This window comes from Mesorhizobium prunaredense (assembly GCF_900156895.1).
GTDB classification, from domain to species: Bacteria; Pseudomonadota; Alphaproteobacteria; order Rhizobiales; family Rhizobiaceae; genus Mesorhizobium; species Mesorhizobium prunaredense.
The window spans coordinates 21,977-79,647 of sequence record NZ_FTPD01000005.1 but is presented as its reverse complement, the minus strand read 5'-3'; the positions used below and the strand labels follow the sequence as shown (position 1 = coordinate 79,647).

At 60.7% G+C, this 57,671-nt stretch carries 45 protein-coding genes and 4 pseudogenes (1 of these 49 cut by a window edge); 17 read left to right on the top strand and 32 right to left on the bottom strand.

The genetic code is table 11. The features are described from left to right. Positions 1–370, top strand: the end of a protein-coding gene (locus tag BQ8794_RS04450; protein WP_077373664.1) for a helix-turn-helix transcriptional regulator. It extends 506 nt beyond the left edge of the window; only the last 370 of its 876 coding nucleotides appear in the window; its start codon lies beyond the left edge, outside the window; the stop codon is at positions 368–370. A 42-nt stretch (positions 371–412) separates the two neighbouring features. Here the strand turns inward: BQ8794_RS04450 and BQ8794_RS04445 are convergent, their stop codons facing one another. Next, positions 413–619, bottom strand: a complete 207-nt coding sequence (locus BQ8794_RS04445) for a DUF6494 family protein (protein ID WP_077373661.1) — start codon at positions 617–619, stop codon at positions 413–415. Between the two features lie 109 nt (positions 620–728). Between BQ8794_RS04445 and BQ8794_RS36235 the strand changes: the two genes are divergently transcribed. Next, complete coding sequence (locus BQ8794_RS36235) at positions 729–905, top strand: WD40 repeat domain-containing protein (RefSeq protein ID WP_244554855.1); 177 nt, start codon at positions 729–731, stop codon at positions 903–905. A gap of 19 nt (positions 906–924) precedes the next feature. After that, a complete protein-coding gene (locus tag BQ8794_RS36230; protein WP_244554854.1) occupies positions 925–1,245 on the top strand; it encodes a WD40 repeat domain-containing protein in 321 nt (106 codons plus the stop codon). 199 nt (positions 1,246–1,444) lie between these two features. Here the strand turns inward: BQ8794_RS36230 and BQ8794_RS04435 are convergent, their stop codons facing one another. After that, complete coding sequence (locus tag BQ8794_RS04435; protein WP_077373659.1) at positions 1,445–3,706, bottom strand: 2OG-Fe(II) oxygenase; 2,262 nt, start codon at positions 3,704–3,706, stop codon at positions 1,445–1,447. A 516-nt stretch (positions 3,707–4,222) separates the two neighbouring features. On the opposite strand from BQ8794_RS04435, the gene BQ8794_RS04430 reads away from it, so the two are divergent. Together BQ8794_RS04430 and BQ8794_RS04425 are read left to right on the top strand one after the other, a co-directional pair. After that, positions 4,223–5,332 (top strand): efflux RND transporter periplasmic adaptor subunit, encoded by a 1,110-nt coding sequence (locus BQ8794_RS04430; RefSeq protein ID WP_244554853.1) that lies wholly within the window; start codon positions 4,223–4,225, stop codon positions 5,330–5,332. Continuing rightward, a complete protein-coding gene (locus BQ8794_RS04425; protein WP_077373656.1) occupies positions 5,329–8,511 on the top strand; it encodes an efflux RND transporter permease subunit in 3,183 nt (1,060 codons plus the stop codon). The genes BQ8794_RS04430 and BQ8794_RS04425 overlap by 4 nt, the downstream gene beginning before the upstream one ends. A gap of 653 nt (positions 8,512–9,164) precedes the next feature. Here BQ8794_RS04425 and BQ8794_RS04420 read toward each other — a convergent pair. Further along, complete coding sequence (locus BQ8794_RS04420; RefSeq protein ID WP_077373653.1) at positions 9,165–10,739, bottom strand: caspase family protein; 1,575 nt, start codon at positions 10,737–10,739, stop codon at positions 9,165–9,167. Positions 10,740–11,001: 262 nt separating this feature from the next. Between BQ8794_RS04420 and BQ8794_RS04415 the strand changes: the two genes are divergently transcribed. Further along, positions 11,002–11,274, top strand: coding sequence for a hypothetical protein (locus BQ8794_RS04415; protein WP_077373650.1), 273 nt, complete (start codon positions 11,002–11,004; stop codon positions 11,272–11,274). A gap of 351 nt (positions 11,275–11,625) precedes the next feature. On the opposite strand, the gene BQ8794_RS35485 is transcribed toward BQ8794_RS04415, so the two are convergent. After that, the gene (locus BQ8794_RS35485; RefSeq protein ID WP_167378629.1) at positions 11,626–11,778 is read right to left on the bottom strand and encodes a hypothetical protein; all 153 of its coding nucleotides are present in this window, start codon (positions 11,776–11,778) and stop codon (positions 11,626–11,628) included. 382 nt (positions 11,779–12,160) lie between these two features. Between BQ8794_RS35485 and BQ8794_RS04405 the strand changes: the two genes are divergently transcribed. Both BQ8794_RS04405 and BQ8794_RS04400 read left to right on the top strand, forming a co-directional pair. Next, positions 12,161–13,996 carry a patatin-like phospholipase family protein gene (locus tag BQ8794_RS04405; RefSeq protein WP_167378628.1) on the top strand — a complete coding sequence of 612 codons (1,836 nt, stop codon included), beginning with the start codon at positions 12,161–12,163 and terminating at the stop codon, positions 13,994–13,996. Between the two features lie 207 nt (positions 13,997–14,203). After that, a complete protein-coding gene (locus BQ8794_RS04400) occupies positions 14,204–14,359 on the top strand; it encodes an SDR family NAD(P)-dependent oxidoreductase (RefSeq protein WP_210189812.1) in 156 nt (51 codons plus the stop codon). 103 nt (positions 14,360–14,462) lie between these two features. Here the strand turns inward: BQ8794_RS04400 and BQ8794_RS04395 are convergent, their stop codons facing one another. Further along, the gene (locus BQ8794_RS04395; protein ID WP_077374250.1) at positions 14,463–16,532 is read right to left on the bottom strand and encodes an oxidoreductase; all 2,070 of its coding nucleotides are present in this window, start codon (positions 16,530–16,532) and stop codon (positions 14,463–14,465) included. Positions 16,533–16,811: 279 nt separating this feature from the next. Between BQ8794_RS04395 and argE the strand changes: the two genes are divergently transcribed. Then, positions 16,812–17,978, top strand: coding sequence for an acetylornithine deacetylase (argE, locus tag BQ8794_RS04390; RefSeq protein WP_077373642.1), 1,167 nt, complete (start codon positions 16,812–16,814; stop codon positions 17,976–17,978). A gap of 75 nt (positions 17,979–18,053) precedes the next feature. Here argE and BQ8794_RS04385 read toward each other — a convergent pair whose 3' ends face one another. From BQ8794_RS04385 to BQ8794_RS04345, 9 genes and pseudogenes are all read right to left on the bottom strand, one after another. Next, on the bottom strand, positions 18,054–18,989 hold the full coding sequence (locus tag BQ8794_RS04385; protein ID WP_077373639.1) for a LysR family transcriptional regulator: 936 nt from the start codon (positions 18,987–18,989) through the stop codon (positions 18,054–18,056). Positions 18,990–19,039: 50 nt separating this feature from the next. Beyond that, positions 19,040–20,529, bottom strand: a pseudogene (locus tag BQ8794_RS04380) (aldehyde dehydrogenase). Positions 20,530–20,553: 24 nt separating this feature from the next. Then, a complete protein-coding gene (locus BQ8794_RS04375) occupies positions 20,554–21,228 on the bottom strand; it encodes a DUF1028 domain-containing protein (protein WP_077373636.1) in 675 nt (224 codons plus the stop codon). A 5-nt stretch (positions 21,229–21,233) separates the two neighbouring features. Beyond that, positions 21,234–21,650 (bottom strand): RidA family protein, encoded by a 417-nt coding sequence (locus BQ8794_RS04370; RefSeq protein WP_077374247.1) that lies wholly within the window; start codon positions 21,648–21,650, stop codon positions 21,234–21,236. Between the two features lie 72 nt (positions 21,651–21,722). Next, on the bottom strand, positions 21,723–22,997 hold the full coding sequence (locus BQ8794_RS04365; RefSeq protein ID WP_077373633.1) for a flavin-containing monooxygenase: 1,275 nt from the start codon (positions 22,995–22,997) through the stop codon (positions 21,723–21,725). A gap of 263 nt (positions 22,998–23,260) precedes the next feature. Continuing rightward, a complete protein-coding gene (locus BQ8794_RS04360) occupies positions 23,261–24,865 on the bottom strand; it encodes a GMC family oxidoreductase (protein WP_077373630.1) in 1,605 nt (534 codons plus the stop codon). Positions 24,866–24,909: 44 nt separating this feature from the next. Then, positions 24,910–25,713 carry an ABC transporter ATP-binding protein gene (locus tag BQ8794_RS04355; RefSeq protein ID WP_077373627.1) on the bottom strand — a complete coding sequence of 268 codons (804 nt, stop codon included), beginning with the start codon at positions 25,711–25,713 and terminating at the stop codon, positions 24,910–24,912. A gap of 13 nt (positions 25,714–25,726) precedes the next feature. Beyond that, on the bottom strand, positions 25,727–26,539 hold the full coding sequence (locus BQ8794_RS04350; protein ID WP_244554852.1) for an ABC transporter permease: 813 nt from the start codon (positions 26,537–26,539) through the stop codon (positions 25,727–25,729). Positions 26,540–26,672: 133 nt separating this feature from the next. After that, positions 26,673–27,662, bottom strand: coding sequence for an ABC transporter substrate-binding protein (locus tag BQ8794_RS04345; RefSeq protein ID WP_077374244.1), 990 nt, complete (start codon positions 27,660–27,662; stop codon positions 26,673–26,675). 1,661 nt (positions 27,663–29,323) lie between these two features. Here BQ8794_RS04345 and BQ8794_RS04340 point away from each other — a divergent pair. From BQ8794_RS04340 to BQ8794_RS04325, 3 genes and pseudogenes are all read left to right on the top strand, one after another. Then, positions 29,324–30,091 carry a hypothetical protein gene (locus tag BQ8794_RS04340; protein WP_077373621.1) on the top strand — a complete coding sequence of 256 codons (768 nt, stop codon included), beginning with the start codon at positions 29,324–29,326 and terminating at the stop codon, positions 30,089–30,091. A gap of 46 nt (positions 30,092–30,137) precedes the next feature. After that, positions 30,138–30,573, top strand: a pseudogene (locus BQ8794_RS04335) (IS5/IS1182 family transposase); the annotation flags it as partial. 903 nt (positions 30,574–31,476) lie between these two features. Continuing rightward, positions 31,477–32,340, top strand: a complete 864-nt coding sequence (locus tag BQ8794_RS04325; RefSeq protein WP_077373615.1) for a response regulator transcription factor — start codon at positions 31,477–31,479, stop codon at positions 32,338–32,340. Positions 32,341–32,499: 159 nt separating this feature from the next. On the opposite strand, the pseudogene BQ8794_RS36225 reads toward BQ8794_RS04325, so the two are convergent. The 3 genes and pseudogenes from BQ8794_RS36225 to BQ8794_RS35475 all read right to left on the bottom strand — a co-directional run. Further along, positions 32,500–32,888 (bottom strand): annotated as a pseudogene (locus tag BQ8794_RS36225) (transposase); the annotation flags it as partial. Positions 32,889–32,912: 24 nt separating this feature from the next. After that, on the bottom strand, positions 32,913–33,152 hold the full coding sequence (locus BQ8794_RS04315; RefSeq protein ID WP_425293520.1) for a hypothetical protein: 240 nt from the start codon (positions 33,150–33,152) through the stop codon (positions 32,913–32,915). 295 nt (positions 33,153–33,447) lie between these two features. After that, positions 33,448–33,843 carry a hypothetical protein gene (locus BQ8794_RS35475; RefSeq protein ID WP_167378626.1) on the bottom strand — a complete coding sequence of 132 codons (396 nt, stop codon included), beginning with the start codon at positions 33,841–33,843 and terminating at the stop codon, positions 33,448–33,450. On the opposite strand from BQ8794_RS35475, the gene BQ8794_RS04310 reads away from it, so the two are divergent. The 3 genes from BQ8794_RS04310 (at position 33,824) to BQ8794_RS04300 (ending at position 38,224) form a co-directional block, all read left to right on the top strand. Then, positions 33,824–34,699, top strand: a complete 876-nt coding sequence (locus BQ8794_RS04310) for a right-handed parallel beta-helix repeat-containing protein (protein ID WP_167378625.1) — start codon at positions 33,824–33,826, stop codon at positions 34,697–34,699. The two genes, BQ8794_RS35475 and BQ8794_RS04310, sit on opposite strands and share 20 nt — an antisense overlap. Before the next feature lie 218 nt (positions 34,700–34,917). Next, complete coding sequence (locus BQ8794_RS04305) at positions 34,918–36,705, top strand: type I secretion system permease/ATPase (RefSeq protein ID WP_077373609.1); 1,788 nt, start codon at positions 34,918–34,920, stop codon at positions 36,703–36,705. 265 nt (positions 36,706–36,970) lie between these two features. Further along, a complete protein-coding gene (locus BQ8794_RS04300; RefSeq protein ID WP_077373606.1) occupies positions 36,971–38,224 on the top strand; it encodes an HlyD family type I secretion periplasmic adaptor subunit in 1,254 nt (417 codons plus the stop codon). Between the two features lie 215 nt (positions 38,225–38,439). On the opposite strand, the gene BQ8794_RS04295 is transcribed toward BQ8794_RS04300, so the two are convergent. The 6 genes from BQ8794_RS04295 to BQ8794_RS04270 all read right to left on the bottom strand — a co-directional run bounded on the left by BQ8794_RS04295 (position 38,440) and on the right by BQ8794_RS04270 (position 46,039). Further along, positions 38,440–38,676 carry a hypothetical protein gene (locus tag BQ8794_RS04295; protein ID WP_143744463.1) on the bottom strand — a complete coding sequence of 79 codons (237 nt, stop codon included), beginning with the start codon at positions 38,674–38,676 and terminating at the stop codon, positions 38,440–38,442. Positions 38,677–38,782: 106 nt separating this feature from the next. Beyond that, positions 38,783–39,784 carry a nucleotidyltransferase family protein gene (locus tag BQ8794_RS04290; protein ID WP_077373600.1) on the bottom strand — a complete coding sequence of 334 codons (1,002 nt, stop codon included), beginning with the start codon at positions 39,782–39,784 and terminating at the stop codon, positions 38,783–38,785. After that, the gene (locus tag BQ8794_RS04285; RefSeq protein WP_077373597.1) at positions 39,781–40,953 is read right to left on the bottom strand and encodes a PqqD family peptide modification chaperone; all 1,173 of its coding nucleotides are present in this window, start codon (positions 40,951–40,953) and stop codon (positions 39,781–39,783) included. The genes BQ8794_RS04290 and BQ8794_RS04285 overlap by 4 nt, the downstream gene beginning before the upstream one ends. Positions 40,954–41,281: 328 nt before the next feature. Beyond that, a complete protein-coding gene (locus BQ8794_RS04280; RefSeq protein WP_077373594.1) occupies positions 41,282–42,721 on the bottom strand; it encodes an exopolysaccharide biosynthesis polyprenyl glycosylphosphotransferase in 1,440 nt (479 codons plus the stop codon). 463 nt (positions 42,722–43,184) lie between these two features. Continuing rightward, on the bottom strand, positions 43,185–44,345 hold the full coding sequence (locus BQ8794_RS04275; protein ID WP_143744462.1) for a glycosyltransferase: 1,161 nt from the start codon (positions 44,343–44,345) through the stop codon (positions 43,185–43,187). Beyond that, the gene (locus BQ8794_RS04270) at positions 44,342–46,039 is read right to left on the bottom strand and encodes a GMC family oxidoreductase (RefSeq protein WP_077373588.1); all 1,698 of its coding nucleotides are present in this window, start codon (positions 46,037–46,039) and stop codon (positions 44,342–44,344) included. Before BQ8794_RS04270 ends, BQ8794_RS04275 begins: the two co-directional genes overlap by 4 nt. A 305-nt stretch (positions 46,040–46,344) precedes the next feature. On the opposite strand from BQ8794_RS04270, the gene BQ8794_RS04265 reads away from it, so the two are divergent. After that, positions 46,345–47,406: a right-handed parallel beta-helix repeat-containing protein gene (locus BQ8794_RS04265; RefSeq protein WP_078060878.1), complete on the top strand. Its 1,062-nt coding sequence runs from the start codon at positions 46,345–46,347 to the stop codon at positions 47,404–47,406. 40 nt (positions 47,407–47,446) lie between these two features. Here BQ8794_RS04265 and BQ8794_RS04260 read toward each other — a convergent pair whose 3' ends face one another. From BQ8794_RS04260 to BQ8794_RS04225, 9 genes are all read right to left on the bottom strand, one after another. Continuing rightward, positions 47,447–47,851 (bottom strand): recombinase family protein, encoded by a 405-nt coding sequence (locus BQ8794_RS04260; protein ID WP_167378624.1) that lies wholly within the window; start codon positions 47,849–47,851, stop codon positions 47,447–47,449. A 4-nt stretch (positions 47,852–47,855) separates the two neighbouring features. Then, positions 47,856–48,890, bottom strand: coding sequence for a glycosyltransferase family 4 protein (locus BQ8794_RS04255; protein WP_167378623.1), 1,035 nt, complete (start codon positions 48,888–48,890; stop codon positions 47,856–47,858). A 428-nt stretch (positions 48,891–49,318) separates the two neighbouring features. After that, the gene (locus tag BQ8794_RS04250) at positions 49,319–50,215 is read right to left on the bottom strand and encodes a glycosyltransferase family 2 protein (RefSeq protein ID WP_077373577.1); all 897 of its coding nucleotides are present in this window, start codon (positions 50,213–50,215) and stop codon (positions 49,319–49,321) included. Further along, positions 50,215–50,349, bottom strand: coding sequence for a hypothetical protein (locus tag BQ8794_RS36950; RefSeq protein WP_280174555.1), 135 nt, complete (start codon positions 50,347–50,349; stop codon positions 50,215–50,217). The genes BQ8794_RS04250 and BQ8794_RS36950 overlap by 1 nt, the downstream gene beginning before the upstream one ends. Before the next feature lie 21 nt (positions 50,350–50,370). Further along, positions 50,371–51,669: a polysaccharide biosynthesis/export family protein gene (locus BQ8794_RS04245; RefSeq protein WP_167378622.1), complete on the bottom strand. Its 1,299-nt coding sequence runs from the start codon at positions 51,667–51,669 to the stop codon at positions 50,371–50,373. Between the two features lie 310 nt (positions 51,670–51,979). Next, positions 51,980–53,287, bottom strand: a complete 1,308-nt coding sequence (locus tag BQ8794_RS04240; protein WP_077373570.1) for an O-antigen ligase family protein — start codon at positions 53,285–53,287, stop codon at positions 51,980–51,982. Further along, positions 53,284–55,038 (bottom strand): GNVR domain-containing protein, encoded by a 1,755-nt coding sequence (locus BQ8794_RS04235; RefSeq protein WP_210189811.1) that lies wholly within the window; start codon positions 55,036–55,038, stop codon positions 53,284–53,286. The genes BQ8794_RS04240 and BQ8794_RS04235 overlap by 4 nt, the downstream gene beginning before the upstream one ends. 19 nt (positions 55,039–55,057) lie before the next feature. Further along, complete coding sequence (locus tag BQ8794_RS04230) at positions 55,058–56,377, bottom strand: oligosaccharide flippase family protein (protein WP_077373564.1); 1,320 nt, start codon at positions 56,375–56,377, stop codon at positions 55,058–55,060. Between the two features lie 160 nt (positions 56,378–56,537). Further along, complete coding sequence (locus tag BQ8794_RS04225; RefSeq protein ID WP_425293519.1) at positions 56,538–57,374, bottom strand: WecB/TagA/CpsF family glycosyltransferase; 837 nt, start codon at positions 57,372–57,374, stop codon at positions 56,538–56,540. An 89-nt stretch (positions 57,375–57,463) separates the two neighbouring features. On the opposite strand from BQ8794_RS04225, the pseudogene BQ8794_RS37265 reads away from it, so the two are divergent. After that, a pseudogene (locus tag BQ8794_RS37265) lies at positions 57,464–57,578 on the top strand (bifunctional Delta(1)-pyrroline-2-carboxylate/Delta(1)-piperideine-2-carboxylate reductase); the annotation flags it as partial. Positions 57,579–57,671 lie beyond the last annotated feature (93 nt).

The following is a 57,671-nucleotide window of genomic DNA, read 5'->3' as shown; positions in this document are numbered from 1 at the left end:
AGCGATGCGCCAGGTTGGGGCCGGAGCCCAAATGTTGCTGGATGTCCTGGTCGCCCGCGCCGGCGCCAACCAGAGGCGGTTGAACCGGCTCGAGCCGCCATGCCTGACAGGGCCGGATCTCGCTGCCGCGATCCGGACCGGCAGGGCCGATTGCGGCATCGCCACACGCGCGGCCGCGCGCGCCGCCGGCCTCGAGTTCGTCTCATTGGCGTGGGAGAATTTCGATCTGCTGATGCGGCAGCGAACCTATTTCCAGCCTTCGATCCAGGCGCTGATCCGCCTCATGGCCCAGGACAGCTTCGCTCAGCGCGCCGCAGAACTCACCGGGTATGACACCGGCCCAGCCGGGCAGGTCCGGTTCTTCCATTGATGTGGGGGGGCGATGGGGCGCCGGGCGCACCGTCGCACCTATTCAGCCAAGGTCGATTTCGCCTTCGACGACGTGGTGCAGACCGGCGCGTTCAGCCGTAATCACGGCTCTCACGGTCAGGGGCCCCTGCCCTTTCAGTCCCGCATCGGCCACGGCCTTTTCGATCGCCTGCTGCGAGGTTACGCCGACCTGCTTCAGGAACTTGCGCATCGACACGTTGAACGGATCGGTTTCCATGTTTTGGGTCATAGGATTGCCTCTAATAGCTGTGACGGTGCGGCTGGGCGGATTGCGATCGCATGCTGCTGTCCGGCGAAGGCGCTGCCCGCCAGCGGAACACGGAACCGTATGATGCGCAATGCATAAGACGCTCGCAATAGCTTTGCTCGCTGCTGTTTTCCTCGCCGGCGCGACGGCACATGGTGTGGAGCTGCGCGGGCATGGCGGTGCAGTGCGGGCGATTTCCGTGGCGCCGGACGGAAAGACGGTGGCAACCGGCAGTTTTGACACCAAGGCAAATTGTCTGGTCGCTTGAGACCGGCGAAGCGCGCGACGTGCTGCTCTTTCATGAAGGTGAGCTAAGTGCCGTCGCCGCACTACCGAACGGGCGCTTTGCCAGCGCCGGTGCGGATGGTCGCATCGCGATCTGGAAAATCGGTCGAGGCGAGCCGGCCCAAATTCTGGAGGGTCACACCGGGCCTGTCGCCGACCTCGAACTGTCGCCCGACGGATCGATGCTGGCTTCGGCGTCCTGGGACACCACCGTCCGGCTCTGGCCGCTTGCCGGTGGGCTAGCGCGCGTCCTGGAAGGCCATCGTGCAAACGTCAATGCGCTCGCCTTCCTGGCCGACGCAACCCTCGTCAGCGCCGGCTAAGATGCGGATGCGGACTGTTGATCCGCGCTCGCCGCCGCGCCTGCAGCAGTTCGGATTGGTTTGAAACCTCCCCCTGAACACTAATCCGGAGCGGCCCTTCACCATTGCGGCTGTCTGATTCGACTTGCAAGTGGAGTCCGTTTCTTCCGACTCATCGCCCTGTGGCCAGGTTTGCTGTTCCCGCAAACCGGGCAAGCCTTCATCCGCCCAGCGCCGATACATGTTCCAGATCCTGCCGGCGCTGTTTGGCGCGTCGCTCGTAACTGGCCTGGTTCTTGGTCGCGATCAACGTGTGCGGGCTGCCGCGCCTTTCGGTGGCGAGGTCAAGATCGCACACGGCGTTTCGGACGCTCTCCTCGACGTGGGTCCGCCGGTTCTGGGCCGCCCTCAGGCGCCATTGCTGTTGATGAGGGTCAATCAGAAATGCGCCGAGTGCGCGACAGTCGTCGCATTTGCATTTGAGCGGATTGGTCCGCGACCAGTCCCGTGGGGCCTCCAGCGGCAGCGCGAGGCGACCGCGCAGATGGTCGAGAGCCGCCTCACGCAGCTGGCCGATGGCCGGCCATGCCCTGCTCTCTGCCCGCCTGGCGAAGGCCAGTGCCGCCGGGACGAGCACCGCGTCCGGGGTGTAGGTCCGGGGCCAGGCCAGCAGGTGCTCGATCGCGCGCGCCGCAAGCCCGGCGTCGATCTTGCTCGTCGCCGTCAGGAGATCGACGACGAAGCCAGGCCGTACGGACGCAGGTCGCGTCCAGGGGTCGAGCTTAGCACGCTTGGCCGGGTCACCCGGCAAGACGTCGATCAAAGCCGCGCCGATCTTCGCGGCGTCGCCAACGGACTCGGTCGGCGCCGCTACACAACGCAGCAGCAAATCGGCGCAGGCGTCGAGATGGGCCGCGGCATTGCGTCTGACGATCTCGACCAGCAAGTCCGTGGCCCGCGGTCGCGGAAGAAGCGCGGCGGCGCGCACGAGGGCGTCGTTATCGGACGCGGCGTAGTGGCCGTTGGCCGACAACTCCGCGACAAATTCGTCTATGCGCGCCGCGTTTCCCAGCCGAACCTGCAGGTCGAGCATCCGACCGGCATCGGTATCGTCCTCCCTGGGCCATGTCTCACGGGACCAGGAGCGCAGCATGTGTCCCGAAAGCTCATCGGCCTCCCCCCACAACTGTCGCTTGGTGGCGGTGTCGCTCGTCTCCCAGCGCTTCGCCAGGTCTTCGAGATACGGCAGCGTCGCCCCGAGGCCGGCCTGATTAAGCACCGCAAGCCGCCGCGCGCGCGGCCACAGCACCAGACCGGCGCGGCGATAGGTACGGTCGAAAGAGGCGCCCTCGTTGCCCGTCGCCTCGTGGAAATGCTGCTCGTCGGGCCTCAGATCTTCGAACGCATCGGGCGGACAGAGCTCCTCCTCATCGAATGGAAAGTCGTGAAACCCGACCTCGCCGCCGTTCGGACGCCGCCACGCTGACAGGGTCAGCGAGCGGTCGAAAACCTCCGCGACTTCGAATTCTTCATCGCCCTCGTCGTCTCGATCCCAGCGCCTGCGGCGATAATTGCCGGTGTGCGCGGCGCTGCCGCTCTCCTCGATCGATACCAGGACAAGATGGAGATCGCACTCCGCCGCCGTTGCCGCCTCGATCAGCACCGACGCCACGCCGGCATCGGCCCCCTTGAGGGCGTCGAACGACAGCTCCGCCGGCGTGTAGGCATGCTCGAGCGGCACGATCAACTTGTCGGGCTCGTCCTCCGCGCCGGCCCACCCGCGCAGCAGGTCCGCGACGCGCGCCTCGACCGCGCGATAGTCAGGCGCCCGCAGCGAGCGTCTCTTGCCGAGGAAGCCCAAATTATAGACGAGGATCAGGCGATGTCCGGTAATGACCGGGCGCACTTCATGCAAGCAGTCTGCATAGAAGGCGGCGAATCCAATTTCCGACGGATCTTCGGGGTGCAGATCGAACATCACCTCTCGACCCAGGTGCCGCACGACCAGCTCGCCGCCACGATGAGCCGAGGGCAGCACGATCACCAGGGTCGCGAACATGCCGGGCGTCTTTTCGGTGTCCCGGTGATTAAGGAAGAAGCTGCCGGCGTCATAAACGAGAAGCTTGTAGAAGTCCGCCTCGACCGGCTCTTCGACGCCAAGGCCGCGGGCCGCGTCGGTTACGAGTTCGGCCAGCGTCGTCCCCCAACGACGCCCGCCGACCTGGATCCTGCGCGGGTCGATCTGCCAGGTTCTGCGCACGTCGCGATCGAGCACCGTATCCTCGCCGCGTCCATGGGGTGCCGCCTCGGCTACGGCGACCAGTCGCTCAGCCTGCGCCGCCTGAAGCGGGAAGGCGATCCTGCCCACCCCCTCCACATCGATTGACGGCGTGAAGATTTCCCGCAGGCCACCGACGCAGAAGTCGCCGGGACGCTCGACCGAGCGCAGGCAATCAGGCAGGGCGGCGGCGATCGACGACATGAGTACTCCCGCAATCTGGAAAATGAACACAATGTATGGAAAACCTTACCTAGACCCGGCGCGTCGGCCTCTCAAGAAATTTTGCACAGCAAGCCACCCGATACTTGTCGTTGCGCTTTATCTGAGAAATGGCCAGCCTTCGCCGGCGACTAGGGCTCGAGCTAAAGCGGATCTGACAAGCCATTGCGCATCCCAACGTGCGGCACATGGCGATGCCTCCGCAGCGGATAAACGCCAGATGTGCGGTCGGGCTCCCCGGTTAGCCGCTTCCTTGGTAAAGGTTGATGATGTTCGATGTTGGTTCTGTAGCAAGCTGTCGGTTGTGGTGGTCGTTTCAAAAAATTGATTTGTGCGGCACACCCGCTGCCTAGATGTTACGGACTTCGCATGAAGGACCGATTACGAGGGGTAACCATGGTTCACACTGCACGCCTCCGCCACGATTCTCTGGCCGCCCCCTCCAGCAGAAACGTCCCTGCAAAATGGCTCGCCGCCGCGGCCTTCGCGGCGATCGGCTTGCTCGCGGCCCCGGCCGCACAGGCGCAGGAAGCGCCTCCCGCGCCCGTCGTCACGGTAGCCAAGCCGCTGGTGCGCGATATCGTCGAGGACGACGAGTTCGTCGGCCGTTTCGAAGCCGTCGACCAGGTTTCGCTGCGCTCCCGCGTCGGCGGCTATCTCGACCAGGTCCATTTCCAGGACGGTACGCTGGTCAGGCAGGGCGACCTCCTGTTCACTATCGACCAGCGGCCGTTCAAGGCGGCGCTGAACCAGGCGCAGGCGCAGGTCGACTCGGCCAAGACCCTGGTCGAATTCAGCAAGATGCAGTTCGAGCGCGCCGAGACCCTGTCGCGCGAAGGCAACATACCGGTTTCGACACTGGACGACCGCCGCCGCGAATATCTCGCCGCCCAAGCGCAACTGGACGGCGCGGAGGCGGCACTTGAAAACGCAAGTCTCGATCTCGAATTCACCGCGATCAAGGCACCGTTTTCCGGCCGGGTCGACCGCCGGCTCATCTCGCCGGGCAATCTGGTGCAGGCCGACCAGACCGTGCTGACCACCATCGTCTCGATCGACCCGATCGACTTCTATTTCGACATCGATGAGCGGTCCTACTTCGCTTATGCGCGCGACGCCCGCGAGCGCGGCGGCGTCATGCAGGAGGGCGCCGGCGGCCTCGATGTTGTCGTCCGTGTCGCCGACCGTGATGAAGCGACGTTCAAGGGCAAGCTCGACTTCGCCGAGAACCGTCTCGACGAAGCTACCGGCACGATGCGGGCCAGGGCGCGCTTCGACAACAAGGACGGCGTGCTGCAGCCGGGCATGTTCGGCCGCATTAACGTGCCCGGCTCGCTGCCGCATCCGGGCGTGCTTCTGCCTGACGAGGCGATCGGCGCCGACCAGAACCGCCGCATCGTCTTCGTTGTCGACGAGGCAGGCCTGATCTCGGCCAAGCCGGTCCGCACCGGCCCGCGCATCGACGGCTATCGCGTTATCCGCCAGGGCCTCACCGGCGAAGAGACCGTGGTAGTCAACGGGCTCGTGCGAGTGCGGCCGGGCGTCACCGTCAAGTCCGAGATGACCACGTTGCCCCCCAAGGTTGAAGCCGAAGGGCAGACGCAATGAACTTCGCCCATTTCTTCGTCAACCGCCCGATCTTCGCGGTGGTGCTGTCGATCGTGCTCGTGCTCGTCGGCGGCATCGCCTATACGCAGCTTCCGGTCGCGCAATATCCCGAAATCGCGCCTCCGACCATCGTGGTGCGCGCCTCCTATCCGGGCGCCGACGCCGAGACGGTCGCCGCGACCGTGGCGACGCCGATCGAACAGGAAATCAACGGCGTCGAGCACATGCTCTACATGTCGTCCTATTCCTCCGGCGAAGGCTCGATGTCGCTCACCATCACCTTCCGCCCCGGCACCGATCTCGACGCGGCGCAGGTGCTGGTCCAGAACCGCGTCTCGATCGCCGAAGCGCGCCTGCCGGAAGAGGTGCGCCGGCTCGGCATCACCACGGCGAAAAGTTCACCCGACCTAATGATGGTCATCCATATGCTGTCGCCCGACGACACCTACGATCAGCTCTACGTCTCGAATTATGCGCGTTCGCGCCTGCGCGACGTCCTGCTGAGACTGGACGGCGTCGGCGACGTGCAGATCTTCGGCGAGCGCGAATATTCGCTGCGCGTCTGGCTCGACCCGGAAAAGCTGTCCGCCTACGGCATGACCGCAGGCGACGTAGTCCAGGCGCTGCGCGACCAGAACGTCCAAGTGTCGGGCGGCTCGATCGGCGCGCCGCCGATTGGCGACGGCTCGGCCTTCCAGTATACGGTCACCACGCAAGGGCGCTTCGAAGACGCGCGCGACTTCCGCTACGTCATAGTCAAGTCGACCGAGGACGGCCGCTTGATCTCCCTGCAGGACGTGGCGCGCATAGAGCTCGGCGCCAGGGACTACGTCACCAATTCCTATCTCAACAACAAGGCGGCGGTGGCGCTCGGCATCTTCCAGCGGCCGGGCACCAATGCCTTGGCCTCGGCGGAAGAAATCCAGGCGACCATCGCGGAGCTTTCGGAGGATTTCCCGGAGGGGCTGGCCTACGAGATCATCTACAATCCGACCGAGTTCATCGCCGAATCTATCAACGAGGTCTATGTCACCATCGCCGAGGCGATCCTGCTGGTGGTGATCGTCATCGTCGTGTTCCTGCAGTCATGGCGCATGGCGATCGTGCCGATCGTGGCGATACCGGTCTCGCTGATCGGCACGCTTGCCGTGCTGCTCGCCTTCGGCTTCTCGCTCAACATGCTCACTCTGTTCGGGCTGGTGCTGGCGGTCGGCATCGTTGTCGACGACGCCATCGTGGTTGTGGAAAATATCGAGCGGAACATCCGGCTGGGGCTCGCTCCGCGCGCCGCTGCGCACAAGACCATGGATGAAGTGGGAAACGCGGTCCTCGCGATCTCGGTGGTGCTGATCTCCGTCTTCGTTCCGGCGGCTTTCATTCCCGGGATTTCCGGCCAGTTCTACCTGCAGTTCGCCATCACCATCGCGGTCTCCACCGCGATCTCCGCATTCAACTCGCTGACGCTTTCGCCGGCTCTCGCTGGCGTGCTTTTCAAGCCGCACATCGAGGAACATTCGAACTTCTTCCTGGCAAGGTTCGGCCGCGCTCTGGCGAACGGGTTCAACAACGGGTTCGACAGGATGGCGGACGGCTATGCGTGGCTGGTGCACAGACTGGTCGGCACGACTCTGGCGCTTGCCGCCATGCTGCTCGTCTTCGCAGGCCTGCTCTACGCGACCTATCACATGCTGCAGACGGTGCCGCGCGGCTTCATCCCGAACATGGACCAGGGTTATGCGATCGTCGTCGTGCAATTGCCGGAGGGCTCTTCGCTCGCCCGAACGGACGCAGTCATCCAGAAGGCGTCGGATATCATCCGCGAGACGCCGGGTGTCGCCAACGCCGTCGCCTTCGCAGGATTCAACGGCGCGACATTCACCAATGCCAGCAATTCCGGCGTGATCTTCGCGCCATTCAAGAGCTTCGAGGAACGGCTCGAGAGCGGCGATACGTCCGACAAGATCATCGGCACGCTGTTTGGCAGCCTGCAAAGCATCCAGGAGGCCTTCATCATCGCGCTGCCGCCGCCGCCAGTGCGGGGCATCGGCAACTCCGGCGGCTTCAAGATGATGCTCCAGGAGCGCAACAGCGCCGACATGCGGCCGATTCTGGCGCTGGCCAACGAAATCGCCGGCAAGGCCAACCAGACGCCCGGGTTGATGGGCGTCTTCACCACCTTCTCGGCCTCCAGCCCGCAATTCTTCCTGGCGATCGACCGCGACAAGGCGCGCATGCTGAACGTGCCGATCCCAAACATCTTCGAGACGCTGTCGATCAATCTAGGCACCGCCTATGTCAACGATTTCAATGCCTTCGGTCGCGTCTACCAGGTGCGCGCGCAAGCCGACCAGGCTTTCCGCATCGATCGCGACGACATATTGAAGCTGAAGGTGCGCTCGGCGGCCGGCGACCTGGTGCCGCTCGGCACACTGGTCGAGATCCGCGACGTCACCGGTCCCTCGCTCGTGCAACGCTACAACATGTATGTCTCCGTGCCGCTTCAGGGCAATGCAGCGCCGGGTGTCGCCACGGGCACGGCGCTCGACCTGATGGAGGGGATCGCAGCCGAATCGCTGCCGCAGGGCACTTCCTTCGAATGGACTGAACTCGCCTTCCAGGAGCGGCAGACCGGCAACACGGCGGTCTTCATCTTCGGCCTATCGGTTCTGTTCGTCTTTCTGGTGCTCGCCGCGCTATACGAAAGCTGGATTACGCCCTTTGCCATCGTGCTAATAGTCCCGCTCAGCGTGCTGGCCGCCCTCTTGGGCGTCGCCTTCCGCGGTCTCGACAACAACATACTCGTGCAGATCGGGCTGATCGTGCTCATCGGCCTGGCGGCGAAGAACGCGATCCTGATCGTCGAGTTCGCGCGCCAAGGTGAGGAGCGCGGCCTTGACGCCGTCGAGGCGGCTGTCGAGGCCTGCCGGCTGCGGCTGCGGCCGATCCTGATGACGGCATTCGCCTTCATCCTGGGCGTGGTGCCGCTAGTGATCGCCAGCGGGCCTGGCGCGGAAATGCGCCAATCGCTCGGCACGGCCGTGTTCTCCGGCATGCTGGGCGTGACGTTGTTCGGCCTCTTCCTGACGCCGGTCTTCTACGTTGCTCTGCGCAGGACATTCCGGCGCAGGCGGCCTGAAGCCGGCCCGACCCTGGCTTCCGAGAGCGGCGCAGCCGAGTAGACGCCGAGCCGATGAGGCGCCGGGTTCAGGCTGAAGCCGGACCGGCGGGTTCCTGGATCTCGCGGAGGGATGGATCGGCGATCCGTCCCTCGAGCGGATCGAGATGTTCCGGCGCGCCGTATCGCTCGCTTCGCATCGTCCACGCCCAAGCCGTCTGGATCGCTCAGAAAAGCGCATCGAGCCGATCGCCGCTGGGGTCGTCGGCCGACCGACGAACAGGAGCAAAATAGAGGATAGAAACAGGCACAAGATCGCTTCTCCTGCCCTTGGATCGTGGTCAGGCGACAACATTCAGTCTGAATACGGCGGATATAGCGGAGCTCAAGTGGCCCACTTTAGATAGACGTCGGCCATAAATTATTGATATTGAGCGACAATGGTGGTGCTGGCAGTCTCCAGCGAACCAGTCTCTGCCCGAAATCCCTGTTAAGGGCCGAAAAACAGCGAATTTCCGGTGATTCTGTGCGCCTGGGTCAATTCTGGTCTGAAATCCTGCGGCAGATTCAATGTTTTAGCGAGAGGTTCCCTACGCGGGCTAACAGGGAATGATCGCGGTCTAACAGGGAACGAAGAACCGGATAGCCGCGGCACTGCCCAAACTCATTCGACTGGAGACAGGTCAGATCATGACCACAGGGGGCACCCAGAGCTAACTACAGTTTTCGCAATTCAACGACTCCCGCGCATTCGCCACCTACGTGATAGAATTTTCCAGACCCTCTTTTGCCGTTTAGCCTTACATACAAGATATTCCTTTCATTTCGACCTTCGTGGACAAATCTAAGTATTATTGTCGAGGCGCCATCGCCCGCGACCTTTCCCTCCCAGGAAGGGGAGAGGATTTGACCTTCTGTAATCAAAATGTTTGATGTGAGCTCACGCCATCCGCACGACGGATTCGTGGCACGTCTCGTCAAAGCCCACATTCCATCGAATCCAGCAACTGCACTCTGGCAACGACCCTCTTGCGCCTCCATTCCGTCAGGACAGGAAAGTGGGCAGACTGTTTCTCGAACTCCCTTTAGCCCTTTGAGAAGATCCGGTGTAGGCTCGGCCGACGCGAGGTTAATCCCTCGGCGTCGCGCAAAATCTTGCAACGCCTTCTTGCTGGCAAGGCCCCACTTTCCATCGATTTGGCCGACAAGGCAGCCGACACGTGACAACTCTCTCTGGGTGGAAAGCGCCAGATGTCCAAAGCCCTCATCGTCACGTCTGGTCATAGCCTTGGCGTCATCTGACGACCTTGCTGCTGACCCCTCTTGCAAGCGACCTTTTTCCTCGTCCAGGGCTTCGATCTTTAACTTCGCAAGCGCTGCGAATGCACCATTTGGATATCGCTCGAGATATGCCTGAAAGAAATTCTTGTTCGCCGAGTCCTTGATGGTCTCCCAATAGGCGATCTCGACTGCAGTCTCGGTCTCGACAGGCGCACTCGTAGAAGGCGATTCCGGCTTCGGCACCTGAGCCACGCCCGGATTTAGGACCACCTCGCCCGTAAGCGAGGAGTTGTCCCAGGGAACCTGTTTTCCGTGCGTCGCTTCGAGCACATCTCGTCGCACATAGATGAGATCGCGGGTGACATCCTGTCCGGGCGTGCCAAGATGGCGGAGCAGCGCAGTCGTAAACGGCGAGTTTCTATCCGATCCATCGAATGCAACGTTGCCCGGTTGTGTCGCGAACGCGATGAGTGAACCTACTCCGCTGCCGAGCTTGGCTAGACCCCGACCTACCGACGCTGATCGGGTTCCCATTGACCGGGCAAGGTTCTCGGCGAAGGGGTTATCCCGACACGCATCGAGGAAGACAAGACTAACCTTAGAGTTGCGCTCCATAGCCGCAATTACTAGGTCCATTGGCAAGGTCTCAAATTCGAGATCGTCATATGACGCCAGGTGAGCATCGACAGGAACCATGTAATTGTTGCCGTCAACTTGCAGACCGTGACCCGAATAGTAAAACAACGCGATGTCGGCCGCATTTATCTTCTTGATGAAGTCGCGCACTGTTGTACGCATCGCCGCCAATTCCAGGTCCGAGCCGCTGACCACCTCGAAGCCCAAACTTTTCAATTTGAATGCCATATCCTTGGCATCATTCGTGGAATTGGGAAGTCTCCGCACGTTCTGATACGTCGAGTTGCCGAACACCAGCGCGATGCGTCTGTCTGCAAGCGCTTCAGCGGAGAAGACTGTAAAAAACAGCATGAGGAAAAGATAAACGCTACGCATGGCAGGAGCGGTTCTCCCAGGCGAAAGTCTCAGCTGACAGCATAACGCAAAATAAGCACAGCTAATAGGAACCAGTCGGGCACGGCCAATGCTTGAGCCGCCCGCCAGACTTTCCTCGGATGGGCGCGCAACTGCGGCATTTCGAGTTGACTACAGAGTCAGTTCGAGCATTCGTTAGCGCTATGAGGCATAGTTCATTTGGCCCGGAAGCCATAACCGTTCATGCAATGGCGGCACCGTTCGCCCTGCTTGTGGAGCACGAATGAGGCGGCTCCATAAATGGGAACAGCTCGCCCTGCAGGGAGACTTTTCGGCCATACCGACACCCTTCACCTTCGATCAATCGGACCGCTTCGGGCATTTCTTGAACGGATACGAGGCTGCCGGAGGAATGGACCAACTGGCCCACCTTTCCCTCGCCATGTCGGGGCAGGCCCGCAAGAACCAGCCAACCGAACTCACCGCCCACAGGCTGTCGCGCCTCTCGGGCCTTCCGCTCGCGTGGATCGATCAGGCTGCCCTCCTCGGATTCTGATTCCGACCATCAGCCGAGCATCGCTTTTCCAAACAGTTGGCTACGGAATTGAGCCCGCAGAGACGAAGGCCCCAATTTGGGGCATTCTGGGCCGAGAAAGCGGCCTCTCCGCCAAGCGTTGCCGCGAACGCGTCGCTAGCCCACGGAAATGTCGACACTATTCTGAGACGGTCGAAAAATCGCCAAAACTGGCGGACTGATTGGTGGGTATCGCAGTCTGAAGCGAACTGGTCTCTCGCCGAGCTTCCCTGATAATGGCAAAAAAAGGGAATTTTCGCGCAAACCGTCGATATTGGCAGTCCCCACCCCATTATTGTTACGCAATTTCAGTTGTTTAGGGCAGAAATTCCCTTATGCCTTTATCAGGGAATTCATTTGGACGAGCAGGGAAACATTCCCGCATCGCAGTAATTGGATCAGGCGGGCAATGGCGAGTATCTGCCCTTGGTCGGTGACTTTATGAGCTTCAACGAAATCATCGAAACGTTGAATCGACAGGGACATGAATTCTCATTCAAGCAAGTCCCCAAGGACGTCTTCGCTACGCTCTTTCCCGGGGCCGCCGAGGTGGCAGAGACATTTAGCTACTTCGAAGCTCATACGTACCTGGGTTCGAATTCGTCCGACGAAATTGCGCTCGCAACAAAATAGCAGGCAGGCAAGCGAGCAGGTTCGCGACGTGGGCTCAAGTGAATTTCCCGGCCCAAAAGACGGACGCCGAGAGCGGCGTGGCGGCCTGATCGTGGCCCTTGCTGGGAGCCAGAGATGGCCCAGCGGTCAGTCCCGCGCCTCAGCCGTTCGGCGGCTCTCATGTGTGGTATCATTCGGCAGGGCGTCCAGCACCCTCGAGGAGACAAAAGTCATGGATTCCCAAGGGATGGCTCAGATGTCCTCCGTCGATTCTCTTGCAGCGAGTTTATTGTCGGCGACATTGATGTTCGATCGGGCGTCGTTGCTGGCGCTCGAGGCTTTAGCTGCCGAATCCGACCGTCGGGTCCTGAGACGCGGTGAGGTTCTGGTTCGCGAAGGCGATGCGTCGGACAGGTTTTTCATCGTGCTGTCTGGACGCTTTACGGTACACAAAGGAGATTCGACTGGCTCCGTCGCCGAGATCGCACAGGGTGAACTCATCGGTGAAATCGGTTTCTTCGCGGGATTACCCCGCACAGCCACTGTCCTTGCAGCGCGCGATTCAATCGTCCTTGAAATCGGTCGCAATCATTTCGAGAAGGCGGCCGAGACATTGCCGAGCCTGAGAGAGGCGGTCACGGTATTTCTGGCGCGCCGGTTTGCCACCCAATCTCCGAGTTCGTCGCGTCTCAAGAAACCTGCCAAGATCCGAACGCTTGCGATCATTGCAGCCGGCGGAAGTCGCATCTCACCGGTGCTCATCCAGCACCTGCGGCAAGCGTTCGACGCGGCCACGCGCGCTCGGTTCGTTTCCCGGCTTGACATCCAAGCGAAGTTCCCAGGTCTTCCGATTGACGACCAGCCGATCCTTAACTGGTTGAACGAACTGGAGGCGGAAGCCCAATTCATAGTCTATGTTGCCGATGAGGAACCTACTGAATGGACCCAAATCTGCATTCGCCAGGCCGATACCGTCCTGTTGCTGGCCAACGCGTCCTGCTCGCCTCGCCTGAACCCGTCTGAGGAACTGACGCTATCGGTCCATCCGCCATCGACCAGTCGGCTTGTCCTAATTCACGACAGTCGCTCGGCTGCGGTCTCCGGTACCTCTGCATGGCTCGATGAGCGACCCTATGTTGACCAGCATCATCATGTTGCGCTGGACGACGGGTCTGATTTCCAGCGCCTGGTCCGATTTATTTCGGGCAAGGCACTGGGCTTCGTGGCGGCAGGGGGTGGGTCCCTCGGCAGCGCTCATTTAGGCGTCTACAAGGCTTTCGTCGAGGCGGGCGCTTGCTTCGACTATCTCGGCGGGACAAGTTCCGGAGCGGCGATGATGGCCGGCTTCGCAAGAGGCTTGGATGCCGAGCAGATCGACCGAGGTACCCACAACATATTTATCAAGAGCCGGGCGTTTCGCCGTCCCACCTTGCCGCATTTCGCGCTTCTGGATCACAAAGCGTTTGATCGGGCCCTTCGGCTGGAATACGGCGACGTTCTGATCGAGGATCTTTGGCTTCCGTTCTTTGCGCTTTCGACCAATCTGAGCAGCCGTCAGCCCCATGTCCACCGTCGTGGAAAGCTCTGGCACGCCGTTCGGGCGTCCGGCTCCATCCCGGGTGTCCTGCCGCCGTTCTTTACAGATGACGGCGATATGCTGGTGGACGGCGCTATCATGAACAATTTGCCGCTGGAGCAGATGAAGGAGCTCAAGACCGGACCCAATGTCATCGTTACCTTCGGGTCGAGTGCACCGCAGAAATACGACATAGACTATGACCGCATCCCCGGAGCTTCCGAACTGGCATTGACCATGCTGAATCCTTTCGGTCGTGCCCGGTTGCCTCGGGTTCCCAGCATGCTTCAGGTCATTGCCTCGAGCATGCTGGCACACCGGCCGCAGGACATTGCCGTCGGCGAAGAGGATATCTTGGTCTGTCCGGAGGTTTCCAACACGATCAGCTTCATGGATTGGAGTCGGCATTCCGGGTTGTTTTTGGATGCCTACGACCGCACGACCCGATGGATCGAGGAACATCTCCGCCAGAACGACTCAGGGCTCCGAGCGGTGCTCGGCACCGCGCACGATTAACATGGCTTATAGTCCAGACCCTTAGCGACGGCGGCGACGAGCCCCTCCGCTGCCGAAGTAAACGCCGAAAAAGTATGGCCGAGGTTAGCTCTAGCAAGGTCGTTGCGAGAGTCGAACAACTGAATTTCAAATCGACCGGCCAGTCCACGCGGCTGAGGGTCGTTTGCCCTGAGACGGTTCAGACCAGGAGGAAGCTATGGGAATACCGTGCTGATCACCGGCACCGGAGGAGGTCTGGGCCGTGTCGCGGCACAGACCTTTGCGCGAGAAGGCGCAAAGGTTGTCGGGTGCGACATCAAGGTTGATACCAACAACGAGACGGTCCAGCTCGTACGTCGCGCCGGCGGTGAGCTCAACCGGTGAACGCAAGCAGACTATTCGCCTGACATTTCGGTGTCTGCTCACGCTAGCGCGAAACACTATCGGCTTGTGGCGACGTCATTCCCTATCAAGCCATGCTATCGGCCTACCCCGCCGCCAAAGCCGTCACTTCACGGCGGAACGGCAGCGCATCACCGGTATCGGCTTCGTCCAGTTCGCGCGCGAAGCGGTGTCCGGCATAGGTCGCCCAGGCGATCGGACCTGGCGCCTCGGCATCGCCTATGACCTTGATCGAGCGAATGCCATTGTCGGCCCATTCGTCGCGCCGCGCTTTCAGGTTGCGCCAGACCTGGTCGTCCTGTTGGCGCGACGTGACCAGCACCACGGCGTCGGCGGCAATGTCGCGTTCGGCACCGGTGTAGGCGCAGGCGGTGGCAACGCCTCCCGGCACGACGCGCGTCACGGTCCGGTTCAGCACGATCTCGACGCCGAGCTCGGCCAGCCGGCGATGGATGGCGCCTTGCTCCAGCGTGTTGCGGGTCCAGTCGGACACATAGGCGGACGGCGTCACCAGCGTCACCGTCGCGCCCCGGCGCGCCATAAGCTCTGCCAGAACGCCACCCATGTAATAGTGGTCGTCGTCGAACAACACGACGTTGCCGGTCGGTACATTTCCGCCCATCAGGTTGTCCGGGGTATAGAGCGGCATGGCCGGATCCACCGGCATCGGCACGACATGCGCACGCGCCACGCCGTCATGGCGCCATGTCGAGCCGGTGGCAATGGCGATGTTCTGAAACCCGAAGGCCAGGATATCTTCGGCGGACAATCGGCTTTCGAAATAGACGTCGACATTGGACATCTGGCTGATCTGATACTGGCGATAGTCGCGTACGCGACCCCAGGCGGAGAGACCAGGCAAGCGGCACTCGCGCGCCACGCGGCCGCCGAGCTCGGTGCCGGCCTCGGCGATCGCCACCTGGTAGCCGCGCAGGCCGAGTGCGCGGGCGGCCTCAAGCCCGGCGGGACCGGCGCCGACGATCAGCACGCTGTCGCTGTCGCCCTTGGCCTGCATCCGCTCCGGATGCCAACCCTTGCGCCACTCCTCCATGAATGTCGGGTTCTGCGTGCAGCGCGAGATCGACATGGTCATGTCGCCGGTGATGCAGATGTTGCAGCCGATGCATTCGCGAATGTCCTCGATCCGTCCCTCCTCCACCTTCTTCGGCAGGAACGGATCGGCGATCGATGGACGGGCGCAGCCGATGAAATCGAGCGTGCCGGACTTGATCATCCTGACCATGACATCCGGCGAGGTGAAGCGACCGACGCCGACGACCGGCTTCGAGGTCAGCTTCTTGATGCCGGATACCAGACCCTCCTGAGCGGCCTCCTCCTTGAACCGCGACGGCCCGGAGCAGTCCTCCCAGGCGCCATGCGCTAGATCCCAGAGGTCGGGCAGGTCGGCATGCATCTCGATCATGTCGCGCACTTCGGAATTGGCTAAGCCCAGCTCGCCGATCATCTCGTCCAGCGACAGCCGCAGCGTCAGGCCGCAAGTGTCGCCGATGGCGTCCCTGCCCTCCTCAATCAGCTCTCGCATCAGCCGCGAGCGGTTTTCCAGCGAGCCGCCATATTCGTCGCTGCGCTGGTTGGTGGCGGTCGACAGGAAGTGCTGGATGATGCCGAAGCCATGCGCGCCGTAGAGACAGACCAGGTCGAAACCCGCCAGCTTGGCGCGTTTGAAGGCATTGCGATGCCAGCGGCGCAGGTCGCGTATATCCTGCTTGTCCATGGCGCGTGCCTGCACCGGGTCATTGGTGAAGGTGCGGATGGGCAAGGCCGACGGTCCGCGCGGCACTTCCTTGGTGTAGAGGTTCGGGCCGTTGATACCGGAATAGGCCAGCTGGATGCCAGCCAGCGCGCCATGCTGGTGCATGGCCTTGGCCATCCTGGCGAGCGCCGGGATATCGGCGTCGTCCCACAGCCTGAGCTCGATGAAGGGCGTGATCTCCGAGGTGTGGTGCATCTCGGTCTGCTCGGTGAAGATGACACCCCAGCCGCCTTCCGACTTGATGCGGCGCATCTCGGCCGCGGCGGACGGATCGCGATAGCCGCCGCCATTGCAGTGCGGCACCTGGTAGAAGCGGTTCTTGGCGGTCACCGGACCGATCTTCACAGGCTCGAACAGAATGTCGTAGCGTGGATCACGCATGGTGCTTCCTTCCTGCCAGCGTCGCATCGCGGCATGCGCGGTGATGGTTTCAAACTTTGACGCAAGCCGGTCTGCCCGGTGGGCAGATGCCGTGAACCTACTCATAGGTTGCGGCGCGTGCCGGAAAACTACAGATTTCTTCTGTGCCGATTAGGACGCGCCTAATCAGCCCCGCCGCCTGGATTAGCATCCGGTGAATCCCGGCTGAGCCAAATGCGACTTCAGCGCCGCTCCCACGCGATGCTAGATAGCGCGCACGGCCAATGAGACATACAACGCATGGACAGCATCCGAATCCTTGAAAAGCTGATCGCATTCCCGACGGTGAGCCGCGTTTCGAACCTCGACCTCATCGGCTACGTGACGGAGTTGCTGGCGGCACAGGGCATTGCATGCCAGATCATCCGCAGCGCGGACGGCTATAAGGCGAACCTTTTCGCCACCATCGGGCCGGCCGACGCTCCCGGCGTCATGCTGTCCGGCCATACCGATGTCGTCCCCATCGACGGCCAGGACTGGACGCTGCCGCCTTTCGAGATGAGCGCGCGCGACGGCAAGCTTTACGGCCGCGGCGCGGCCGACATGAAGGGTTTCGTGGCCTGCGCGCTTGCCGCGTGCCTCAAGGCCTCGAAAATGAGCTTGCAAATGCCCTTGCATCTGGCGCTTTCCTACGACGAAGAGGTCGGCTGCATCGGCGTGCACAGCCTGATCGACATGCTGCAGGTTGCGCCGCACCGGCCATTGCTGTGCATCGTCGGCGAGCCGACCAGCATGCAGGTTGCGACCGGCCACAAGGGCAAGCTTGCGGCGCGCGCCATCTGCAGTGGACGGGAAGGCCATTCGGCGCTGGCCCCCTTGGCACTCAATGCTATTCATCTGGGCTGCGACTTCGTCTCCGCACTGCGCCAAGAACAGGATCGGCTAGCGCGCGATGGCGTACGCGACGGCGACTACGACATTCCCTACACGACCGTCCACGTTGGCAAGATGAATGCCGGCGTGGCGCTCAACATCGTGCCGAACCTCTGCCAGCTCGACTTCGAGATCCGCAATGTCGCGGCCGACAATCCCGACCAAATCCTCGATGGGTTGCGCGCGGCGGCAGCGCGCATTGCCGCTGCGGCTTCAACGATCGCGCCAGAGGCGGCCATCGACATCGATATCACCAACACCTATCCAGGGCTGGACACGCCGGCGAACTCGCAGGCCGTAGCCTTCGTCAAATCGTTGACCGGCGCCAACGATACTATCAAGGTTGCCTTCGGCACCGAAGGCGGATTGTTCAGCCGCGACCTCGGCACGCCGACCATCGTGTGCGGACCGGGCTCGATGGCGCAAGGGCACAGACCGGACGAATTCGTCAGCGTCGAACAGATGCGCCGCTGCGACGACATGCTGGACAATCTGCTGCGGCTGCTTGCCAGTCACCGGCTTCAGACTGCCTGATAGGTCGTCGCGGGATCTCTTCGTTTTGACGCAATTCCTGTGGGAAAACCGTTCCACACTTTTCCTGGAATTGCTCTATTCCACGACCCGCCCGCTGCCGAACACGCCCTGTTCGACGACGAAACGGCGGCAATGATCGATGAATGCCTGCACTGTCTGGGTGCGGTGCTCGGCGTTGGGCAATGCAACCCCCATGGTCAGAGGCCGCAAATCCCCCTCCAGAGGCACGAAGACCAGCGGCTTGCCGTCTGGCGCCAGCGTGTTGAGCGGCCGCATGTTGGCGATGCCATAGCCGAAGCCGTTCGCAACCATCGAACGCATTACCGCGATGTCGCCGGTGCGCTCGGCAATGTTCGGCCGGATCCCCCGCGAATGAAAGGCCGAGAGGAAATATTCGCGGCTATATGGCAGGTCGAGCAGCACCATCGGCTCGTCGGCCAGCTCTTCCGTCGTGATGGAAGCCTTGCCGGCGAAGCGGTGCCCCTGTGGCAGCATGACATAGGCCGGCACCAGCATCAGCGATTCGAACGTCGTGTCCTGCGACAGTTCTAGATCGTAGGTCAGCGCCGCGTCGATTTCGCCCCGTTGCAACATTTCGAGCAGCTGACCCTGGTTGCGTTCGAACTGCCTGAACCGCACCTCGGGATAGGCGCGCTCGAACTTCATGCGCAGGGTCGGCATGACGATCTGCGCGAAGGTCAGCAGGCATCCGACCGCCAGCGGCCCACGCACCTTCTCGGCGATGTCGCCGGCAATATCGTGCAGAGCGTCGGCGTCGGCTAGCAGCCTGGCGGCCTCCTTGAGGAAAACGCGCCCGCCGGCCGTGAGCGACAGGCCATGCGAATGCTTGCGCACAAAAAGCTGGACGCCGAATTCGGCCTCGAGCTGCGCGATGGACGCCGAGATCGAAGGCGGCGAAACATTGACCTGCTCGGCCGCCTTGGTAATGGAGCCGGCTTCGCCGACGGCGACGAAATATTCCAGTTGTCTCAGCGTGAAGCGTAACGGCATGGGCGGCTATGTTGCCGGTTTGGGCGCTGCGATCAAGCGCCCGCACTGCCTCAGTACTTGATCCATGTCGTTTTCAGCGCGGTGTACTTGTCGAGCGAGTGCAGAGACAGGTCGCGGCCGAAGCCGGATTGCTTGATCCCGCCGAACGGCGTCATCGGGCTCAGCGCATCGACCGTATTGACAGAAACCGTGCCGGCGCGGAGCCGGCCGGCAACGTGGTGCGCGCGCGAAAGACTGTCGGTCCACAGCGATGCGGCCAGTCCATACGGGCTGTCATTGGCAATGCGGATAGCCTCCTCTTCGTCGTCGAAGGCTATGACCGAAAGCACCGGTCCGAATATCTCGTCGCGGGCAATCGGGTCGTCATGGGCAACATTGTCGAAGATGGTGGGCTGTATGAAGCTGCCGCGACCGTTGATCGTGACCCGATCGCCGCCGGCAACCAAGCGCGCGGTCTTCTTGCCGGCCTCGACGAACCGCATGACGTTGGCGGCGTGGCGGGCATCGACCATGGCGCCCATTTTCGAGGCCGGGTCGAGCGGATCGCCAGGCTGGGTGGCCGCAGCGCGCTCCGTCAGCTTCTCCAGAAGCGCATCCTTGATGCCGCGTTGCACGAGCAGGCGCGAATTGGCCGAACAGACCTCGCCTGGTTAAAGAAGATCCCGAACGCCGCCATGTCGGCTGCCGCATCGAGATCGCCGCAATCGGCGAAGACAAGATTGGGGCTTTTGCCACCTGTTTCGAGCCAGACCTGCTTCATGTTCGACTGGCCCGAATACTGCAGGAACATCTTGCCGACCGAGGTCGATCCGGTGAAGGCAAGGCAATCCACATCCATGTGGCGGCCGAGCGCCTGGCCGGCCGTCTCGCCAAGGCCAGGCACGACATTGAGCACACCGGCGGGCAGGCCCGCCTCCATGGCAAGTTCCGCCAGCCGGAGGGCCGAGAAAGGCGACTGCTCGGCGGGCTTCAGCACTACCGAATTGCCCGCCGCCAGCGCGGGCGCACATTTCCAGGTCGCCATGTCGAGCGGAAAATTCCACGGCACCACGGCGCCGATGACGCCGAGCGGCTCGCGCCGCACCAGCACCAGATCGCTCCCGCCGGTCGGCGCCACTTCGTCGTAGATCTTGTCGATGGCCTCGCCATACCACTGGAAGATCGCCGCAGAACCCGGGACATCGACAGTCGCCGCATCCGTGACAAGCTTGCCCATGTCGAGCGACTCGAGCAGGGCAAGCTCCTGCAGGTTTTCGCGCAGCAGCCGCGCCAGCCGCAGCAGCACCTCTTTGCGGTGCGCCGGGCTCGTGAGTGACCAGACACCGACCTCGAAACTGCGGCGCGCCGCGGCAACGGCGAGATCGACATCTTCCTCGCCGCAGGACGCCACCTCGGCCAGCGTTTCGCCGGTGGCCGGATTGATGCTGGCGAAGGTTCGGCCCGAACGCGCCGCGACGGTCTTGCCGTCGATGAACGCCTTGTCGCGAAGACGGATCGCGGATGCCTTGCTGATCCAGTCCTTGTGACTGAGTTCGCTCATGCGGATGCCTTCCCTGTGTGCCGGCTACTCGTCGCCCGGCACGCCGTAGCTCGGCGCGTCGGACGGATTGATCGCGCGGGTCACATAGGCATCGAGCTGCGGCTTGTAGATTTCCCACAGGCTTGCCAATTGCTCAATCGGGCAGTCGTCTGTCCAGTCGCAGCGCAGGTCCGCAACGGGCCATGCGACTTCGCGCACCAGCTTCATTCCAGCGGAGTGGACCGGGCCCGCCTCGCCACCCGCTTTCAGCGCGGCGCGCATGGTCGCGATCAGGCGGTCGCCGAGATGCCCTTCAGAGGCGAGGAAGGCCTCGACCATCGCTTGCGGCACGCCATCATGGGCCAGCATGTTGCCGCCGCAGGCGACATTGTCCGCACGCGCCTCCGCCCAGATGCCAAGCGCCTTGGGTCCGGAATGGATAGCCGTGGTCCCGGCGGCATCGACAGCCAGCACCTGACGGTAGTCGCTATAGGCGCCGGTGCGCTTCAGGATGGCGACCGCCTCGGCGGCCGAGGCACCGCGCGCCAGCAGTTCTAGCCCCTTCGTGCCGAGTGTCGGATCGGTGACGTTCTGGCTGGCAATGGCGCCGACGCCCGCCTGCGCATAGGCACAACGCGCGGCCACCGCAGGCGACGAGGATGACACCGCGACCCCGAACATGCCGGTGCGGCTGCAGCGCGCGACAATGGAAAATGTCATGACTTTCAATCTGGGATCACGGCGGTGCCGTCGATCTCGACCAGCCAGTCCGGCCGCGCCAGGGCGTGCACCACGAGGCCGGTCGAAACGGGATGCACGCCTTTGATGTAGTCGCCCATGGTGCGGTAGACCGCCTCGCGATGGCGCACGTCGGTGATGTAGACGACCACCTTGACCAGATGCTCCATGGTGCCGCCGCACTCCTCGATGAGCTGCTTGATGTTCTGCATCACCTTGTGCGTCTGCTCGGCCGGATCGTGGCTGTCGATATTCTTGGCGGTGTCGAGATCCTGAGGACACTGGCCACGCAGATAGACCGTCCGGCCACCCCGCGTGACGACCGCCTGACACAGATCATTGTCGAGCTTCTGTTCGGGATAGGTGTCCTTCGAGTTGAACTTGCGGATTCTTGTATGCGCCATCCTGGTCTCCATCAGATCGGGCTCGTGGTCGAAACATCGTCGCGCATGGCGCCAGGCTGCCGCCAGCCTGCGCTATGCCGCCTGAGTCTGGCGTTTCGCGGACGCATGATAGGTCAGGTATTTGCGCTGCGTGGAAATATGGTCCGCCAGATGCTTGGCATCGTGCCAGACGCCCCAGATGAAGCTGGAGCCTCGCCTTGACTGCCACGGCAGGCCCAGGAAATAGATCCCGGGCTCGCTCGAAACACCGCGCTGGTGCTTCGGCTTGCCCTTTTCGCCGAACACATCGACCTTCAACCAGCTGTAATCGAAGCTGAACCCCGTCGCCCATATGATCGAAGCTACTCCAGCCTTGGCGAGGTTCAGGTCGAGAATTGGATCGGTCACGCATTGCGGGTCCGGCTCGATCTTGCGGGCATTGGGCTCTTCGGGGAGATCGAGGCCGTTGCGGGCGACATAGGCATCGGCCTCGTCGAGCAGCGACATGTAGTTGGCATCACCGCGGGCGATGTTCCGGCCGAGATCGGGTGCGAAATTCATGACGCCGTCCTTGTAGACTTCCGTCCGGCCGACGAGCTTCATCCCTTGCGCGGCAAGGCGCCGGAAGTCGATCGTCTGGCCGCCGCGCGCGCCGCTCACCGCGATCGTGACATGTTCGGTATCAGGCGCCGGCGCCTGGGCGTCCCATTTGCCGAGAACCCCCAGCCACCAGCAGAAGTCGCGCTCGCGATAGGCGCGTGGCGGACGGTCATGCGGCCCGACCGAGAGGTAGACGGTCCTTCCGGCGCGCACGAGCTCGTCCGCGATCTGCACGCCCGACGATCCCGACCCGACCACCAGGACCGCGCCCTTGGGCAGCCGGTCGGGATTGCGATAGGCGCTGGAATGGATCTGCATGAGCCCTGCATCGCTAGGTACGATGCTCGGCATGACGGGGTGCTGGAAGGCCCCGGTAGCGGCGACCACGTTGGCGGCCTCGATGACGCCCTCCGAGGTTTCGACCCGGAAACCGGGGCAACCGACAAGCCTCTGCACTTTCTCAACATCCACACCGGTACGGATGGGCGCGGAGATCATGTCCGCGTAGGCGACGAAGTAGTCGGCAACGTCCTCCTTGGAGACAAAGGCATCGGGGTCGGTATCGGGAAACTCCATGCCCGGAAAACGATCGTGCCAGGCAGGGCCGTTGGCAGCCAGGGAGTCCCATCTTTCCGAGCGCCAGCGTTCGGCGATGCGGTTCCGTTCAAGAACGAGATGCGGCACGTCGCTCTTGCTCAGATGTTCGCTCATGGCCACCCCCGCCTGGCCGGCACCAACAACGAGCGTGTTTATTTTTTCGACTGACATTTCAGCGCCTTTTTCAGCTCCCCCGAGAATTTCTGCGGATGCGAGGAGGTCAGATCGCTGGTGTACTGGAGGGACCGGATAGCGAAAATTACGATTTCACGTGGCACTGGTTAGCTTGTCCCTAAATGCCCGGGACATGAGCCAAGGACATGGAACGCGGCTCGCAGTATCCCGGATCATCGCGGTCGGGAGTGACGGGAATGCCATTCGAGCCAGACACCGAATTGACCGTTCTGACGTCTTGAGACCGAGTCGACGCGAGATTAGGACAATATCGCCTTGGCCGCTTTTTCGCCGATCATCATGGACGGCGCATTGGTGTTGCCGCCAATCAGCGTCGGCATGATCGAGGCGTCCGCCACCCGCAGATTGTCGAAGCCGCGCACCTTGAGGCCAGCGGGATCGACCACCGCCATGGTATCGTTACCCATCTTGGCCGTGCCAACCGGGTGATAGACGGTCAGTGCTTCGGCGCGCAGATAGGCGAGGATCTCGTCGTCGGTGACGACATCGGGTCCCGGCAGGATTTCCGGTCCGCGAATATCGGCAAAGACTGGCGAAGCCAGGATCGAGCGCGCCAGCTTGATGCCTTCGCCAAGGGTCAGAGCATCCTGCTCATCGCTGAAGAAGCGGTGATCAATCAGCACGTTGCGGCGGGTGCCGTCACACTCAAGCGTGACTTCGCCGACGCTTCCGGGCCTCAGCACGCAGGTGTGCACGGCATAGCCGTGGCCATATTCGACGAGCCGGCCGCGATGGCTGCGATAGCCCGGAACAAAGTGGAATTGGACATCGGGAATATCGCCGGCATATTTCGTCTTGGCGAAGCCGCCGGCCTCGACGTAGTTGGTCGTCAGCATGCCCTTGCGCCGGACGAAATACTGAAAGGGCGCCACCACCATCGCCGGCAGATTGGCGAGCGACAGGCCGAGCGTCCTGGTGCTCTTCGACCGCACGGTGATCATGCCGTCGACATGGTCACGCAGGTTCTTGCCGACGCCCGGCACGTTCATGACCGGCTCTATCCCCGCCGCCTTCAGCTCGTCGGCCGAGCCGATACCGGAAGCAAGCAGGATGCGCGGCGATCCGATCGCGCCCGCGCTGAGCACAACTTCGGCGCGGCAAGACAGCCTTTGGGCTGCTCCGTCCCTAATCACATTGACGCCGGTGACGCGCCCGCTTTCGATTGCCAGGTCAAGCACCTCGACGCCTGACAGGACCTGAAGGTTCGGGCGGCTAAGAACCGGACGAATGAAGGCTGCATAGGCCGAGAAGCGCTCGCCCTTGTCCTGGGTGACATTGTAGATGCCGAGGCCGAGTTGGCCATCGGCGTTGAAGTCGCGGTTTTCAGGCAGGCCGATGTTCCGGCCCGCCTCTACCCACAGGCTGGATACGACGTTGGGGTCACGCGGATTGTCGACCAGCAATTCGCCGTCGAAGCCGTGATAGGCCGGGTTCTGCGACAGGAGATTCCGCTCCAGCCTCTTGAAGACCGGCAAGACGTCTGCATAGGACCACCCGGCGCAGCCAAGTGCCGCCCACTCATCGTAGTCCTGCGCAGCGCCACGGATATAGACCATGGAATTGATCGAACTCGACCCGCCGAGAAGCTTGCCTCGGTTGACCGGAATGCGACGGTTGTTGAGCAGCGGCTGCGGCACGCCCTTGTAGCCGTAATCGAAAGTCGGATTGCCGTAGAGCGAGAGAATGCCGGCCGGCACGCGCACCCTTGTACGGTCGTCGCTGCCGCCGGCTTCGATCAGGCAGACGCGGTTAGCGGAGTTAGCGCTCAGCCTGTTGGCCAGGACACAACCGGCCGAGCCCGCGCCGATGACGATATAGTCGAATTCCGCCGCCTCGATGCTCATGCCATGCCTGTTTCGTGATCCACCCCGAAGACCGCCGATATTGCCTAGTGCTCGTCGTCTTCGTCGTTCTTCAAGAGCTCGAGGATTTCCCGCTTCATGGCGATGAAGTTGGGCTCCATGACCAGATCCATGCTGCGCGGGCGCGAGAAGCCGACGCGGATTTCCTTCTTGATCTGGCCGGGCCGGCCCGACATGACGAGCACCCGGTCCGCCAGCAGGATCGCCTCGTCAATGTCGTGGGTGACGAACAGGACGGTTTTCTTGGAATGGTCCCAGATCCTGAGCAAAAGCTTCTGCATTGAGTGGCGGGTCTGGCTGTCGAGCGCACCGAAGGGTTCGTCCATCAGCAGCACCTGCGGATCGTTGGCAAGCGCACGCGCAATCGCCACGCGCTGCTTCATGCCGCCCGACAGCTGCGAGGGATAATGGTTGGCGAATTTCGCCAGGCCGACCTCATGGAGAAAATGCTCGACGATGGCCCGGCGCTCGGCCGTCGACATGCCTTTCCGCTTCGGGCCATATTCGACGTTCTGCGCGACCGTCAGCCAGGGGAACAGCGTATAGGCCTGAAACACCATGCCGCGATCTGGACCCGGCTCGGTAACCTGCTTGCCGCCAACAGAGATCATGCCGCCGGTGCGCTCCTCGAGGCCGGCAATGAGATAGAGCAGGCTCGATTTGCCGCAGCCGGATGGGCCGACGATCACGCAGAACTCATTGGGCACGACATGGAACGAGATGCCGTCCAGCGCCAGCACGGCGTTGTCGCCCGTGCCGTAACGCAGGGCCACATTGTCAACGCCGATGTCGGAGCTCTTTGGTTTCGTCGTGAGAGTAAGGGTGTCCATGTCAGCGACCTCCTCAATTGGCCCAGGGAGCGACGAGGCGGCGGATGCCCCGGAACAATTGGTCGGTGCACAGACCAAGGATACCGATCATGGCGATGGCCATGAAGATGACGTCGACCTGGAAGCCGCGCATGGCCTTGAGCGAGATGTAGCCAAGCCCGCTGCGCGCGGCGACGAGTTCGGCGACGACGAGATAGGTCCAGGCCCAGCCCATGGTGACGCGCAGCACGTCGAGCACGTTCGGAAGCGTGGCCGGAAAGACGATGTGGAAGACCGTGTCGCCGCGTTTCGTGCCGAGCGTATAGGCTGCGTTGACGAGGTCACGCTGAACGCCGCGCGCGCTGTCGGCGATCATCACGAGCTGCTGGAAGAAGATGCCGAAGATGATGACGGCCACGCGCTGCTCGATGCCAATCCCGATCCACAGGATGAAAAGCGGCACGAAGGAGGTCACCGGCAGATAGCGGATGAAATTGACGAGCGGGTCGAGCGCGGCCTGGACGATGCGGTAGGTGCCCATCGTCAATCCGAGCGGCACTGCCACGATGCTCGAAATGACGAAACCGATCAACACCACCTGGACGCTGGCCAGGACGTGCTCCCACAACGACCCGTCAAGCGCCATCCTGATGGTGGTGGACAATACGGATTCAGGGCGCGGCAGGAACATTTCCTTGACCGCTCCGGAATAGGTCAAGGCGAACCAGCCACCGATGACCGCGACCCAGACCAGGACGCTGAGCGTGATGGAGAGAGGGCGCGACACGGCCTGAAAAGGCGTGGCGACAGCTTTCCAGGCGGATCGACCGGGCTGATTTTTATCCACGCTCGTGGTCACGATATGGCTGATGGGAGACGTTGCATTCGGTGCCAGTGTCACAGGGAAACCCTTTGGGCTGGATAGACCGCAGGCGTTAGGCTCGGCCTGCGGTCCAGCGAACTCACTTTGCGAGGCCAGATCACTTTGTCAGGAAGGACGGATCGACGAGGTCGTCGTATTTGATGTCCATCTTGAGCTTGCCGAAGCCGCCCCAGACATCGCCGCCGAGCTTGATCAGCTTGCCGGCTTCACCACTCTCGCCACCAGCGAAGAATTGCGCATTGCGCTCCTTGCCGTAGAAGTTCACGCCCGCGGCGGAGGAGGCGAAGTCCTTCGGATCCTTGAGCCAGCCGCCGACGCCCTTGGCCATCACTTCATAAGCCTTCGCAGGATTTTCCTTGATGAACTCGTTGGCCTTGTAGAGGCCCTTCACTAGCGCCTCGACATCCCCGGGGTTCTTCGTGATGTAGTCGCAGTTCAGCGCCACCACATCGACGATCAAGCCGGGCGTCTTCGAGGAATCGATCAGCACCTGTCCCTTGTTTTCCTTCTTGGCCAGCGTCAGATGCGGTTCCCAGGTGACGGCGACAGGAATGCGGTCGGCCATGAAGGCGGCGGCGGCATCATCCGCCGTCATGTTGGTGACCTTCACGTCGGCCTGAGTGAGACCAGCCTGCTTGAGCAGTATGTTGAACCAGAACTGCGACACTGAACCCTCGTTCAGCCCGACCTCCATGCCCTTGAGGTCGGCGACGCTCTTGATCCCGCTCGGCGCCAGGACACCGTCGCCGCCATGGCTGTCATCCAGGGCATAGACCGATTTGAAGCAGACATCCTTCGAGCGGTACTTCATGATTTCGTCGATGGTCGAGGCGCTGCCGTCGAGTTCGCCGGCGGCGACGGCCGCCATGTACATCGATGCTTCCTCGATGACTTCGAGCGAGACATCGAGGCCGCCTTCCTTGAAGTAGCCCATGTCACGCGCAAGGAAGAGCGGGCCGTAACCGACCCAGGTCGTCATGCCCAGCTTCAAGCTGCCGGCTTCGGCGTGGAGGCTCACCGAAAGGGCACTGAGGGCAATGCCGGCCGCAAGCGCGGCACGGCGAAACTTCGAGATTATTGTCGTCATCACGTTCCCCTGTCTTTTTCTGAGGTCAGGCGCTGTCCGCGCCAAAACAACCCGCTTCGGACGCATCGCCGAAGGCTGCCGCCTGACGTTCTTTTTGTTCTCTTTCAGCCGGCGGATGGAGCAAAGCACGCTGTGTGCGATGCACAAATAATGATTTTCGATAATTCTGCTTAGGCTGTGCCTAACCAAGCCCGGGCGCTGCCGCGTCTGTGCCACCCACAGACTGACTTCGAAGTCCATATCGATCTTGGCGGTCACATGCCTCCCGTCGGACTGACGAGGAGCAATCACATTCGCGGCACACAGACGATGACCTACATGGATCGAGATCCCGACCGGTTCTCCTTGAACCTGCTCCCGCGCCCACCCGCAGCGCTTTTGCCCCTGCCGTGAAGGGTACTTTCAAAAAGAATTCCATTGGAATTGGCTACCAGATCGGCAGAGATCAACTTAACTGACGAGTGCCTTCGAGCGATTTGAGGCTGTGATCGAGTTCAGAACCCGCCTAATTGCACGTCGTTGCCGCCGATTGCCGCACGCATCGTTGCAAGGCTTTCGAAACCAGGAGGCTTAAGCTACGTGTGACGGGTGCCATCAGCGAGACGGAGAAAATTGACGAACGGGCCCGAAACCATTTCATTCAAGAGTCAAAAACTTACCCAATAACGTTCGATTCAAACTCAAAGAATTAAGCGTAATCTACTGATTTGTAATAATTTGGTGGTGGTCCCAGTCTCTGGCGAACCAGTCTCTGTCCAATTTTCCCTAATAGGCGCCGAAAAACAGTGAATTTCGAGGTTTTTGAGGGCCTGGCCAAATTTTCCCTAAGAAATCGCTGCGCAGATTCAATGCTTTAGCGCCAAATTCCCTGTACGCACTAACAGGGAATTATTTAGCAGCTAGCAGGGAATTCCAAAGCGAAGCAGGCCGAGATGGCAAATCGCGGGCTGGCGGCGGCTCGCTAGCTCAGTTGTCGAGCGCACTGCAACAAGGCTGGCGCCAATTGGCATCCGGTTCGGCGCATAGCGTCAAACCAACGTTGCGAGGCCGGATAGAGACGACCATATGAGATCGTCTCCGAAGATATCCTTTGAGCCTTCCACCATCTGCTTGCCTCTAATGAGAAGCGCGGCAGGTCTGCCTCACCCAATCATTTCGTCCGGAATACACAATGCAGCGCACCTTAACCCGACAAGAATTGTATGACCTCGTTTGGTCGACACCCATTGCCACACCCGCTCAGCAATTCGACATTTCTGATCGAGGGTTGGCCAAGACTTGCGCGCGTTATCAGATACCCGTTCCTGGCCGCGGCTATTGAGCAAAGATCGAAGCGGGCCAATCTGCTCCAAAAACTCCGCTTTGGAAAATCGACAACCCGACGTTAGAAACCGTCCACATTGGTGCCTACAAACCAGCCGTGAACCCGTACATGGCCTTTGCGATCGAGGCCGCGGCCAGCACAGTGAAGACATCGAAGGAGGAGCGACAACCTCGGGCTGATCCTGAGAAGGAACCGGAACCTCGTACCCCAAAGGAACAGATCGTCTTCGAACCGGTGAGACATCCTCACAACTCGATCTCAGGTCTTGTGGCAACCCTGAGATCTGCGAGCCCGGACCAGTACGGTGAGATCTCGATTCCGGGTGTGAGGGTGTTCCGTGTCCCGGCTGACATCATTTCTCCATCACCTAGCTCTTGCTCTCGATCAACGAGACATCACGCTCAGCCACAGTGAGAAGGGAATAAAGACAGCCATTGGTCCCGACGATGTGCGACTTGAGATCGGCGAGGCCCGCAGGCGGGAGAAGCATACTCCGACGCCTGCTGAGAGCAAAAAGCACGACGGGCACGAGAGGCGGCGTGAAATAGCTCGCCGCCGCGGTCAATGGCTGTCCTATGAGAGCTTCTGGCCAGAATACGATTACATCTACTCGGGGAAACTCAGTCTCGAAATTCAGAATTGGGCAGATGGCGCTCGCAAGCGCTGGAGTGTAATCAGAGCTTGGAATCCATGCTTGAGCCGATGGCCGATGGCATTCTGTTCCCAACTAGCCTTCGATAAAACTCGCCGAGAGGAGCGGGAAGCGGAGGAACGGCGCCGCAAACACATGGCGCTCAGGCGGGAGCTGCAAAAAACGCCAGAACGCGAAGCGAACAGACTGAGCTTTCTGCGTCAACTGGCCGAGCACCAAAAGGAAGCACCCGATCTTCGCAGGACGATCGCCAAGGCTACTGAGTTTCTCTCTCAGGCGAGTTCTGAATATCTTCGCATGATCGCTTGGGCGGAACAGCGGTTGGCACATTTGGAAGCACAGAACCGGCTGGAGGTGCTGACGTCGAACCTGGGGAGCAAAACCTCTTCCCCAACCCAGATGACTTGTACGATCCTGAGGGTGATCCGCCGCCGCCAAGAAATTCTGGAGTGATTAGTAGACGTGGATGTTCGTGGATGAATCCTGCTGACTGGCGAAGCGCTCCAAGGGTGGCCAGTTCGCCCTGCATGCAAAAGCACTGCCCGGCAATCCCTATGACGGCCACACGCTGGCAAGCGTCATCCCATGGAAAAGACCATCGGCAACGAGATCGGCCGCATCCTCGCCGACGCCGGCTATCGCGGCCACAACGCACCGCAGAGCCACAAGTTCAGGATCTTCACCGCCGGCCAGAAGCGCCGCGTCACCCCAGCCATCAAGCGCCAGATGCGGCGGCGGTCAAGCCCGTCATCGGCCACATCAAGAGCGAACACAGAATGGGCCGCAACTACCTCGCCGGCCAGCAGGGCGACGCCCTCAACGCCATCCTGGCCGCCGCCGGCTCCAACTTCTCCCTCCTGCTCAGGTGGCTGAAGGATTTTTTGTCGCTCTTGATCGCCCTGCTTCAACTTCGGCCGAAGTCGGTCGCCACTTAGCGCCCGGATTGTTCACGGTCGACTAGTTCCGCGTTGAATTTGTCATCCGGCAATTGGTCTGCGCGCCTTCTCAAAGAATCGAGCAGGGCCACCACCGTTCACGTCAACCGAACGTTGAGGGAACTCCGAAAGGCCGATCTCGTCTCGTTCAAGGACGGCCATGTACAGGTGATCAACCGCAAGAAGCTGGTCGAAATAGTCGGATTCGACAACGAGTATCTCAGGTAACGGCTATCTCCTAGAGCGGCAACGCATGGGCCATTAGCAAATTCTCTGCTGGAAGACGACCCCTCGGCCGTCGCTGGAACAGTTCCAGCCAAATGTTTCCGGACGACTGGTCGTGCGCGGCCTGGCGGGGCAGTGATATTATCTCGACCACACGGTATCCGCATCCGGCTTGCGGTGAAGGACGGGCCGAACGAAACTCAACCTCGTTCGTGTTGAGCAATATGCAAAAAGGTCCGATCATCATGACCGACGGCGACACGGCCTATCGCGCGACGAGAGGGTGCTGCCGAATAAGTGCAGGTGCCTGACACACTGCGGCAGACCTGACCACGCCAATCTCCACCTTCAGGAATCCTCTATCGTTGCAATCGCCGCAGGCACTACCCGATCGTCGTTCGACTACCAGCGGCTTGAGATGGCTAAGCCGTGCCATCCCTGCGTCTTCAGGCAGATTGCCGCCCTGGGATTCTAGCTTGAGGTCGGTTTGCGGCGAAATTACCTAAAAAGCAATCTATGTTAGTGACTGCTAATAAATAAACTTTACACTGCCCAACCTGTTCTCGCCAAGGAGGGAGTAGGAACTGCAAGAGACTCAAACCGAGGGTATCGAGTGCGGTTGGCGCGTGGAGTGCTCTATTCGACGCGTGTACCTCAATCGCGCCGGAGCGAGAGGCAATGATGACAAGACAGTCCTTTGTAACAGTACTTGTCGGGCCGAGCGAGTTACTCCGAGAAGGCCTTAGTCGAATCCTGGATGCGGCAAAGTTTCGTGTCCTTTTCTCTGTGGCTTGTGTTCACGATCTTCTGCAGAAGCCGCTAGCCCAGCACCGGTCCATCTTGCTCATCATAGATGTCGGCGATACTGATGCGGATGCTGAATTCGCACAAATTGCAGAATTCAAAGCGATTTATCCGACCAGCCATGTCGTCGCGCTAGCCGATCACTGTCGATCGACCGATATAGTTTCAGCTTTTCGTGCGGGGGCAGACGGGTATTTGATAAAAGTCGCTGCTTACGACACCTTCATCAAAGCTCTCGAATTGGTTATGCTAGGGCAGACGGTGTTACCTGCCGAAACTTCAACGGCTATTCAAGAAATAAGGCAAGATCTGAAACCTGACGCGGTAGCTGATGAGTTAACAAAGGTGGTTGTTAACGTGGAGCATGAGGATCAAGAACTATCAATTTTGTCAAATCGGGAAAACTGTATTCTACGCCGCTTAATCGAAGGGGAGTCTAACAAAGCCATCGCGCGCGAGATCAACATTGCCGAAGCTACGGTGAAGGTACACGTCAAGGCCATCCTCCGAAAGATCCGGGTCCGCAACCGTACACAGGCTGCAGTTTGGGCGATGAACCATGGCATACTTACTCCCGCATCTGGCAATGCCTCGTCGGGGAGCGAAAAGATGGCAACTCAGCCGTCTCACAATATATCATCATTCGGGCTGGTGCATTCGCTTTTGCCAAAGCTTCGCTCTGATATGAGGCTCCGCTATCAAGAACCATACGCTCAAATCATCCCCCGGCGATGGTAGCGAGCGGTGGAGACGGCATCGCAGGGGCGCTGAGGTGGACCCCGCCAGTGTTGAGGGCTTTATCAAAGTGGGCAGTTGCGCCTAAAGTCGTGCCCTTTGCCAAAACTCCATGGCAAAGATTGACGCCAAACGGCTGCTAATAATACCAACGAGCTGTGATCATGACCGATGCGCCCATTCGCGGAGTCCGATGGACATGATCTTCCACGGCTGGTCGACGAGCTTGTTCCTTGCGGCGCAGCAATGGGTGACGATGTCGTCGTGGTCCTTGAAGATACGGTTGGAGAGCCGGTTGTCGCGCATGAACTGCCAGACGTTTTCGACTGGGTTCAGTTCCGGTGAGCGCGGCGGCAGGAACATCAGGGTGATGTTGTCAGGCACCTTCGGTTTCGGAGTCACATGCCATCCGGCCTGATCGAGGATGAGCACCGCATACGCGCCGTCGTCGACGCTCCAGCTGATCTCGGCGAGGTGCCCCCGCACGCCTCGGTATCGCAATAGGGCAGGACAAGGCCCGCGCCCTTTCCCTTCCGGGGGCAGATGGCCCCGCTGGTCGAACCAGTGGAGAATTTCTACAATAGCTTTGCCAGTTGCTGCGAGTCCAGCAAGGCTCGGCAGGCGTTTCCAGCGAAGGCGCTCACCTTATTGCGCCGCAAGCTGCCTCCGCCGCGTGAAGGGTGCGAGAAGCCGTTGCAGTTGCTCACGCCGATGGCAGCCTGCAGGTCAGTCAGGCGGTAATTGTAGCCGAGTTCAGGATAGTTCTCGTAGATCACCTGTTTCGAGCAGTGCCGGACTGTGTTGGTAACGCTCATGCTGTGTTGGCCGACTAGCATGCATGACCTTGTCTCCTGCTGCTCGGGGGTAGGGTCACGCGTGATCCGAGTACTAGGCGACGTTTGCAATCCGACGTAGGCGCAGGCTTGAACGCAGCGCCGATCGCCCGGGAGAGTCTCAGTATAGCCCTATCCACGCCGTATTCTGGTCATGAAGGTTATCATTATATCCCCAGACGAAATTTCTGGTTGTATAAGCGGCGTTTCGTTAAGACGATAAATGGTCGTTTATTGTCGAGGGGGTTCCTTCGGGATACTGTTAGTGATTAATATTTTAACTGGAGAAACACATGAAGTTGATAAATTCCGAAAAGGGAATGCTGTGGAAACACTCGGAATGGTTGAACAACTCACGCGAGAGGACGGAGACAGCCGCGTCGAGCCCAACATCGACCGTGACGACCGAGGCTCCCACTTCCACCGCTTCCGCGCCGACGGAGACAGCCGCGTCGAGCCCGACATCGACCGTGACGACCGAGGCTCCCACTTCCACCTCTTCCGCGCCGACGGAGACAGCCGCGTCGAGCCCGACATCGACCGTGACGACCGAGGCTCCCACTTCCACCGCTTCCGCGCCGACGGCATCCACGCAGCCGGCGCAGGGTCTTACCCACACCACCACACCGATCCAATCGGAGTACGATGGCCAGGTGATTGAAAATCTTGACATCTACGTCACCAACGGGGACGCGGTCACGATTACGCACGACAATGTCATCCTGCGCAATTGTCGTATTCATCACGTCGAAGGCGACGGGGTGATGGTATCGGGCGCAAACGGCGTCACGATCGAGAACACCGAGGTCATCAACGCCGACCCGCCGGCGGGAATCGACCCCGAGACGAGCCCGAACATCAACAACATCAATGCAGAAAACGCCTCGAACCTGACCGTTCATAACACCACGGTGCGGGAAGGCTCGACTGGCATCTATCTCCTGAACTCGCCCGGCGCGGATCTTTCGCACGTCGATGGCTACGACTTCCATGGCCCCTTCCCGCGCGGTCAGTTCGTCCAGTTCAACAACTCGGGCAATAGTTCGCTGACCGACTTCTATGCCGTCAACGACGCCGCCAACTCGCATCCTGAGGACATCGTCTCGGTCTATGGTAGCCCGAATACGACGATCTCTAACGGGGTGATCGACGGTAACAACTCCGTGACCGGCGTCGGCGTGATGTTCGAGAACGGATCGACCGGCGGCAGGGTGCAGAACGTTGACGCCATCCATCAGGGCAATGGCGCGTTCTCGTCCTACGCGAGCGATGTGACCTTCGACGATACGAGGTCGTTCGACGGTATCAACGCCGACCAAGGCCGCGGGGCTTCCTCGTCGAATGGACTGATCTGGAATGTCAGCTCCGGCGGGGTCAGCGTCCTGAACTCGAGCTACACCAACGCTGGCAACCCCAACAACATCATTTGGGACAAGTCAAAGGCGGTCGTAGCCGACGTGCACGAGGATGCCGCCGCCACCCCAATGGCACACATCGATAACCAGTTCGCCTGGGACTACGCAGTCTGAACAGGCGGCGCAACCGGCTGCAGCAGACGGTTGCGCCACACTTCAGCACGGTGAGATGGGGCAGGGCTCGCGCTCGGACCAACTCGGCGGGTGGTTCCGTCGGGGGATTTTTTGCATGAGACCTCGCCTGCCCTGCCGCCTTCCTCGCTCGTGAACAGAGGCCTGAAGATGGCCAGGTTAGAGCGCCCTGCGACCGCTTCACTGGATTCGGATAATAGATGACAAATTTCTCCTTGCACGTGCCCTCGCCGCTGGCGGTGGCCTTGCGCGAGATCCGTCCGGGCCTCTGCGCGGCCGGCGGGCTCTCGCTCTTCATCAATCTTCTCATGTTCGTGTCTCCGCTCTACACGATGCAAATTTATGATCGCGTCCTAACGAGCCGTAATGCCGTCACGCTCGTCATTATTTCGGTGATCGTGGGCGTGTTGCTGATCACCTATGGGACCCTCGAACATTATCGGGCTCGTATCCTCCAGCAGGCTGGCGTGCGGTTCGACCGGCTCTTGTCTGGTCCCGCCTTCGAGGCGGCGCTTTCCTCGGCGCTGCGTGCCCGCGGGTCGAATCATGCACAGACCCTGCGCGATCTCGACCTCATGCGCGACATTCTTTCGGGCGGCGTCATCATGGCGCTGATGGACGCGCCCTGGGCTCCGATCTACATCGTGATCTGCTTCCTACTTCACCCGTTGATCGGCCTTGTGGCCCTCGTCGGCGCGGTGGCGATAGTGACGATCGCACTCGTAAATGAGCGAGCGACGAAGGGCTTGCTCTTGCGAGCCTCGCTCACGAACACTCGCGCGATCGACAGGCTGGGCTCCTCGCTGCGCAATGCAGAGGCAATTCGGGGGCTCGGGATGGGGCCCGCTATCCGGTCATGGTGCACCGGAATCCGCGAGGAAGCGCTAGGTTACTCCGTCAGCGCGGGCGAGCGCGGCGGCACACTTCTTGCGTTGTCCAAGTTTCTGCGCATGGCCATTCAAACGGCCATGATGGGCATCGGTGCGTACCTGGCTATTAACCAGGAAATCTCCGGGGGCGTCCTGTTTGCGGCGTCGCTTATCATGGGTCGGGCGCTTGCCCCTATTGAGATCATGGTGGCGCAATGGAAAAGTATCGTGTCCGCGCGTAGCGCCCATGCGCGCCTGGAACGCATATTCGAGGAGAACCCGCCCATTGTCGGACGCGTGCGTCTGCCTGACGTCAGGGGTACGGTTTCCGTCGAGAACCTTTTCGTCCTCGCCCCCGGTACGAACACGCCGGTCGTCATGGGCGCGACGTTCACGCTGAAGGCGGGAGAGGTCGTCGCCCTCGTTGGTTTATCGGGCTCGGGCAAATCCTCGCTCGCGCGTGCGCTTGTGGGTGCGTCGCCGCCGGCGCAAGGATGCGTGCGACTCGATGGCAACGATTTGCGCCATTACGATCCGGACCAACTCGGCACCGCGCTCGGCTACCTGCCCCAGGATATTGAGCTGTTCTCCGGTTCCGTGCGCGACAACATTGCGCGCTTCCGAACTGACGCGGCCGATGCGCAGGTGACCGAGGCGGCAACACTCGCCTCTGCGCACGAGATGATCCAGCGCCTCCCCAACGGGTATATGACCGACATCGGGGAGGATGGAGTCGGACTGTCGGGTGGGCAGCGGCAGCGGGTCGGTCTCGCGCGCGCCCTGTTTGGCGAGCCGAGCTTCGTCGTGCTCGATGAGCCTGATGCCAATTTGGACAGCGATGGGAATCGCGCACTGATCCGGGCAATCGAAGGGTTGCGGAGAGACGGAAAGACCGTTGTGATCGTGACCCACAGGCCGAACCTCCTGTCGGCGGTGGATCGAATGATCATCATGCAGGAAGGACGAATAGCGCAGATGGGCAGTCGTGACCAGTTGCTGCCGTCGCTCGTCGGCCCGAACGTAGCGCCGGCACCGCGGCGGCCCGTCTGGGATGGAGGGCGCGCCGGACCGCCGGCGTCAGATCCAGCGCTCCTCCGCCGGACACGCGTCGATGCATAACGAGTCGAAACCAATGATGATGCCTGACACCTCGAAAAGGACAGCAATCATAGCACGGGTTCGCGGGCTCCCGACGCGGATGGCCCGCTCGACCCCTGCCCCCGCTTGTACAACCGCGGTGGGGCCGACACTTTCCGCGCTCTTGCGTGCAGGACGGGTGACTCGAGCTAGCTTCCCGCAGATTTTCGCGCCGTTAGATTTTGCCGGCTCAGACCACAAGCCGGCGCACGCAAACCTCTCCGGCGACTGGCGCAAGCCCGCGCGGATGGGCTTTGGCATCGTCGTGCTGACCTTCGGCATCCTCGGCGGGTGGGCCTCTCTGGCCAGCCTCGACAGCGCAGTGGTCGCTTCGGGTACAGTTGTGGTCGAAACCGACCGCAAGGCGGTTCAGCACCTTGCGGGCGGTATCGTGCGTGACATTCTCGTCTCGCCCAACGCACATGTGACCGAGGGTCAGGTGCTCGTGCGCCTTGATCTCACCGAGGCGCAGGCGCAGGGCGAAATCGCGAGGTCCGCTGTCTTCTCGCTGCTTGCCGAGAAGGCACGGCTGCAGGCGGAACTGGACGGAGCCGAAATGGTCACTTTCCCGCGCGAACTCACGCTAGGGAGCGCCCCCCTCGCCCAGCGCGCGATGGAAGACCAGTTGCGACTGTTCAACAAGCGCCGCTTGGCCCGTACGAACGAGGTTCCCATTTTGCAGGAGCGCATCGCCCAGTCCGAACGGAAGATCGAGGCCATGCAATCCCAAAGCGAGGCTGTGCGTTTGCAGATCGAGAGTGTCACAGAAGAGCACGATATGCTGGCGCCCTTAGCCCATAAGGGCATCATTCTGGGCACGCGGCTGACCGCGCTCAAACGGCAGCAGGCCGATCTCCAAGGTCAGCTTGGTGCCTTCCTTGCCGGAATAGCGGGCGAGCGCCACACTATCGGCGAGGCGCGACTCCAGATCGAGCAAGTCGGGCGCGAGGCCATCGAAGAGGTCTCGGCACAGTTTGCCGAGACCAGTGCCAAGCTCACCGACGCCGGCGAAAAGCTGCATGTTGCAGATGACGTGCTCAACCGCACCGAAATACGCGCACCGCGGTCCGGGCGCGTTGTCGGCTTTAAGGTACACACGATAGGAGCCGTGGTTCGCCCCGGCGAAACCTTGATGGAGATCGTCCCTGATGACGACACTCTGATCGTCTCGGCGAAGATGTCGCCGGTCGACATCAACAATGTTGCCGAGGGCCTTCCTGCCGAGATCCGACTGCCTTCGTTCAAGGCTCGCTCGACGCCGGTCGCGATCGGTGAGGTGCAGACCGTTGCCGCAGACGCGCTCCATGACGAAGTGACGCGTGAGCCCTACTACGAGTTGAAAGTTTCCGTGCAGGTTTCTCAGTTCCCCGAACAGGTCCGCGAGAAACTTAGGCCCGGCATGCCGGCGGAGGTGATCGTTGCGACCGGCGAGACGACCGTGCTGTCCTACTTGACGCAACCTCTGACGGACGCGTTCCGTCTCGGCATGCGCGAAAACTGAGCCTTTGCCGGGCTGCTGGCATCCTGCGGTCGACCCCTTCCTTAGACGGGATCAGGGTAGACCGCAGAGACGCGGCAATATGGCAGGATCGATGACCGCTGGCGCAAAGATCGGGCCAAGCGCTTCCGTTTCCACGGCCGCCTCCAACCCACTTAGGCATTCCGGACTACGCGTCATCTATGGTCGGCCAGAACGACCAAAGTAACCAAACCATTCTAAGGCTTGCGGCCAGGACCAGAGTGGAAACGTTTCTTGCTGCCCCATCCATGTCCGGGACGTGCGCCATGCGATGCGGCAATAGCTTGCGAGTTCAAGCTCGTGCCAAGCAACAGAGCAATGGATGGAGGTGTTACAACAGCAAAACGCCCGGCATTCTTTAGAAATTCACGACGTGCCTGTTCTTCCGGGACAAGTTTATCTGTCTTTCCTTTGGAATATTTCCCGCTCTTCATCAACGTACTCCAGGCTGAGAATAACAACTCTAACCACATAATCTAACATTATGAGACTTGTGAAGACACCGCGCCATCGGGATACAATTCAGGAAATTAAGTATTACTACACTTTTGACCCGAGATCGCCGTCAAGGAGGATGCTAGTGGCGCGGCGTCCAAAGTCGAGCGGACTCCGTCGGCCCAAGCCATCGCCATGTAGGAGTCGCCACATACCCCACAGCGAATTGCCGACCAGGCGCAATGGAACGCCGAGGGCGGGATGGTACAAGGGGAAGACACGCCGCCAGTGTTGAAAGCGAACCAATGGGCGCCGCACATATTGCGCCGGTACTCTGACGCCAAAGAAGTGCCTCAACGCCAGGAGTTGAGTATCGAACGCGTTCCGCGCGTTCTGGTCGGGCAAGGATGTTCGGAGCACCGCCCAATCCAGCTTATGCTGTTCCGCCAGCTGTGCCAGATCATAAAGGTGGCGAAAGTCGGTCCTTCCGCGCCAGTAGTCCGCCTCCTTGATGAGATCATGCATGATCCAGTGGAGGGCACGCGACTGTGGGGCGGGGATTTTCGCCCTAAGACCGTGACGGCGGGCAAGCCTCGGGGGCTCGCGGTCAATCTCCCGGTACGGCCGGAGCTCTAGGAGACCGACGTCTTGCGGGCGCGCCATGCCACCATCGACAGTCACTTCGGCATAGCCAAGCTTGGCAAGGCAAGCCCGGGCAGCCCCTTCTTTGGCCGTTTCCACAGCCAAGTCGAGATCGCTCATGATCCTGTCGGGAACCCTGCCGCTCGACGAAAGGAACAAGGGAACGGCCCCTTTGAGCAGGACCGGAACGACGCCCCCCTGATTAAGGGCAGCAACGGCTTCATTCAGCTGGCTGCGCAAGCGCAAATTGCGTTCCCGGTTGCAGCGGTAAATGAACTGAAGATACTGGCCCACGTCTTCGGGGAGCCGGTCAAGCTGGCCCGTGTGCGCAAGAGTGGCGAACAAGACGGGCGTAAGCAGAGTGTGGTTGGCGAGGGCAATTACCGCCTGCCAGTCGGCCGTTACCACCAGGCGGCCGCTAAGTCCCGCGATCAGGGCCTCGAGCGCATCCCTGGTGGGCTTCATCGGCACGCCGCCTTCAGCAGTTCCAACGCGTCATCCAATTTGGCATAGGTCAGGCAAAAGCCCTGTGCTGATCGGATGATTTGGCAAAGCACGTCGAACGCGGTGCTGCTTAGCTCTTTATTCCGCGCAAAGGCGCCGTTCAGCAAGCCACCCAGGATGTCGGTCGGGTCAATCACCCGCAGTGAAGGTTTGGCATCCTGCGTCCGACAGAGCAAGACCACCCAGCCCACGGGCCGGGGAACTGGAGGGACATGATCCTTAGGCACAAGAAAGCGCACGCGCCTGCGATCGGGGCGCCGGTAAACCGGAGACCTGCCGAGTTCGGGGAAATATTGTCCGAGAATGGACCATGATCCCGATTTGACTGCAGGCGCAAAAGCAACGCCGATACCCTGTCCGGCCGAGTCGAGAAGTGTCACATCGTCTGCCGCGAAGCCATACCCCGCGTGGACCAGCGCCAAGGTCAGCGTCGTCTTGCCCGAGCCGGGGTTACCACAAAGGAGGAGCGTGCGGCCGTTCTTGAAAAGCGCCGCCGCATGGAGGGCGAGTTCATATTCACTGTGCCCAAGCACTTCGGCCAGCAGTTGCCCTTTGACCATAATGGGTATCTCGTCTCGACCACAGGAATCAGTCCAGTGGCCATCCCGGAACAGGTGGATCCGCTCCCTACGCTCAACCAGATGGAATAGAACGTCGACGGCCCTGTTTCGAACTTCGAGATGCTGAAATACGGTCGCGGCCGGAAAGGCGACGGCCGCCGGATACAGTATGCGCACACACACGCCTGGAACAGCAACGACCTGGCAGATACATTGATGAGCTGCGGTTGGGCACGGCGGTGGAGCAGGCTGGATTAGGCCGAGCCGTTCCCAGTATTGAAGGGCAGCCTCGACATAGCCATAGGCCTCTTGCCTATCAACGCCACGGGCTGCCATCTCGCCCAAGATAGCCTCGACCGGCACGCCTTCTTCAAGCGAGCGCCAGATATCAGCCGCAGTGTCATTGAGCGCAAAAACTACCCCCTGCGTTGAACTGAGCAGGATATTTTGCCCTTTGATGCATGCAAGCCGCCCTTGGGGAACTAACCTCGCCGTAGCATACTCGACAAGGGGAGGCCCCGCAGTTCGGTCAGTGGTTCGGGTTTGTTGCGGACTCACAGAAGCCGTCATCCTCGTTTGTCTGGGCGTGGAGATCGTTCGATTCGAGTGGAACTCACGACCAGAGAGACACGATCTTCGTCAATCGCTCGAGTCATAGCATTCCTCTCCGCTCCCATAGCGGTAACTTGCCAACGCCGTTGCCGTGCGGGCACTTTTGCTTGAAGTCGCAGGTTGCATTGAGCGGTCGCTGTGTTTCGCACTGATCATCGCTTGCATTCAGATGTTCTGTAACAGCGCCTTTGGTAGTAGAGCCGCACATCTCATGGTGTCGAGCCTTGCAAATCAATCACTTGCAACACAAAATCGCCTCCAGCGGCCTCGAATCGGCAAAGTTGGGCTAGAAGGCGTTTCGCCCCGTCCAGATGCGGGGGATGGTCAGAAGCAGGATCTTTACGTCGAGCCAGACCGACCAGTTGTTGACGTACCACATATCGTGTTCGACACGCTTGATCATCATGTAGACATGCGGCGTCGCGCCGCGGCAGCCATTTATTTGTGCCCAGCCGGTGATCCCCGGCTTCACCTTGTGCCGAGCCGGATAGAGAGAGATGATCTGGCTGTATTCGCTGTCATGCGCCAGCGCGTGCGGCCGTGGGCCTATCAACGACATGTCGCCCTTCAGCACGTTCCACAGCTGCGGAATCTCGTCGATACTGAACCTTCTCAATATGCGCCCAACGCGGGTGACGCGGGGATCGCCCCTGCAGGCTTGAGGGACAACAGGCCCGTCCTCCAGGATCGTCATCGTTCGGAACTTATAGATCTTGAACGTGCGGCCATTGAATCCGGCCCGACGCTGACAGAAGAGCACCGACCCCCTGGATTCGAGCGCAATCAGCGCCGCTGCAACGGCCAGAGGGGGCAGAAGAAATGGAAGGGCGGCAGTGGTCAGCACAAGGTCGAAGAGCCGCTTCGTAAGCAGCTGAGGCGCCGTTAGGGGCGCGCGTTGCAGTTCTATCGCCCTCGTCCCCCCCAGGTTGACGACAGGTCGCTTCAAGAGCGCGCTAACGACGTGGTCCGGAAGGAGCCTTACGGGTACCGGAACCACGCAAAGGTGAGCCGTGATTTTCTCAATCAGGGATATGTCAGCCCAACTGACAGCAAGGACTATCTCGTCGACAGAACGCCGACGCACATGTTCAATGAGCTTATCCATACACTCAAGGAGCGAGCCCTCGCTGGATGCCGCCGGCAATGTAATCGTTTGGCAGACGTCGCATCCGGAAGCCTCGATTGCCTGGACTACGTCACTTGGCACGCGCACGTCCGATTGCGTTACGATCACTATTTGCGGTTTGGCAAGCATGTCCGACCTGGTCAAGGAGGCAAACAGTCGTCCGGCGCCCAAGCGCACGAAGATGATGCCGCCAACTCCCGTCACGAAGAACAGCATGACGGCTTGGCGCGAAAACATGTCTCCCACCTTGAGTGCAAGCGCCACAACCGACAGGCAAAGAAAGACCGCCGTCCAGATCAGCACGACCTCCTTGATCTGAGAGGCCAGCGACCGCGGCTCGGAACTCAGAGATAGCCCGCGCGCATATGCGGAAGTCGAAAAAAGGGCGGCTACAACAACACCGAGCCCGAAGTTCCGGGCGTACTCGCCGAAATGTCCGAAACTCACAAGATCATATACCATTCCCGAGACGATGCTGAGTAGCACTACGGACATTGCCTCGAGAAGCGGAAACGACTGCAGAAGAACATTGCCCTTGAGGTTCCACCGCGGTGCGTTTGACGTGACGCCCGCACGGGGGTCTTCATGAAGAAGTGCCATGACGTTCACCTGCGTTCAAAGCCGCATCCATCCACCAATGTCATGACGACCGCCCCCTCCTCGGCTGAAAACCGCCGAACTCGGCTGAAAACCGCCGAAATGCCCAGCGTGACTGCATCCGCCGCCTGCGGTCATTGCCCCTTCACGCGAAGATCGATTGCCGTGGCTGCGGTAGCACTCGGTTCTTGGAGTTGAGAGAATGGCAGCGACACTGTGCGAATCCAATTCGGCATAAGCTCTAACCCCAAAGGGCAGAGCCGGCGGACACACGACCTTCTCCTTGCCCGCCTCCGGCGCCTGTTAGCTCTACGGAGTACCTCGAAATGAAATGCTCTCGCGCGCAGCACTGGAGCGGCGGACGCTCCGACGGAAGCAACCGGCTCGGAACTGCCGCTCTTTCTCTTTGTTTGAGCACCGTTGAGCACCGAACCCGAAACCGGTTCCCACTTTCGGGCCTGATCGTCTAGGCGAGCGCCATCGCATCGGCAGCGATCTGTCGCAGCAGGGACTTGCGAATGTGGAGTCGCGGGAACGGCTCCATTCCGATCGTGACAAGGATGTGCTCCCAACGGTAAACCCAATCGTGCATCTCTAGGCAACGGACCGCGTTTGTTCGGCGCAACAATTCTGTGCGGCGGGGGTTTGCGTCGAGTTCGCCAATTACGTCTGCGATACTGCTCGAGTCTGGTGATACCTCGATCACCGCGTCTTGCCAGTCAAAGTGCTCGCCGAATTCGGCGCATTGCGGCGCGGTCCCAAGCATGACGGCGCCGCCCGCGGCCCCTTCGAAGAGACGGGCAGGCAGCACCTGCTCGCCGGCAACCGTGACGGACTTGGAGTTTGCAAGTGCCGCTGGACTGAAAGCCATGAAATAGCGCGTGCGCCTGATGATATTGGCGAGCAGCAACCGATGCTCATGCCAGTCCCTGACCCGGGAATCTGCGCTTGCGAGCGTGTCGTAGAGATAGAAGAAGTCCCGGTCTTGGGCCAGGTTCAGAAGCTGCCGGTGTATTTTCGCGGCTCGGTTGCCGAACGAGTATACGTCGACCACGCGTTTGACCGGCGACAGATACGGCGTTGAAATAAGGCCGTCGACAGCCGTGGCAAGAAAGGAACAGGGCGTGCGGGTGTATTGAGGCAGGCGCGGTAGGCACGCGCTGTGCAAGAGGAACACGTGGTCGAACTGGTCCATGAGCTTCAGATATTGGCGGTCCTGTTCGAGCGTGCTCGACCAGAGTTCGAACAGATACGCGACAGCAACCTTGCAGCGGCCGCGCCAGTCGTGGATCCGAGACAATTCTACAAGACTTTGCGGGCTCCAGGCGACGAAGAAGAAAAGGTCATAGTCTTGCGTGAGCTGAACATGCTCCATGGTTGGTGCGTTCTTCAACCCTAGCCCTTTCCGAACCGCATTCGTCAGTCGGTTGAAGTCACGCTGGACGTTGTGAGGGTCGTGTTTTGGCAAGACGGCGAGAAAGCGTCTCGTCAGGTAGTTGTCGAGGCCGGGGGCTATCAGGTCGGCGTCCTCGCATTCCGCAACAATGCGGCAAAACTCATACGCCAACGCAAAGTGTGCTCGGTCCTTCGCATTGAATTCAGAGGCAACAAGTGTACGTCTTTTCAAAGGAGATTCTCCCGGCAGTTGTCGTTCAGTTTTTCGGCTACCCCGCTGCAGCCCGTCACGGCCGGCTTGTCGCGCTCCAGTGCCGGGAGGGGTTGCCGGCCAAGGATCATGTCTGCCGCCTTTTCCGCGATCATAAAGACTGCGGCCGAGGTGTTGGCCGAGGGAACCGCGGGCATGATAGAAGCATCAACAACCCGGAGCCCCTGCAGGCCGTGGACCCGCAACTGGTCGTCCACGACAGATGCAGCACTGTCAAATAGGCCCATCCGGCACGATCCGCACAAATGATAGGTGGTCAGCCCGATTTCGCGGGCGAACTGAAGACAGTCGGCGTCGTCGGTTATTTTCGGGCCGGGAAGCTCTTCCGTGCAGTTGTAGCGCCTTAGCTCGGGGGCGCGAAACAGCTGCTGCACGGTCTTCATGCCGTCGATAACGACCTGCCGGTCCTGATCATCGGCGAGATAGTTGGGCTGGATGAGCGGAGCTCGAAACGGATCGGCCGAGACGGCCCGCACGTGTCCGATGCTCTTCGGCCGCAACTGATGGTAGCCAAGCTTGATGACAGGAAACCGCCGCGCGCCGTGGCCGGTATAATTGCCCAGGGCAAGTTCAAGCTGGATATCGGGGGTGGAGTGAATATCCCGCGAGTTGACGTACCCGTAGACGAGCGATGGGCCGACGGCGAGAAAGTTCGGGCGGCCCAGCATCCATTTGGCCGCCTCGCGCAGGAGGGCGACGCCGTGTCCGCTGACCGTTTCAATGCCCTCTACCCGGGCGATCAGGTGGACCGTATAGTGGTCCTGGACATTTGCACCGACACCGGACAATTCGTGCACGAGCGGAATCCCGAGCTCGGAGAGCATACCCGCAGCACCGACGCCAGACTGCTGCAGCAGCTTTGGTGAGTTCGCGGCTCCGGCGCAGAGGATCACCTCGCTACGGGCCCTGACCTCGCTCACGGGATCACCCGGCCCTCGTGCATACCGAACGCCGACGGCCCGCTTTCCCTCGAAGAGGACGGCGGTGGCCTGCGCTTTTGTGCGGACCTCCAGGTTCTTCTTTCTGGCGATCGGCCGTAGGAAAGCCCGCGCTGCGCTCACGCGCCATCCTTTGTCGATATAGCGCTGATAGTAGCCCACGCCGGCCTGGCTTGCTGCATTGTAGTCGGGATTGCGCGGGATACCGGCATTGAGCGCGGCCTCAATGAATGCATCACAAAGCGGATGTCGCCAATCGCAATCTGTAACCGGAAGCAGCCCGTCTGTCCCGCGGTAGAAGGGATCGCATGCCCCAAGCCTGCGTTCGCTTCTCTTGAAGTAGGGCAGCACGTCGGCGTAGCGCCAGCCTCGATTGCCCTGGTCGGCCCACTCGTCGAAGTCCGCAGCGGCGCCACGGTTGTAGATCATCCCGTTAATTGCGGTCGAACCACCCAATGTCTTGCCCTGCGGCATCGGAATAGAGCGATTGGCCGTCCCCGGGTTCGGCTCCGTTTCGAACTGCCAGGCATATTTCGGATTCGAACATGTCTTGTAGAGTCCCGCCGGAATGTGCAGAAGGATGCTGCTGTCAGGCGGCCCCGCCTCGAGCAAGCAGACCGTGTTGGTGCCGTCAGCCGCCAGACGATTGGCCAAGACGCAGCCTGCCGCCCCAGCTCCGACGATCACATAGTCGAAGACATCCGGCCCAACCGACATCGCTACCCGCTCCGCTTGTTACCACCGTCAAAGAATGGCAGGGATTCCGGCAGATGGCTCTTTGTCCATCGGTATTAAGCCTTATGAAGGGCTTTCGCGGCCTGCCGCCGATCTGCATTCTTGGGGAACCTGAACCGGCTGGCGCACAGGGGAAATGGGATGCCTGACGACACCTGGCCGAAGAAGCCGCCTTGCCGAGAGGAATGGATTCGGCCTGTCCCATCTGCATCTCGACGGCCACCTCCATGTCTCCGCACAAGCCGAGCCGACGTCTGGCACCCGAACGGGTCGGGCGGATAACTTCCATGTCGCGCGGCCGGCAGTCTCTTGAAGCCTCGCGCCTTGATCGGCGCTGGTTCCTTGCCAGGCTGCTGGCGCTGCCCGTCTCGGGCGTCGTCGGCGGAGCGCTGTATCTGGGCAGGGGCGCGGCCGCCTTTCTGCGTCCAAGCGGACCGGTGCTCTCGCGCGCAGATGGGCAGATCATTGAAAATCTTGACATTTATGCCCCGAGAGGCAACGGGATCACGATACTCCATCAGGGCGTCATTGTCCGCAGCTGCCGCATTCGTCATGCCATGGGCAGCGGGATATATGCCCAGGGAGCCGCCGGAATACGCTTGCAGGACCTCGAGATCGATCATGTCGGGGCTCCCCCCTCGGGGGCCGGACCAAGCCAGAACCGCAACAACATAGAGCTGGAAAACTGCCCCAATGCGATCATCATCCTTGTCAAGGCGTCCCGCGGCTCCTCCAATATCTATGTCGTCGACTGTCCCGGCACCCAGATGAAGTTCCTCGAACTCCACGACGCGCGCGGACCGTTCCCGCGTGGACAGAATGTGCAGTTCAACCGCTCTCCGGATACGAGCCTGGAAGAATTCTCGGCCGAGAACGGTCCCACCTCCTGGACCGAGGACAATATTTCCGCCTTTCACTCGGATCGCTGTACAATTCGGCGTGGACTCGTCTTCTACAACAACAGCCCCACGGGCGTTGGCATCATGCTGGAGGGAAGCTTAAATTGCCGGGTCGATGACGTCGATGCCGTTCAACAGGGTAACGGCGCCTTCTCGGCCGTTCCGCAGGGCAAGGTCGAGAGTGGCGGTTGCTCGTTCGACCGCTGCCGGAGCCGGGACACTTACAACGAGCCGCGGGACGGCAGAGATGCCCCGACCTCCAACGGCCTGTCGTTCCATACCCGGATATCAGAAGGCGCTGAGAAGCACAGCGTCAAGGATTGCTGTGTCTATGCACTGGCCAACGCCGACAACATCATTTGGGAGGCGACGGCAGTGCAGGCTGGGTGGTCCATCGCGCGCAAGGCATTTGATCCCAGGCCTCCATTGCGGCTTGCCTTCAACTGGTAGCGGACCGACTGGTGCACTGACGCGTCACCTTCCCCCTGCCTTACCGGCGACGACGCCAAAAGAGAAGCAGGTCTGACAGCATTGACCGCAATGGCGACATCCCAAGCGTCCAGAGAGGCGCCGATGCAAGAATCATGCGTCCCGTCGTCGTGCTGCTGTCGATCGGAGTATCGATGATGCGAAGACCGACTCCTTTGTCACCAAGCCTTTCGATGAGTGCCAGCACTTGCCGCGTTGTGCGCGCAACACGGTAGGGCTTCGTGACAGCGATCACATCGCCTTTCCTGGCACACGCAATCGCCCTCTCCAACTCCGACGCCAAACTAAACATACCGGTCTTCTCGTAAAAGAAATTCTCGGCTCCGCACCGGGCAAGATGAAGCTTCTGCTCCTCCAGACTGGCGGCGGATTCGAATGTATTGATCCGACAGTACCCGATGATCATGACTTTAGCTTTTCCCGCCGGCCCGAAGGGGAGCCATAAGCTCCAGATATTGCCTTGCGACTCTATGGGCATCGAACTGTCCTGCCCGCTGGCGGGCGCCCGCCGACAGCCGCGACCAGAGGTGATCATCGTCCAACACCCCCCTCATTGCTCCGGCCATCGCCTCTGGTTGCCCAACGACCACTGCCCCATTCACGCCATCCGCGAGGAGATCCCGGCTGAGCCTTGAAGATCCGACGATGGGCGTGCCGCTGGCGATCGCCTCCATCACCGTTGCCGAGGCGACAGGGACCGTATAGCGCGTGGGGAAAGCGGCGACGCGAACGCGACTGTGTAGTTCGCGAACGCGTGCTCCCTCTGCCATGCCGAGAAGGATCACGTGCCCCCTTATCTCTTCAGGAAGAGCGTCGACCGCCTCCGTCACCGGTGGTGTGATGTCACCCGTCAGGTAGAGCCGTACGGAAGGGTCGTTGAGGGCGCCGAATGCACGGATCGTCGCCTCCGGCACCTTGTAGGGCGAGGTGCCGGCATGGAGGATTGCCCGCTCGCGATCTGCCAGTCCACGGGACGCATATGACTGGCGATCGATGCATTCGGGAATTTTCAGGATTCGGTCTCTTGGCAGCCCAAGATCTTGCACGAGTTCTTCCTGAAGCTCGGACGTAGTGGCGACGACGTGGTGGCAGCGCCGCGTGCTTATCCGTCGAACGGCTCCCCAGACCGCCGCAAGCGCCCCGTTCCGCCTCTGAAGATCGTGGACGATCTGGACGATCGTGCCATGCAGAGGAAGCGGCACCGTCTCGCTATGGATGACAAGGTCGGGCCGGAACCGATTGATGATGCCGATCGCCCGCAGCCACGCCGCGACCGAGGCCGGCCCGGTCAAAGGCGTCCGGCTCAATCCGATTATCGGTAGCTCGAGGCGAGGTGCAAGAAGTCGCTCGAAGTTAGCGCGGCTTTTGAAGGTGCCGACCACGATCAGCACCTGGTGCCCCAATTCGAGCAACGCCTGGGCAAGCGCCACAATGAAGATGCTCACACCGTCAGGCGAATCCAAGGGTTCGCGCCGGGTCAAGACAATGCGCATTTGATCACACCGTTAAAATAGGGGCCTGCGAGCGGCCGCAGCCTCCCGTCGCACCGTGTTTCAGCAATGGAAGCAAAAAAGGACCTCTCCGAGGTATGTGAGGCGGTAGGATCGATCCTCGGGGCATATCGATCAACGACAAATAGCGAGTACCCCGGCCCGCCGGCACGGCCGCACTGCGCTCGTTCACGTGTGAAGCTTGGTCTGCCCGTGGTCCGTTCCTCCCGGCGCGGGTCTAAGCTGACGAGACTACCACGAAGGCCCGGATCGGGCGCTTGACCACGGACTCATAGATCGCCATCAGCCGATTGAAGTTTGCGCCGTTACGAATAAGAGGCCGAGGGCGGTCGGCTCCCGCCGTACCGATGACGTGATCGCAGTCATGGCCGGTCCCCCGAGCCGAGTGGGCCTGAGCCAGCAAACCATATCGGAACGATCCTCATCAGCCGCAAAAGGCGAACCGTGTAAAAGCGAAGCGGTTGCTCGCGAAGATGCTCGGGCGGAGCGGTCACGATCAGACCGTCGTCAATAAGGACATGGCTGCCAGTCGAGGCATGTATCGCCGTATTGAGGACGACATGCTCGCAGCTCTCGCGATCCCGGGCATCGATGTAGGAGTGGGCATAGTAGGGTTCCGCCCGGTAGAGGCAGAGGCCGTTGAAAGCCGAGACGCAGTGCCGCAGAGAACTCGCCGACACGCGTTTCTGTGCATCGTGGACGCATCGTGCCAGGGTGGAGCGATAGGTGAGCGGATTTCGTTTCGCGCGAATGATAGTATGCTGAAGATTCTCCATGAATAGGCCCTCGCACCGCAGCGCCAGCAGATCGTAGTAGCGCGGCTTCGAGTTCGCGGCCACGGCGAAGAGGCTCGCGTCGGCGGCGAGCCGATCGAGCGATGAGACGAACGCGGCGACCGTAGGGGGGGCTGCGAACACGGAGTCCAGGTCGACGACGCAGACATGGTGCGTGGCGGGATGGTTTTTGCTCGCGTGCAGGCGAAGGAATTCGCGACCGGCCGCCATGCGCGGCAGCCGCTCGGGGATCGTCGCCATAAAATCCGTCGCAAGGATCTCGACCGAAGCATCGGCCCGGAAGTGCTCGAGGAGCAGCGCGCGCGTGTCATCCGTTGACCCGTTTTCGCCGATGGCTGCCCGGACCCGCAGGCCCGCACCCCGCAGTTCGGCGATGAAGCGGAAGAAGTTCGGAAGCGTCCTCGCACAATTGCGCGCGAGTCCCAGGAACAGGATATCGCAGGGGAGAGGGACGGTGACGCTCATCACGCAAGCACCTTCCGGCCGAGCCGATAGGCCGAGCGCGCGCACATATAGTCCGGCTCGGGCGCATTCCCCAACAGAAGGCCGTCGAGAGCATCCTTCGAAAGAAGTGCGGCGTGAACCAGCAAGACGCGCATCGGTGGTCGCTCCTTTGAAACTCAGTTCGGCACTGCTGACCCCCGTGGCGACGGCGCGACGGCTCCGGCAAAGTCGGCCTTTGGCAAAACGACCTCCACAACGTCGCCGGGCGCAAGCCCGAGATCTTCGCTTCCGGGGAGCGTCTCGGCGCCCTGCTCTCGCTTTCTATGGACTGTCATCTCGGGCCGACCCGCGGCTGTCAGCAGGGTGGATTGCGCTTGACCTGTAAGCGCCAGCTTCTGCGCGGTACCCTCAAGACGCGCCGAGATCTGGGCCAGATTCATATAGGCCCCCTGTAGCTCTCCCAAGGCCGCGATTTGTCGTTCACTGTCGATCTTGTTCAGCTGTCTGACATATTCGCCGCGCTGGCGCTCAATGTTCGATGCCTGGACGATCGTCTCGAGCAGTTGGGTTGATGACATAAGCACCGCTCGACGGGCCTCAGATAGGCGCGTGGTCGGCGCCAGGCCCTTTTGCAACAGCGTCCTGACGCTCTCGTAATCGTCGGTGTCGGCCTTGCTTCCCTCTTCGTCCTTCTTCTTCTTTTCAGACAGGAGCTCCAGTTGCAGGCTGGTCTGCTCGACAGCACGTCGCAGAAGCTCCTTGTCCTTTTCACTGTCTGACAGACGAGCTTCGATATGCGCTATTGCCGCTTGCTTCAATCGTTCGGCGAGCGCCTCAGGCACGGGCACGTTCTCGACATGTTCGACTTCTTCGCCGAGTTCGGTGCGAAGGCGCCAAATGCGAGCCTGTTCCGTTGCGAATTGCGCCCATAGGGCTTTGTATTCCGAACGGAAATCGGCCGCTTCCATGAGCGGATTGGCGATGCGAACCTGGGCAGCGCTGTAGCCACCCGCAACCGCCACAGCCTGTCGGACAGTCATACCAGGCCGGAAGATGTACTCTCCCGGCCTGGCCACATCACCATAAACATAGATGGGCCGGTATTCGGCAACTGAAATGAAGACCTGATCGGCCTGGATCAGGTGCGTTATCTCACGGCCGTCCGCGGTCCCCTGCCGATACTGCTTGCTGGCGAGACTGCCAGCGATTATTTCCTGCGCTTGTTGAATGGAAAGGCCGCTGACTTGAACCGCTCCAACCAGCGCCAAGTTCACCTCGCCGTCCACTCCGATCTGCAATCGCTGCCTGAAATCCGGAATACCAGGGACCGATACTTCCAGCGCATCTCCGGGCTGTAGCTTGTAGTCGGCAAGTGCCGCTGTCGGAATCAGAGCGATGGCGCCAGCGAACGAAGCAAGGCGTGTCGAAGCCATGGTCATCGACAGCGCCGACAACAAGGATCTCAACAGCTTCATGGGTCCCCCAACGGTTTGCCCCGTATCTCTACGGGCGACTGAGCACGGGTTTCTCCGGCGCGGGCGAACCTGCGCAGTGGATGGCCCTATGCTACCAGAAGAGGCATGGCCGAGGCCGAGGCAAAATGGCTGGCTCGCTGGCTCTTTCGAGGCACCCCTCATGGAAACGGACGAGGAAGCCTAATCGCAGGCGTGTGCGCACTGGCCGGACGGCTCTCATGCCCCTACCGTGCCAAAACCGGTACGACGCGCACCTCTTCTACCGAGAGCGGTGGATCGCCTGTCTCGGACGGACCGCATCCGTGTTCGGTCAGGCACGCCAAGAACCTTGCTGCATTTCGATCCCATTTGGCGGAACGGGTTCCGCATCCTCGGCCCAAGCGCTGGCGCGAAGTGCAGTGAGGTAGCCGTATGAGAATGCAATTCCCACTATCTGTAGAGGAGTCTCCAAGACTGCATTGACGAACATCGCGAGGAAAATCATGACGAAGACCGCCGAAGCATGGTTTCGAACGCCGCGCGGCAGTCTGCGTGGTGGGAACGCCGCCGCAATTGCAGATACAATCAAAATGAATCCAATGACTCCCGTCCGCAGCATGGATTGAAGGAACGAGTTGTGGATTCCCGTTGAGAGTATCTCAAGCATCCTGGCATGCGTGATGTTCCTGGTGTCAGGAAGAAAGGTGAAATCCGCGAAACCCGGGATCTCATATCGCCACTGAACCGACTCTTTTCCAAATCCGATGCCAATGCCGTATGTATCCGCCACGGATGCGAGTGCGTCCGAAATGAACGCAAGTCGGATCCCGGCGTTCGGGTCCAAGGCAAAGGTTTGAGGTATGAAATTCAGCCCGACGCCATAGGCAGCAGTTAATGCCGTCGCCAGAGCTATAGCTACCAATCGGCCTGGCACGCCAATTAGAATGACCACTATGGTGACCGCGAGCACCTTGAACTGACCCAAGGGGCTCACAAGGGCAAATCCCAATAAGAGCAAAATGCCGCCGTAGCGGCGCCAGTCATTCGTCAGAAAAATACTGCCTGCAATGAAGAACACGGCAATTGCAATGTTATTGAGGAGCGAGCCGTAGAGAATCAGCATCGTGGCTCCCGGAGGTGCGCCCTGGTATTGCACACCCTGCTGAAACATCACCGCCGGCGCGACAACGAGAGACAGGAACAGGAAAACGGGTGCCCCAAAAAAGGCATTGCCGCTCATCAGCCTGCGGCGGAAATAAGCCTTGGATGCCCATGCGACGGCGAAGAATCCCACAATCGGGACGATTTGCCTTATGACTGCTTCTTGAAGGAAGTGAACCTGCCAGGAATCCGGCATCAGCCCGTATCTGGACATCAGGGCAATGAAGAGGCAGAAGGCGGTGTAGACCGCCAGCAGACGAGGCGGCACCGTCTGCCGCAGCACGGCATAGGCCAGACAGACACCGACCGGGATCACTATGAAGAAAGGGCCAAGCAGTTTAAGCGATATTGCCAGGGCGCAGGCCAGCCAAATGCCGGAGAGAAAGAGCGTGTAGTCGAGCACGTCAGGGGAATGGCTGCAAACGAGGTCGACCGGCTTTGAACCCTTCCTGCGTGACAATGTCGCTGGCGAGGTCATGGCCTGTATTCCCGGTTAGGACTGAAAGCCGCACGGTTGATCCTGGTCAAAATTACTGCCGAGAGTTTCTCTGCGGGGATGATGCGCAGAATTCCCTCGAGATGGTCCGCGTAAGTGCGGCGTGCCTTCAGCACCAGGAGGACCTCGCTGATGACGCCCATGGCCGCTTCCAGATCAGCAGTGCGGTCGGTGCTGTGAAAATCAACCACTATACAACTGTATTCTTGCTGCAGATGCTGGAGTGCAGCGGAGATGGCGAGCGAGGCATTCAAGTCGGAGATTGACCCCGTGGGCCTGAGAGCCAGAACTTCCAGCCCTTCCTGATCCGCGGGAATGGTGGCAAACGCCCTGGCGAGCTTGCGACCTGGCTCCGCGTTCAGCATTGGCTGGTCCATTGATGGCTTTTGCCAATTGGCATCAACGAGCAGTGTCTTTTGCCCGGTCGCCGCAATGACCCTTGCGAGATGAACCGCCACCGTGGAGCTTCCGGACTTGCCGAGGGGTGAAGCAACGCCGATTACAAATCCACCTTGGCCGCCCTGAACTCCGCGCATCCGGGTGGCAATCTTGCTCACTTGGCGGCCCTGAACTCCGCGCATCCGGGTGGCAATCTTGCTCAGCGAGCTGTGAAGCTCGGGAGCGTCCTTTGAGTAGACGGGCTGCAAAGACTGCTCGCATGGTCCCACAACATTCCACCTGCGGCGGGGAATTCTGGGGATCCCTACAATCCGATCAAGGCCGGTCGACCTGTGCACATCCTCGACCGTTATCAGGCGGTGGTTCAGTGCTTGCCTGATCAATGCATGACCAACGCCGGCAACCCCACCGGCCATAACGGAGAGCGCTACCACCAGGACCGTGGGCGGCCAACTGCGTTGACGAGGCGGTTCGGCCGCCGTGATGACCCTTGCGCTCGGGATCAGTGACGAGGCGCTATCCGATTGGCTCCGCTGCAGAAGGGCATTGTAAAGCGAGCGATAGACCTCGGCCGCGCTCTGCTGTTCGCGGAAAAGGATTCTTGCCGTCTCCGCGGATTCAGGGTCCGACGGTAGTTCCTTCAGTGATTCGGTTGCAAACGCCTTTTCCCGAAGTTCGGCCAGCCGCTTGTGCAGATCAGATGTTTCTTCCGCGCGAGCAGCCCGCCGGCGTTCGCGCTGATTTCCGATGTAACCGTCGGCGATCGCGTTCGCGAGCATGGCCGAGAACTGAGGATCGGTAGAGGTGACCCCGATCTCGACGGCGCTGGAGAAACCCAACTGACTAACGGAAAACGCGCGCCTCACAAGGACCATCGCCTGATGCCGAATATTTGGCTCCACCGTCGGCAGTTCGGTGCCGAAGAGAGACGCCAATTGGCTCCGCACGTAACTGGAGATCCGCGCGCGCAAGCTGTCATCCATCACAAACTCTTCGTTTGCTAGGCCAGTGTCGTCAACAACGCGTCCGACGACCTCGTCCGACTGAATGACCTGGATCTGGCTCTCTACATAGACCCGCTCATCTGCCTCAGCTTCGCCCGGTTGCGAAGCGGGCGGAGATGAAAGGAGGATCGTCGCATAGGCGGTGTAATATCCAGGCGAAAGGACCGCATATGCGCCGCCGACACCCAGGCTCAAAACCATCCAGAGGAGGCAAAGGCGCCAACTGCTTCGAACAAATCTCAAGATGTCTTTCGCGGTCAGCTCGTCGCGATCCTTGGGGGGGATCGGCTGGTGAGGCGACCCGGACGGCTGAACGACAATGTGATCCATGGCGGACATACAGACTCTCCTACGACCGAAAACGATCGGCCTCGTGCTCCAACGGCGCGGATTGGAACGCCGGCGGATACCCTCCTACCCGGCCTGCATCGCAAGCCGCCGCCGTGCGAAGGACGGCCGCTCCGCCAATGAGGAAGAAGCCGGTTGAAACCACCAGCACGACGACTTCCTTCGCCACCATCGCATAAACAATGGCTTGCTCCGCCATGACGAAGGACAAAAAATATGAGGCCACCAGGAATACTAGCAGGCCGGATGCGTTAAGGGCGGCCCATTCATTTTCATATCCGTAACTAAACATGAATATATTTGATGTGAATGTATTTATGTTCATCAGCAATGGTATAATTGCCATTGCGCGCACAATAGGTGTCGCTCCTGAAAATTCATCTCCAAAGAGGAGCAATATTATATATGGAGCAACAAAGAACATTACGATACTCATCGCCGCTCCGCCTGCTACGGTGAATAGTGACCTCCTTATCAGTTGTACCCCGGCAGCAGGGTCTACATGAGCGTAGTATGAAACCCTCGGTATGAAGGTATCCATAAGCAACCTGAAAAATACCCGCGCGGCTAATAGGAATTTTTCGGCGACAGAATACTGTCCGGCTGCGACATAACCTGCGAAATGTCCGACAAGGGCGACAGGGAGGGTGACGAGGGCAACATCCACGGCGGTGAAGAAGAATCCGCTCCAGCCGTTGCGTAGCTGCATTCCAATCGCCGAAAGCGTCACGGACCTGAAGCCGCCGAACCCGATCGGAAGGATGAAAGGTAAGCAAATGACGCCACTGACGACGGGAACTGCGCTTTGGATGGCAACGGCGAGCGCGACCTGGTCAGGTGATGCGACCATGGCGACGAAACAGACGAGCGCCAGAACGCGAGCACCAACCACCGCGACGGCCGCCTGCCAGGCGCGTTCCAGGCCGACGAAGAGCCAGGCCGGAAAAATAATGCCGCCGGCGGCCGAGAGCATCGCGCACAGGAATGTCGGCCTACTGAGCGCCAGGACGTCGCCGGCCAGCACAAAGCCAACCAGGCATACGGCAACGAACAGCACTGCCTTGGTGGCCATGACCTGAGCAGCGAGTGACGCGATCGCCGCCGGCTCGTATCGAAGGGAAGCAACCCTGCGCTGCGCGGTCCAATGAAATCCATAGGCCACGACGACGGCAGCGAGTTGTCCGATGGCGAGCGCATACGCGTACTGCCCGAAACTCATGGGTCCGAGGACACGCCCGGCATAGGGCAAGATGATCAGCGGCTGCAGGACGTCGGTGACATGCAGGACAGCCAGACTGGCGGCCTGTTTGCTCAGAGTCATGGTAGCCTCCAGTCAGGTGCCTGTCGAGGCAATGCAAACCACACCGTCCAGATATGGAGAGCGCCGCCTCCCAGCAGCGCCAAAGAACAGCCGCCCGTGAAGGAGTTGGCGCAGATCAGCAACACGGCGGTCCGAGTGTGTTCACTGGTTCCGCCTCCCTCTAACCGTCACGAAGGCTGCGCCTGGGACGCAGCGACGCCTGCAGCAAAGCCAGGATGAACAGGCTGTTCGTCACGAGATACCTGCTCGCCAGGCGGCGGGGATCTTGGAAGAGCCGGTGCAGCCATTCCAGCCCGCTCTTTTGCATCCATTGCGGCGCCCGCTTGACGTCTCCGGCGTGGAAATCGAAAGCTGCTCCTACCCCCAGCATGACCGCATTGATCCGGCCGCGATGCGCCTGCATCCAGCTTTCCTGCTTGGGACATCCGAGCCCCACCCACACGATCCTCGCACCGGACTGATTGATCATTCTGACCACTGCCTCATCTTCCTCGGCCGACAGAGGGCGGCGCGGAGGTGAGTAAGAGCCCACGATGTTTATGCCGGCAAACTCGGTTCGAATGCACCCTCCGAGACGCTGGAGGGTGCCCGGGCTGCCGCCGTACAGGAACATTGGCGTGCCGAGTTCCGATGCCCTCCGGCAACAAATCCACATGAGGTCCGGTCCGCTGATGCGCGGCTGATCCGCGTGTCCCTGCCGCCTCAGCATCCAGGCCACCGGCGCTCCATCCGGCGCGACAAGGTCGGCGCTATCCATCGCTTCGGCATGGGCGCGATTGCGGCGGGCGGTGACGACACTGTGGACATTGCACAGGAAAACCGTTCGGCTCTCCCGCCGTAGGGCCCAGTCGAAGACGCAGTTGATTGCCTGCGCCAAGCCCAGGGCGTGCACGGGTACCCCAAGCACTTGCTCGCGCAACTGTCCCTGATCGATCGCGAGCTCTGTCATGCCGCCCTCGATTGCTACAATGAGTGAGCCATCACAGCCTGCGAGCACTTCGAGTTCAATTGCTATTCCGACGGGAAGCTGGCGGGCGGCGCGCTCACCGGAGGTACCTAAAAGGAAACTCCCTTGTTCTCTCCGTTGCGGCCGGCACGTCGTCAGCGGCCACATCGGCGTCAAGATCGTCACAGTGTCGCCCGACAACAATGCCGTAGGCAAACCCGCGGTGTGGGGCTTTTCCTCCTGCTCGACGGCGCTGCGCATTTCATGCGCTCTTTCGGCACCACGAAGAGAACAAGGGAGTTTCCTTTTAGGTACCTCCGGTGAGCGCGCCGCCCGCCAGCTTCTCCG

Bases quoted from the DNA above. Each gene is read 5' to 3' on its own strand.
- BQ8794_RS04445 (WP_077373661.1), bottom strand. From the start codon at position 619: ATGACCCAAAACATGGAAACCGATCCGTTCAACGTGTCGATGCGCAAG.
- BQ8794_RS36235 (WP_244554855.1), top strand. From the start codon at position 729: ATGCATAAGACGCTCGCAATAGCTTTGCTCGCTGCTGTTTTCCTCGCC.
- BQ8794_RS04435 (WP_077373659.1), bottom strand. From the start codon at position 3,706: ATGTCGTCGATCGCCGCCGCCCTGCCTGATTGCCTGCGCTCGGTCGAG.
- BQ8794_RS04425 (WP_077373656.1), top strand. From the start codon at position 5,329: ATGAACTTCGCCCATTTCTTCGTCAACCGCCCGATCTTCGCGGTGGTG.
- BQ8794_RS04420 (WP_077373653.1), bottom strand. From the start codon at position 10,739: ATGCGTAGCGTTTATCTTTTCCTCATGCTGTTTTTTACAGTCTTCTCC.
- BQ8794_RS04415 (WP_077373650.1), top strand. From the start codon at position 11,002: ATGAGGCGGCTCCATAAATGGGAACAGCTCGCCCTGCAGGGAGACTTT.
- BQ8794_RS35485 (WP_167378629.1), bottom strand. From the start codon at position 11,778: ATGTCCCTGTCGATTCAACGTTTCGATGATTTCGTTGAAGCTCATAAA.
- BQ8794_RS04405 (WP_167378628.1), top strand. From the start codon at position 12,161: ATGTCCTCCGTCGATTCTCTTGCAGCGAGTTTATTGTCGGCGACATTG.
- BQ8794_RS04395 (WP_077374250.1), bottom strand. From the start codon at position 16,532: ATGCGTGATCCACGCTACGACATTCTGTTCGAGCCTGTGAAGATCGGT.
- argE (WP_077373642.1), top strand. From the start codon at position 16,812: ATGGACAGCATCCGAATCCTTGAAAAGCTGATCGCATTCCCGACGGTG.
- BQ8794_RS04385 (WP_077373639.1), bottom strand. From the start codon at position 18,989: ATGCCGTTACGCTTCACGCTGAGACAACTGGAATATTTCGTCGCCGTC.
- BQ8794_RS04375 (WP_077373636.1), bottom strand. From the start codon at position 21,228: ATGACATTTTCCATTGTCGCGCGCTGCAGCCGCACCGGCATGTTCGGG.
- BQ8794_RS04370 (WP_077374247.1), bottom strand. From the start codon at position 21,650: ATGGCGCATACAAGAATCCGCAAGTTCAACTCGAAGGACACCTATCCC.
- BQ8794_RS04365 (WP_077373633.1), bottom strand. From the start codon at position 22,997: ATGTCAGTCGAAAAAATAAACACGCTCGTTGTTGGTGCCGGCCAGGCG.
- BQ8794_RS04360 (WP_077373630.1), bottom strand. From the start codon at position 24,865: ATGAGCATCGAGGCGGCGGAATTCGACTATATCGTCATCGGCGCGGGC.
- BQ8794_RS04355 (WP_077373627.1), bottom strand. From the start codon at position 25,713: ATGGACACCCTTACTCTCACGACGAAACCAAAGAGCTCCGACATCGGC.
- BQ8794_RS04345 (WP_077374244.1), bottom strand. From the start codon at position 27,662: ATGACGACAATAATCTCGAAGTTTCGCCGTGCCGCGCTTGCGGCCGGC.
- BQ8794_RS04325 (WP_077373615.1), top strand. From the start codon at position 31,477: ATGATGACAAGACAGTCCTTTGTAACAGTACTTGTCGGGCCGAGCGAG.
- BQ8794_RS04315 (WP_425293520.1), bottom strand. From the start codon at position 33,152: ATGAGCGTTACCAACACAGTCCGGCACTGCTCGAAACAGGTGATCTAC.
- BQ8794_RS35475 (WP_167378626.1), bottom strand. From the start codon at position 33,843: ATGTCAAGATTTTCAATCACCTGGCCATCGTACTCCGATTGGATCGGT.
- BQ8794_RS04305 (WP_077373609.1), top strand. From the start codon at position 34,918: ATGACAAATTTCTCCTTGCACGTGCCCTCGCCGCTGGCGGTGGCCTTG.
- BQ8794_RS04300 (WP_077373606.1), top strand. From the start codon at position 36,971: ATGGGCTTTGGCATCGTCGTGCTGACCTTCGGCATCCTCGGCGGGTGG.
- BQ8794_RS04295 (WP_143744463.1), bottom strand. From the start codon at position 38,676: ATGAAGAGCGGGAAATATTCCAAAGGAAAGACAGATAAACTTGTCCCG.
- BQ8794_RS04290 (WP_077373600.1), bottom strand. From the start codon at position 39,784: ATGAAGCCCACCAGGGATGCGCTCGAGGCCCTGATCGCGGGACTTAGC.
- BQ8794_RS04285 (WP_077373597.1), bottom strand. From the start codon at position 40,953: ATGACGGCTTCTGTGAGTCCGCAACAAACCCGAACCACTGACCGAACT.
- BQ8794_RS04280 (WP_077373594.1), bottom strand. From the start codon at position 42,721: ATGGCACTTCTTCATGAAGACCCCCGTGCGGGCGTCACGTCAAACGCA.
- BQ8794_RS04270 (WP_077373588.1), bottom strand. From the start codon at position 46,039: ATGTCGGTTGGGCCGGATGTCTTCGACTATGTGATCGTCGGAGCTGGG.
- BQ8794_RS04265 (WP_078060878.1), top strand. From the start codon at position 46,345: ATGTCGCGCGGCCGGCAGTCTCTTGAAGCCTCGCGCCTTGATCGGCGC.
- BQ8794_RS04260 (WP_167378624.1), bottom strand. From the start codon at position 47,851: ATGATCATCGGGTACTGTCGGATCAATACATTCGAATCCGCCGCCAGT.
- BQ8794_RS04250 (WP_077373577.1), bottom strand. From the start codon at position 50,215: ATGAGCGTCACCGTCCCTCTCCCCTGCGATATCCTGTTCCTGGGACTC.
- BQ8794_RS36950 (WP_280174555.1), bottom strand. From the start codon at position 50,349: ATGCGCGTCTTGCTGGTTCACGCCGCACTTCTTTCGAAGGATGCTCTC.
- BQ8794_RS04245 (WP_167378622.1), bottom strand. From the start codon at position 51,669: ATGAAGCTGTTGAGATCCTTGTTGTCGGCGCTGTCGATGACCATGGCT.
- BQ8794_RS04240 (WP_077373570.1), bottom strand. From the start codon at position 53,287: ATGACCTCGCCAGCGACATTGTCACGCAGGAAGGGTTCAAAGCCGGTC.
- BQ8794_RS04235 (WP_210189811.1), bottom strand. From the start codon at position 55,038: ATGGATCACATTGTCGTTCAGCCGTCCGGGTCGCCTCACCAGCCGATC.
- BQ8794_RS04230 (WP_077373564.1), bottom strand. From the start codon at position 56,377: ATGACTCTGAGCAAACAGGCCGCCAGTCTGGCTGTCCTGCATGTCACC.